Genomic DNA, 57671 nt, shown 5'->3' with positions numbered 1-57671 from the left:
CAAGAAGCTGCCCGAGCATGGCGCCATCTGGCTCACCCTCTACCCCAACATCATGCTGGAGTGGTATCCGCATGTGCTGGTGATCTCCACGCTCTATCCGCTGGGCCCGCAAAAGACCCTGAACATGGTCGAATTTTTCTATCCGGAAGAAATCGCGGCGTTCGAGCGCGAGTTCATCGTGGCTGAGCGCGCGGCCTACATGGAAACCTGTGACGAGGACGACGAGATTGCCGAGCGCATGGACGCCGGACGCAAGGCCCTGTTCGAGCGCGGCGACGACCAGCACGGTCCCTACCAGTCTCCGATGGAAGACGGCATGCGACACTTCCACGCCTGGTACCGCAACAAGCTGCAGGTTCCGGCCTGAGCGCTTGCGAACAATCCCCCCTGCCCGTTCGCCCCGCATCGGCAACCCCATGCGGGGTTTTTGCTTTATGGTTCTGGTTACCTCTCCAATCGCGTTTGTCTGCAGCACCACGCCCCGCCATGTCCAATCCCTACACCACCCTGATCTCCGCGTCTGAACTGGCCAAGCTGAAAGAGCCGTTCATCGTCGACAGTAGCCACGACCTCGCCCAGCCCGATGCGGGGCGACGGGCATATGAACAAGCCCACATTCCCGGAGCGATCTTCCTTCATCTCGACGACGATCTTTCGGCGCCGAAAACAGGTCGCAACGGTCGTCATCCCCTGCCCGATCCCGACGCTTTCGCCGCGATGCTGGCCCGCCTGGGTCTGCGTCAAGGTCAGCAGGTTGTCGTCTATGACCGCGCCGGCGGCAGCTTTGCCGTGCGTCTTTGGTGGATGCTGCGCTGGCTCGGTCACGACGCGGTGGCCGTACTCGACGGCGGCTGGCAAGCCTGGACGGCGGCTGGCGGTGCCAGCGAAGTTCAATCGCCCCCCGCGCGCGCGCCTGGCGACTTCAAACGCGGCGCGGCAAGGGTCGGCGCGGTGTCGGCCGACCATGTGCTCGACAACCTCCAGAGCGCCAGACATCTGGTGCTCGATGCCCGCGCACCGGAGCGCTATGCCGGCGAGGTCGAGCCGATCGACCCTGTCGGCGGCCACATTCCCGGTGCAAGAAACCGCTTTTTCCAGACCAATCTGCAGCCCGACGGCACGTTCAAGTCTCGCGAGCAACTCCGCTCGGAGTTCACAGCGTTGCTCGAAGACTGGGACCCGCGCGATGTGATCCACCATTGCGGCTCGGGCGTCACGAGCTGCCACAACCTGCTGGCCATGATGCACGCCGGCATGGATGGCAGTCAGCTCTACCCGGGCTCATGGAGCGAATGGTGCGCCGACCCACAGCGCCCGGTCGCCACCGGCCGCGACCCAGGCAAAGCCTGACCTGCCCACCCTCCGGGGGGCCGTGCGTTTTGATCTGCAACAAGTCACGCGATACATTCGCGGAGCAGCATATGGTCAGTGGTTGAGATTCGACGAACCTCATCCCTTAACCGTTTTCCCACCCGATAAGGAGATCGCCATGTACAAGAAAATTCTCGTCCCCACCGATGGTTCTGAAACCGGCAGCAAGGTGATTCCTCATGCCGTCGCGCTGGCCAAGAGCTGCAATGCTGCGGTCGTCGGCCTCAATGTCACCGATCCTTATCCCTACTCCGGGCTGGCAGAGAGCGTGCCCATCACCGCAGACCAATACCGCGTTCACGTGACCAAGCTGGCCGAAGATGCCCTCAAACCCCTCCAGGACGCATGCGCCGCAGGCGCCGTGCCGTTCGAGCCGGTCATTGCCGAGGACATCCATCCCTGGAAGGCCATGCTCGACGTCGCCAAGGATCGGGGCTGTGATCTGGTGGTCATCGCCTCGCATGGCCGCCGCGGTGTGCAGGCTTTGCTGCTGGGCAGCGAAACCCAGAAGCTGCTGACCCATTCCACCGTGCCGGTGCTGGTACTGCGCTAAGTCAGACAGCGGGGCTGCGAGGCCGCATGGCAGGCAGCCCTGCGCAATCAACTCATCAAAAGGAGCACTCCCATGTTCAACCACATCCTGCTGTCCACCGACGGCTCCGAGCTTGCAGAAATGGTTTTGCCCTACGCCATCGAGCTGGGGAAAAAATTCGGGTCCAAGATCACGGTTTGTTCGGTCATCGACCTCTACCCCTACATCGGCGCCATCGAGGTCATGCCCGTGGGCATGGATCAATGGCAGGAGGAAGTGCGCAAACAAGCCAACGCGGCTCTGCAACGCATGCACGACCGTCTGCAGGCCGCCGGGCTGAGCTGCGACACTGTTGTCGAGGAAGATGCCCAGGCGTGGCGAGGTCTGCTGGCTGCGGCGGATAAGCGGGGTTGCGACGCCATCATCATCGCCTCGCACGGGCGCAGCGGCCTCAGCTCGGCCATGCTGGGTAGCCAGACCTCACGGGTGCTGTCGCATTCCAAGCTGCCGGTGCTCGTGGTTCGCTGACAGCCGCAGGTACAGCCTTGAGGAATAGGCGCTAACCGCTGAGCAACTTGTCCACCGGAAAGATCTGCGGAAACCCTCGTTCGGTCTGGCACATGCCATCCTGCGGCGGTTCTTCGGCGGAGGCGATGGTGGACACCTGATGCTGGCGCAGCCAGGCCAGCGCACGCTTCCAGCCGTCCTCGGCGTCTTTGGCGTTGTAGCTGGGCCGATAGTCGGCGTGAAAACCGTGACCGGCGTCGGGGTACACCACGATCTCCGAGTCCTTGGCCGCGGCGCTGCCTGCGGCGAGCGCCTTGCGCATCTGCTCCACGGACTCCTGGGTGATGCCCTGGTCTTTGCCGCCGTAAAGCCCGAGCACCGGCGCCTTGAGATCGCGGGCGATGTCCACCGGGTTCTTGGGTGACAGCTCCGAAGGCGTGCCCACCAGTCGGCCATACCAGGCCACGCCCGCCTGCACGGGGGCGTGAGCGCAGTAGAGCCAGACGAACCGTCCGCCCCAGCAGAACCCGGTGATGCCCACATGCCCGGCCTTGCCGCCGTTGGCCAGCGCCCAGGTACGGCAGGCATCGAGATCCTGCAGCACCTGGGCATCAGGCACCTTGGAGATGACCTTGCTCATCACTTCGGCAATGCTGCCGTAGGCCATGGGGTCGCCCTGCCGCACGAACAGATCGGGCGCAAGCGCGAGATAGCCCTGATGCGCGAAACGCCGCGCGACGTCCGCGATGTACTCGTGCACCCCGAAGATTTCCGACACCACCAGCACCACCGGAAGATCGGTCTTGCCCTTGGGTTGTGCACGATAGACCGGAATCTTCTCCCCGCCGGATTCGATCTGCACGTCCCCCGCGAGCAGTCCGTCTGCCGGGGTCTGCACCACGGTCTGCGCCATCACCGGCCCGGCCGCGGCGGCAAATCCCACCCCAAGCGCGGTGCGCACGAACTCGCGCCTGGAAAGCTCGCCCTCCGGGCGGCCCGGGGCGAGGCTCTGGAATTCAGACTTCAGATTCTCATTCCACATCACAGTCTCCTCGCTTGGAAATGTGAGCAGATGCTACAGCGCGACAATCCTTAGATGGAGGTGGGGATAACCCCCTACCGGCCCGTTTCGCGGCACTCGGCGAGCAAGGCGGCAACACCCTGTTTGCCGAGGCGGCGCATGGTGGCCTGATTGGTCCGGTAGATCGAGGCGGTATCGGCAAATGCCGCCACGGCGCGGTCGATGCTCGATTCGCGTATCAGATGCAGCATGGGAAACGGCGAGCGGTTGGTGGCGTTGGTCACGTCGTCGGGACGCGTGCCGCTGAATCGATAGTGCGGATGAAAACTCGCGATCTGCAGCGTGCCCAGCAGTTCCAGACGCACCAGCAGCGCCTCGGCCTCGTCGAGAAAAGCGTTGTAGTGCGCGAAATGGGTGAGTGTCTTCGGGTGGATGAGCAGCGTGGTCTCCACTTCTTCCGGGGCGATGCCAGCCAAAAGCCGGAGTTCGTCACCGAGCGCATGCAGCAGATCTTCCGGCGTCGCTGCTGTGCTGTGGACGTAACGGATACGCCCCTTGACTTGTGGCGCCCTGGCGAAGGGGCACAGGTTCAGCCCGATCACCAGGCGGTCCACCCACGCGCGAGTCTGGGCGACGACCGCATCCTCCGAGGTGGCCACGCCCGTCATCCTGCGCTCCCCGCGGCATGCCACCGTGCATCGAGCTGGGCGATCCAGAGCGCCTTGTCGCCATCGGCGGCGAAGCTGGCCTCCAGGCTGTTGCGCAGCAGGGCATAGGCCTGCGGCGCGCCCAAAGCGGGTTGAGCCGCGAACAACTGAGTGAGGTTGTCGTTCACATAACCGCCGAAATACGCCGGGTCGTCCGAATTGACCGTGACCTTCAGCCCCGCATCGAGCAACTGCGGCAGATTGTGCTCAGCCAGATCGGACACCACGCACAGCCGCACATTCGACAGCGGGCAGACCGTGAGCGGTACCTGCTCGCGCGCCAGGCGCTGCATCAGGGCTGGATCTTCGCTGGCGCGCACGCCGTGGTCGATGCGCTCGACATGGAGCACATCCAGGGCGCCGCGCACATAGGCTGGCGGCCCCTCCTCGCCGGCATGTGCCACCGCATGCAGGCCAAGCTGGCGGGCTCGGGCGAAGACCCGCGCAAACTTCTCGGGCGGGTTGCCGCGTTCGGATGAATCGAGGCCGATGCCGATGAGATGATCGAGCCACGTTTCGGCCGCTTCGAGGGTCTGCAGGGCGTCTTCCTCGGGCAGATGGCGCAGCACGCTCACGATCCAGCCGACGCTCAAGCCCAGCTCGTCCTGCGCGCGCCGCGCAGCCTGGATGAAGGCCGGCATGAACACCTCGAAACCGACGCCGCGAGCCATGTGACTCTGCGGATCGAAGAACGGCTCGACCCGCACCACATGATCCTGCGCGGCACGCTGAAAGTAAGCCCAGGCCAGATCGAAAAAGTCCTGTTCGGTGCGCAGCACATCGCATCCGGCGTAATACAGGTCGAGGAAAGATTGCAGGTCGGTGAAGGCATAGGCCCGTCGCAGCGACTCCACATCCGCATAGGGCAGCGTCACGCCGTTGCGCCGAGCCAAGGCGAAGATCAGCTCGGGCTCCAACGTGCCCTCGATGTGCACATGCAACTCGGCCTTGGGGCTGACGCAAAGCAGTTCGGCCACGCGCTGTTCAGGCATGGGGGCAAGGTCTGGACGGAGCATATTGACGGCCTCTGAAAACAGTTGAATGAGTGTAGACGCAGCCCGCGAAGGGGTTGCCGCTGCGCCCCGCCCCAAGCAAAACCCCCACTCTTGGACTATGTTGCGTCCGATGGCTGGCCTTCCCTACAGGAGCACGACATGATCGAACGCAGACCGCTTGAAAAACTCGGCGGTGACCGCCTCGACTGGCTGGACACGCGACACCATTTCTCCTTCGCCGGCTATCACGACCCTGCGCGGATGAACTGGGGCGCGCTACGCGTCCGGAACGACGACACCATTGCTCCTTCGACCGGTTTCGCGCCGCACCCGCACGCGGACATGGAAATCATCACCTATGTGCGCGAAGGCGCCATCACCCACGAAGACAGTCTGGGCCATCGCGGTCGCACCGAGGCGGGCGACGTCCAGGTGATGAGTGCGGGCACCGGCATCCGCCATGCCGAATACAACCATGAACCTGGACCCACCACGATCTTTCAGATCTGGATTCTGCCCAACCGTCGCGGCGAGCCGCCGTCCTGGGGCACCAAACCTTTTCCGAAAGGCGAGCGCACAGGGCGTTTCGTCGCCCTGGCCAGCGGCCTGCCGGGCGATGCCGAGGCGCTGCCGATCCGCGCCGAGGCCAGAGTGCTGGGTGCCACCCTCAAGGCGGGCGACTCGACCGAATACTCCCTGGGCGCGGGTCGCATGGCCTATCTCGTCCCGGCCAAAGGCAGAGTCGAGGTCAACGGCGTGGGGCTGAACCCGCGCGATGGCGCTGCCATTCGCGATGAAACGGTGTTGCGCGTGACGGCCATCGACGACGCAGAAGTCGTGCTGGTCGATGCAGCGCCCTGAATGAAGAAGCCGGGCCGGTGCATGCAGCAAACGGCCCGGCTTCAGGGGAAGTCGACTCTGCTTACTGCCCGGGCACCTTGCCTTCCACACCCTTGACGTAGAAGGTGATGCCGTGGAGGAACTTGTCGTCGGCCACCTGGCCCGCAGCGACCACGGTCTTGCCCGACTGATCGACGATGGGGCCCTTCCAGATGTTGAAGGTGCCGTTCTTCAGACCCGCCTCGCGTTCCAGCACGGTCTTTTTCAGCGACTCGGGCACGGCAGGGCTGATGTCCTGCAACTGAATGGTGTCGTGCTTCATGCCCCACCAGTATTGCGCCGGCTTCCAGGTTCCCTTGAGCACCTCGTCGGTCAGCATTTCATAGAGTGGCGCCCAGTTGATGGTGGCCGAAGCCAAATGCGCCTTGCCGCCGAACTTGGCCATATTGCTGTCCCAGCCGAAGCCGTATTTGCCCATTTTCGCCGCGGTCTGCAGCACGGCGGGCGAGTCGGTGTTCTGGAACAGCACGTCGGCGCCTTGATTGATGAGCGAGGTGGCCGCTTCGGTTTCCTTCGGCGGATCGAACCACTTGTTCACCCAGACGACCTTGGTCGTGATCTTGGGGTTGACCGACTGCGCACCCAGGGTGAACGAGTCGATGTTGCGGATCACTTCGGGAATGGGCACCGAGCCGACCACGCCGAGCACATTGGTCTTGGTCACGCCACCGGCGATCACCCCAGCCAGATACGCACCCTCGTAGGTGCGGGCGTCGTAGGTGCCGACGTTTTTCGCCGTCTTGTAACCCGTGGCGTGCTCGAACTTGACGTTGGGGAAGTCCTTGGCCACGCGCAGCACCGACTCCATGTAACCAAAACTGGTGGCGAAAATCAGTCCGTCGCCCTGCTGCGCCAGGTCGCGGAGCACGCGCGCCGCGTCGGGTCCTTCGGGCACGCTCTCGACGAACTGGGTCTTGATCTTGTCGCCGAACTTGGCCTGCAGCGCCAGTCGCGCCTGGTTGTGGGCGTAGCTCCAGCCGGCATCGCCCACCGGGCCGACGTAAATAAAGCCGACCTTCAGCGGATCGGCCGCATGCGCTGGCGCGGTCGCCATCGCCAACACGCTGGCGACCGCCGCCAGCGCCACCAGGGGCTTCTTCAAAAGAGTTTTGAACATGGAGTCCTCCTAAAAAGTAATACGAAACTGTATACAAAAATCGTGCCTACCGGAGGACTCATCCCCCGGGGGTGAACGGCTTGCCGATGGACGATGGCATGTTGATGCGTATCCACAGCGGGTTGCGCGACATCAGCGCCAGCACCACGATGGTGGCGATGTAGGGCAGCATCGACAGGAACTGCGACGGCACCTGCACGCCGCTGCCCTGAAAGAAAAACTGCAGCATGGTCACGCCGCCGAAAAGATAGGCGCCCAGCAGCACGCGCGCCGGGCGCCAGGTGGCGAAGGTGGTCAGCGCCAGCGCGATCCAGCCCCGTCCGGCCGTCATGCCCTGCACCCACAGGGGCGTGTAGATCACCGAGAGATAGGCCCCGGCCACGCCCACCAGCGCCCCGCCGCACATCAGGGCGAGCAAACGGATGCGCCGCACCGGATAGCCCAGCGCATGCGCCGATTCCGGCGATTCGCCCACCGCGCGCAGCACCAGCCCGGCACGGGTGCGGTCGAAGAACCAGATCAGGCCGACTGCCAGCACGATGGTCAGGTACACCATGAGATGGTGGTGAAACAGCGCCGGGCCGAAAAAGGGAAGCTGGCTCAGCACCGGAATGTTCAACGGCCCGAAGTTGGGCAACGTCTTGCCCACATAGTCGATGCCGATGAAGGCGGACAGCCCTGCGCCGAACAGCGTGAGCGCCAGGCCGGTGGCGTATTGATTGGTGTTCAGCCAGATCACCAGCAGGCCCAGCGCCCCCGCCAGCAAGGCCCCGGCCAGAGCGCCAGCCCCGAAGGCCATCCACTGATTTCCCGTATGCAAGGCTACGGCAAAGCCGATGACCGCGGCCATCAGCATCATGCCTTCGGCGCCGAGGTTGACCACGCCCGATTTTTCGTTGATCAACAGCCCGAGCGAGGCCAGCGCCAAGGGCGTGCCTGCACTCAGGGTGGTAGCGATCAGCGATGCTGCCATGTCCATGCTCGAGGTCCTTCAGCGTTTGAAGCGGATGCGGTGGTAGATCAAGGTGTCGCAGGCCAGCAGCGAGAACAGCAGCAGGCCCTGAAACACGCCCGTCATCGCATTGGGCAGACCCAGGCGCGACTGCGCCAGCTCGCCGCCGATGTAGAACATCGCCATCAGCGCGCCTGACAGCACGATGCCCACCGGATTGAGGCGACCGACGAAGGCCACGATGATGGCGGCGAAGCCGTAGCCCTGCGACACCTGAGGCGTGAGCTGCTGCAGCGGGCCGATGGCATCGAGAGCGCCGGCCAGACCGGCGAAGCCGCCCGACATCAACAGCACCGTCCACAGCGCCCTGCGCGACGAATACCCGGCGTAGCGCGCAGCCCCAGGCGCCAGCCCGCCCACCTGCAGCCGAAAACCCTGCACGCTGCGAAACAGAAACACCCACACCAGCCCTACGGCAACCAGCGCGATCGGAAAGCCCCAGTTCAGCCGCGTGCCCTCGATCAGATGGCCCAGCAGGGTTGGGTCGGCGAACATCTTGGTCTGCGGGAAGTTGTAGCCCTCGGGGTCTTTCCACGGGCCGTACACCAAGTAGTCGAGCAGGTATTGCGCGACATAGACCAGCATCAGGCTCACCAGGATTTCGTTGGCGTTGAACCAGTCGCGCAGCAGAGCCACCAGCGCCGCCCACACCATGCCGCCCAGCACACCCGCCAACAGAATGGGCAGCACGATGGCGTGCGGGGTGTTGTCGCCAGCCAGCAGAGCGACGCCGCCGCCGAAAATCGCGCCGACGATGTATTGCCCTTCGGCGCCGATGTTCCAGACATTGCTGCGATAGCAGGCCGCCAGCCCCAGGCCGATGAGGATGAGCGGGCTGGCCTTGAGCGCCAGCTCCGACAGGTTGTAGGCGCTCTTGATCGGCTCCCAGAAGAACATGCTCAGGCCGTGCAGCGGGTTCTTGCCCATGGCCAGAAAGATGGCCACGCCGAAAGCCAGCGTGATCGCCAGCGCCAGCAGCGGCGACAGCCACACCATGACTCTCGACGGCACGCCTCGGGGCTCAAGCCGCAGCATGGCTCACCTCCGAGTTGGCTGGCGTTGCGCCGGGGGCCGCCTGCGGCCACAGCCCGCTCATCCAGACCCCGATCTGCTCGACCGTCGCCTCGGTGCGGGCGATGGAGGGCGACAGCTTGCCGCGGGCGATGACCTGAAGACGGTCGGCGATCTCGAACAGTTCGTCGAGTTCTTCCGAGATGACCAGCACGGCGCACCCCGCATCGCGCAGGGCCAGCAGCTCGGCGCGGATCTGCGCTGCCGCGCCCACGTCCACCCCCCAGGTCGGCTGCGACACGATGAGCACGCGCGGCTTGCCGAGGATTTCTCGCCCCACGATGTATTTCTGCAGATTGCCGCCCGACAGGCTGCGCGCCGCAGCCTGCGGGCCTGCGGCCTTGACGCCGAAACGCTCGATCACCGCCCGCGCCTGCTCGCGCAGGGTCTGGCGCCGGATCAGGCCGTGGCGCGTCACCTCGGCGGGACGCGCGGTCAGCAGCATGTTCTGCTCCAGCGACATCACCGGCACCGTCGCCCTTCCCAGACGTTCTTCCGGAATGAAATGCAACCCGCGCTTGCGCCGCTCACCCGGCCCGAGCGTGCCCACGGGCTCGCCCGCCAGTTGCACGGCAGCGGCCCGCGCGCGCGTGTCCTCACCCGACAGCGCGGCGAGCAATTCCTGCTGACCATTGCCCGACACCCCGGCAATGCCCAGGATTTCCCCGCCGCGCACCTGCAGCGAGAGCTGGGCTATGGCCACGCTGAATTCGCCATCGCCCGGCAGGTTCAGATCATCCACCTTCAACAGCACCTCACCGAGTTGCGACGGCCGGTGCTGGAGTGCGGGCGGATCGGCGCCGATCATCAGCCGCGACAGGCTGGCCTCGGTCTCCTGCGCAGGATCGACCCGGCCGCTCACCCGCCCGCCGCGCAGCACGGTGCAGTTGTGACAAAGGTTGCGAATCTCGTCGAGCTTGTGGCTGATGTAGAGAATGCTGCAGCCGTCTGCGGCGAGCTGGCGCAAGACGACAAACAGCTTTTCGACGGCCTGCGGCGTGAGCACCGAAGTGGGCTCGTCGAGGATGAGCAGCTTGGGATCGGCCAGCAGGCAGCGGATGATCTCCACCCGCTGACGCTCGCCGACCGACAGGGTGTGCACCGGGCGACGCGGCGCGCAGTCCAGGCCGTAGCGGGCCGCAATGGCGTCGATGCGGGTCTCCACCTCGGACAGGCTGATGCCGCGCCCCAGTCCCAGCCAGATGTTCTCGGCCGCCGTGAGGGTATCGAACAGCGAGAAGTGCTGATACACCATGGCGATGCCCAGTTCGCGGGCCATGCCGGGGTTTTTCATGCGAACAGGCGTGCCGTTCCAGACGATTCTCCCGGCATCGGGCTGCACCGCGCCATAGATGATTTTCATCAGCGTGGACTTGCCCGCACCGTTTTCGCCCAGCACGGCGTGAATTTCCCCGGGCTGCACGCTCAGGCTGATGTCGTCGTTCGCCTTGACGCCGGGATAGGACTTGCTGATGTGTTCGAGCGCGAGCCGCATGAGGGAAACAGAGGGAAGCCGTGTGATGCGAAGCAACGAAGTGAAGGATTGTCCTACACCTGACTGCACGCGAATGCTGCCCCACCCCTAAACGGCTCACGGTCGATAGCGCAACCGCCCGCCGATGTAAGCAGCCGCGACATTGCGCTCGTCCGCCAGCATCATCCACGCGAACAAACGCTCATGCAAGCTGCGTGCCATCTCCTGGCGCCGCTGCTGCACCGCGCCTTCGGCCCAGCGCCACACCACCACGTCCGCCGCGGTACCGGGCGCGAAGTGGCCGATCTCGTGCTCCAGATCGAGGGCGCGTGCCGCGCCCCGGGTGGCGGCGTAAAGCCCCTGCCAGGCCGTCATGCGCTGGCCTTGGAGCGCGAGCACCTTGTAGCCATCGGCCAGGGTGCGCAACTGGCACAGACTGGTGCCGCCGCCCACGTCGCTCGCCGGGGCCACGCCCACCCCGGCGGCTTCGGCCTTGGCCCAGTCGAACAGACCACTGCCCAGAAACAGGTTGGACGAAGGCGAGAAGGCGATGCTGCTGCCGGTCTGCGCCATGCGAGCGCGGTCCGCGTCGTCGAGCCAGATGCCGTGCGCCAGCACGCTGCGGCGGGTGAGCAGGCCGTGGCGGTCGTAGACGTCGAGGTAGCTGCGGCTGTCGGGAAACAGCTCGGCGATCCACCGCACTTCGTCGCGGTTCTCGGCCACATGCGTCTGCATGTAGAGGCCACCTGCGCGCCCTGCATAGCGCTGCAGCAGACCACCGGCCATGGCCAGTTGCGCGTCGCTGCTGGTGGCGGCGAAACGCGGCGTCACGGCATAGGCCAGGCGATCGACACCGTGCCAGCGCTCGATCAGCTCGATGCAGTCCTGCTCGGCTTGGGCGATGTCATCGCGCAGATCGGCCGGACAGTTGCTGTCCATCAGCACCTTGCCGATGATGAGCCGCATGCCGAGTTGACGGCCTGCCTCGAACAGCGCCTCGCTGCTGATCTTGTGCACCGTGGCGAACACCAGCGCCGAGGTGGTGCCGTGCGCCAGCAGCGCGTTAAGAAAACGCTCGGCGCCCAGGCGACTCTGCCCGGCGTCGGCGTAGCGCGCCTCGGCGGGAAAGGTGTAGCGCTCCAGCCAGTCGAGCAGCGCCGCGCCGTAGGAGGCGATGACATCGAGCTGCGGCGCGTGCACATGCGGATCGATGAAACCCGGCATCACCAGATGGCCGCGCCAGTCTTGCCGCGCCCAGCTCGAATCGGGCGGTTCGTCGGCCGCGCGTACCGCGACCACCCTCCCCTGATCGATCAGCAACCAGCCGTCAGGCTCGAAGCGCACCGCGCCGGTGGCGTCTTCGCTCCAGCCGGGATCGCGCAGGAAATAGAGGATGTCGCCGCGCAGCGCCGTGCGCGCGTCGTTGGAAGGAGGGTGAGCGTGATCGACAGTCATCGTGTGCGTTCAGTCGGAAGGAAACAGCGCGTAGCGAAGCAAGAACAACCCGGCCACGACCCACAGCGCCGGGTGCACTTCGCGTGCCCGCCTGGTCAGCAGTTTGAGCGCAGCGTAGAGGATGAAGCCGAACGCCAGGCCGTTGGCGATCGAATAGGTGAAAGGCATGATCAAGGCCGCCACGGCCGAGGGCACGGCTTCGGTGATGTCGTTCCAGTCGATTTCCAGCAACTCGCGCATCATCAGCCCAGCCACGTACAGCAGCGCCGGTGCCGTGGCATAAGTCGGCACCACGGCGGCCACCGGCGCGATGAACAGCGCGGCGAGAAACAGCAGCCCCACGGTCAGCGCGGTCAGCCCGGTACGACCGCCAGCCTGTACCCCCGAGGCACTCTCGATATAGGCCGTGGTGCTGCTCGTGCCCAACAGCGAGCCCGAGAAGATGGCCAGACTGTCGGCGAACAGCGCGCGACCCAGACCGCTCTGGCCGTCCTTGGCGCCATTGCCGGCGTCCTTGAGCAGCCCGGCCTTGCGCGCCACGCCGGTCAAGGTGCCGGTGGCGTCGAAAATTTCCACCAGCACGAACACCAGAATGATGTGGAAGAACCCGGCATGCAGCGCGCCCAGGATGTCGAGCTTCAGAAAGGTCGGCGCGATGCTCGGCGGCAGCGACACGATGCCCTGAAACCGGGTCAGCCCGAGCGCCATGCTGGCCAGCGTCACCGCCACGATGCCGATGAGAATGGCGCCACGCACCCGCCAGTAGTCGAGCAGGGCGATGAGCAGAAAGCCGCATGCCGCCAGCACCACGGGCAGCGAGGCCAGATTGCCCAGCCCGACCTTGGTCGCCGGATTGGCCACCACCACGCCCGCGTTCGACAGCGCGATGATCGCCAGGAACATGCCTATGCCTGCCGCAATGGCGCTGCGAAGCGACTTGGGAATACCCGCCACCAGCCACGACCGCACGCCGGTGATGGTCAGAAGGATGAAGATGCACCCCGAGATGAACACCGCCCCGAGCGCCTGCTCCCAGGTGAAGCCCATGCCCTTGACCACAGTGAACGCGAAAAAGGCGTTCAGCCCCATACCCGGCGCCAGACCGATGGGCCAGTTGGCGACGAAGGCCATGATGAAGGTGCCCAGCGCGGCCGCCAGACAGGTGGCCACGAATACCGCGCTCTTGTCCATGCCGGTGGTGGACAGGATGTCGGGATTGACGAAGATGATGTACGACATGGTGAGAAACGTCGTCACCCCCGCCAGGATCTCGGTGCGGACATCGGTGCCGTGCGCATCGAGCTTGAACAAGGTTCGCAGATTCATGGACAGTCTCCTCGGGTTTTCACGCTTCGCTCAAAGTGGCGAAGTCGATGCCCCGCGCCAGATCGGACACGGGATTCAAGAACGGTTCAGCCGTGTGTCTGGGTGGCCGCCTCGCGCACATGCGCTCGCAGCCAGCGGTGCGCCGCGTCGAGATGCACGCGGGCATGCCACAGCAGGTAATAAGTCAGCGGGGGAAACGGCACCGGACAAGGCAGGATGCGCACGGCCATGCCGGCATCCACATAGCGTTGACAGAACCGACGTCCCGTGGTGAGCACCAGCAGGCTGCGTGCCACCAGCCCCGGAATCAGATTGAAAAAGGCGCAATGCACCGTGACGTTGCGCTGCAGCCCCAGATGGTGCAGATGCTGATCGATCACGCCCTCGCCTGCGGCACGCAAGGGCGACGGCGCCACATGCTCGGCCTGAAGATATTGCTCCAGATCCAGACCCCGCCGCAGCGCAGGGTGGTTTGCTGCGACCAGACAGACGATATCGTCTTCGATCAGCGGCGCCAGGTGCAGATCCTGGGGCGGCTCCAGCCAGTTGCCCAGCACGGCATCGACATCGCCGGCTGCCAGCGCATGACGGTAATCCAGGGTTGCCGACAGCGGCAGCACGTCCACGCCGCACTGCGGCGCTTCGCGCTTGAGCGTGGCGATGAGTTGCGGCAGAAAGGCCGGGTCCATGTAGTCGGCTGCGGCCAGACGGAACAGGCGGGTCGTGTGCATCGCATCGAACGGCGCCGCGCCGCCGAGCAGGCGCTGCGCCTCGCGCAGAATGCAGGCGCTGGGCTCGATCAGACTCGCGCCGAAGGCGGTCGGCACCATGGCATTGCCGCTGCGCACCAGAAGTTCATCGCCGGTGATGGCGCGCAAGCGGCGCAGCGCTGCGCTCACGGCGGGCTGGGTCGAGCCCAGGCGCATGGCGGCACGGGAAACGTTCGATTCGGTCAGCACGGTATGCAGGATCCGGATAAGGTGCAGGTCGATGGAGTCCAGCGCATTGTTCATGGTGCAGCCCCTTGCGGCATCAGCCGTCTCGCATGTTTTGTATACAGTTCAGCATATGTCAGTCGCGAAGGAATCGTGGCCCAATACTTGCAACTGGCCCTGCCATTGCCTCTCTCTCCCTAGCCTGATGGTCCGCAATCCGTCATGAACGCTCAACCCATCCGCTTCGTCCATCGCGGCCAGATCACCGAGGTCAGCGGTCTGCCCGTCACCACCACCGTGCTGCAATGGCTGCGCGAGCACGCGCACCACTGCGGCACCAAGGAGGGCTGCGCCGAGGGCGATTGCGGCGCCTGCACCGTGGTCGTGGCCGAACTGGCCGACCCCGCAAATGCCCGAGGGAGTGCCGTTGCCGTGGGGCCGCTGCATCTGCGCCCGGTCAACGCCTGCATCCGCTACCTGCCCACCCTGCACGGCAAGGCGCTTCTCACCGTCGAAGACCTGCAGGCGCTCGCTCCGGGCCGGGGGCTGCACCCGGTGCAGCAGGCCCTGGTCGACTGCCACGGCTCGCAGTGCGGCTTCTGCACCCCCGGCTTCGCCATGACGCTGTACGCAAGCTACGAGCGCCACCTGGGCGCGGGCACCCGGCCCACGCGCCAGCAACTCGCCGACGACCTGGCGGGCAATCTTTGCCGCTGCACCGGCTACCGCCCCATTCTCGATGCGGGCCAGGCCATGTTCGAGGCGCCCGCGGCCCGGCTCGATGCCGAGCCCATCGCCGCGCTGCTGCGCCAGATCGCCGGGCAGACGCCCGATCCCTTCGTTCACGCCGCCGCCAATCCGGCCTACCCCGAGGCGCAGGGTGCCTCCCGGCTCGACCATTTCATCGCCCCGCGCACGCTCGAAGGGTTTGCCACCGTTCGAGCCGAGCGGCCAGACGCCACCCTCCTGGCGGGTGCGACGGACATCGGCCTGTGGACGAACAAGCAGTTCCGCGACGTGGGCGATCTGATCTACCTGGGCGACGTGCGCGAGCTGCACGCCGTGGAGCACGATGGCGCCCTGCTTCGCATCGGCGCCGCCGTGCCGCTGGAAGATGCCTGGGCCGCGCTGGTGCGCCACCGGCCCGAGCTGCGCGAGATGGCGCTGCGCTTCGCCGGTCCGCCCGTGCGCCATGCCGGCACCTTGGGCGGCAATGTGGCCAACGGCTCGCCCATCGGCGACAGCGCTCCCGTGCTGCTCGCGCTCGATGCCGTGCTGCTGCTGCAACGCGGGCCAGCCCTGCGCCGCCTGCCACTTGCCGACTTCTACCTCGACTACATGAAGAACGCCCTGCAGCCCGGCGAGTTTCTGCGGGCGATCGAGGTACCGCTGCCCGGCGCCGATATGCCCGAGACCGAAGCGCTGCGGCTGCGGGCCTACAAGCTCTCCAAGCGCTACGACTGCGACATTTCGGCGGTGAGCTGCGGCCTCGCCCTGCGGCTTGATGCGCAAGGCCGCGTCGAGCATGTGCGTATGGCCTTTGGCGGTATGGCCGCGGTGGTCAAACGGGCGGCAGGGGCCGAAGCCGCGTTGCTCGGCAAACCGTGGGACGAGGCCAATGTGCGCAAGGCCATGCAGGCGCTCGATGCCGATTTTCATCCCTTGACCGATCTGCGGGCCAGCAGCGCCTACCGGCAGCGCGTTGCGCGCAATCTGCTGTGGCGTTTCTGGCTGGAAACCCGTCTCGACGCGCCCCTGCCCTCCAGCCTGAGCAGCGTCTGGTCTGGCCAGCTGCCTGCGCTGCATGCCGTTTGAAGACCTTCACATGAACAAGCCTTTCGATTCCCTGCCGACGGCCCCCGCGACGGGTCCAGAAATCGCCGACTTCGCCCGATCCGGCGCGCACCCCTGGCCCGAGTCCGAATGGCCCGCCCTGCGCGAGGGCGCCCGTGTGGGCGTCAGCCCGCCGCACGAATCAGCGCATCTGCACGTCAGCGGTCAGGCCACCTACACCGATGATGCGCCCGAGCTTCAGGGCACGCTGCACGCAGCGCTCGGCCTGTCGCCGCTCGCGCACGGCAAGCTGCTGGGCATCGACCTCGACCGCCTGCGCGCGCAGCCGGGCGTGGTCGGCGTATTCACCGCTGCCGACATCCCGGCCGTGAACGACTGCGGCCCCGTGGTGCACGACGACCCCATCCTCGCCGATGGCGAACTGCGCTACGTCGGCCAGCCGGTGTTTCTGGTCGTCGCCACCACGCCGACGCTCGCACGCCGTGCGGCGGCCCTGGCACGCGAGGTGATCCAGGCCGAAGCTTTGCCTGCCGTGCTGACCGCGCGAGAAGCCCATGCCCAGGGCCGGTATGTGCTGCCCCCCATGCAACTGAAGCGCGAGACGGCTCCCGGTGCGCTTGAGCAGGCGATGGCCTCGGCCCCGCACCAATTGACCGGCAGCCTGAGCGTGGGCGGACAGGAGCAGTTCTACCTTGAAGGCCAGGTGGCCTATGCCATGCCCGCTGAGAACGCCGGCATGCGCGTGCTCTGTTCCACCCAGCATCCCAGCGAGATGCAGCATGTCGTGGCGCACATGCTGGGCTGGATGCAGCATCAGGTGCAGGTGGAATGTCGGCGCATGGGCGGCGGCTTCGGCGGCAAGGAATCGCAGTCGGCGCAGTTCGCCTGCTGCGCGGCGCTGGCGGCGCACAAGCTGCAGCGGCCGGTGAAGCTGCGCCTCGACCGCGACGACGACTTCCTCATCACCGGCCGCCGCCACGGCTTCGAGTACGACTACGCCGTGGGCTTCGACGACGAAGGCCGCATCCTCGCCTACGAGGTCACGCTCATCGCCAACGCCGGACATTCCGCCGACCTCTCGGGTGCGGTGCTCACCCGTGCCATCTGCCATGTGGACAACGCCTACTGGCTGCCCAACGTCGCCATCCACGGATTCGTGGCCAAGACCAACACCCAGAGCAACACGGCATTTCGAGGCTTCGGCGGGCCGCAGGGCGCGCTCGTCACCGAGTTCGTGCTCGACGCCATCGCCCGCAAACTGGGGCACGATGCCCTGCAGGTACGCCGTGCCAACTTCTACGGTATCGGCCAAAATCATCACACGCCCTACGGCCAGGGCGTGACCGACAACGTCATCACCCCGCTGGTGGACCAGCTCGCGCAAAGCGCCGACTACTCCGCGCGCCGCGCCGACATCGCCCGCTTCAACGCCCACAGCCCCGTTCTCAAGAAGGGGCTGGCGCTCACCCCGGTGAAGTTCGGCATCTCGTTCAATGTCGTGCACCTGAACCAGGCGGGTGCGCTCGTGCACATCTACACCGATGGCAGCGTGCTGGTGAACCACGGCGGCACCGAAATGGGGCAAGGGCTGAACACCAAGGTGGCGCAAGTCGTCGCCGACGAACTGGGGCTGGACTTCGCCGCCGTGCGCTGCACCGCCACCGACACCCACAAGGTGGCGAACACCTCGGCCACCGCTGCCTCCACGGGGGCCGACCTCAATGGCATGGCCGCGCAGGATGCCGCCCGCACCCTGCGCCAGCGCCTGGCGGCCTTCGCCGCAGAACGGTACGGCGGTCGCCCCGAGACGGTGCGGTTCAGTGGAGGCATGGTGCATACGGGCGATGTCACCCTGCCCTTTGCCACCCTGGTGCAACAGGCCTATGTTGCGCGGGTGCAGCTGTGGAGCGACGGTTTCTACACCACACCCGACCTGCATTGGGATGCCAAGACACTCACCGGCCACCCGTTCTATTACTTCGCCTACGGTGCCGCGGTCAGCGAAGTGCTGGTCGATACCCTGACCGGCGAATGGCGACTGCTGCGCGCCGATCTGCTGCACGACGCGGGCAACTCGCTCAATCCGGCCATCGACATCGGGCAGATCGAGGGTGCCTTCATCCAGGGCATGGGCTGGCTCACGCTGGAAGAACTGGTGTGGCATCCGAAAACCGGCCTGCTGCTCACCCACGCCCCCAGCACCTACAAAATTCCCACCGCCAACGACTGCCCGCCGACGTTTCGCACCGCGCTTTTTTCCAACCCCAACGCTCAGCCCACCATCCATCGCTCCAAGGCAGTCGGCGAGCCGCCTTTGCTCTTGCCCTTCTCGGTCCTGTTGGCGATACGCGACGCCATCTCAGCCGTCGGTGACCATCGCATCGATCCACCCCTGCGTGCGCCGGCCACGCCCGAGGTCATACTCGACGCCATCGACGCGGTGCGCGCCGCTGCTTGAACATCCCGCCATGCATCGCGAACCGAACTCTCAAGCCGTGCTCAGCGCCGAGGCCGAGCAGGCACCCTGGGTGCGCATCACCCTCAGCCGCGTGCGCGGCTCGGCGCCGCGCGAACAAGGCACCTGCATGCTGGTCGGAGCCACGCAAACCCGCGGCAGCATCGGCGGCGGGCATCTGGAATACCAAGCCATCGCCACCGCGCGACAACTGCGTGTACGCTGGGCCGCCGGAAATACAGCCGAACCGCATTTTGAAAGCCACGCCCTCGGCCCCGCGCTCGGGCAATGCTGCGGCGGTCATGTCGAGCTGCGCTTCGAGCACGCGGCCAGCGGCGCGCTGCCCACACCTGCGCCGCTGTTCCATCTGCTGCTTTTCGGCGCCGGCCATGTCGGCCGCGCCCTGGTGCGCGCCCTGCGTCCCCTGCCGTGTACGGTTGACTGGATCGATGAGCGCAAGCAGGCGTTCCCGCCCGACGCGCTTGCACCCGACGTCGCCACCTCATGGCCCTCCACGCTGCACATCCTGGCCGTGGACGTCCCGGAAGCCGAAGTCGCCACGGCGCCGCCCGGTGCGTTCTATCTGGTCATGACCCACAGCCACGACCTCGATTTCCGCATTGGCGAGACCATTCTGCGGCGCAACGACATCGGCTGGTTCGGCCTTATCGGTTCGGCCACCAAGCGCGCCCGGTTTCTGCGGAGATGGGCCGAGCGCGGCGTTCCTGAAGCTGCGCAGCAGCGCCTGGTCTGTCCCGTGGGCATCCCCGGGATAGAGGGCAAAGAGCCCGAAGTGATCGCCGCCTCGGTGGCGGCGCAGTTGCTGCAGGTGGCGGCACAGATCGGTTGATCGGCCTCCGCCCCGTTCCCCGTCAATCGTCCAGCAGATCGGCGTTGCGCACTGCGCCCTTGTCGGCGCTGGTCACCAGCTTGGCATAGGCCTTGAGCGCCTGGCTCACCTTGCGGGCACGCGGGGCCGCGGGCTTCCAGCCTCGGGCATCCTGCTCGGCGCGGCGGCGGGCCAGTTCGTCGTCGCTCACGTCCACGCGCACCACGCGGTTCGGAATGTCGATGACGATGCGGTCGCCCGTCTGCACCAGACCGATGGCGCCGCCTTCGGCCGCTTCCGGCGAGACATGGCCGATCGACAGCCCTGCCGTTCCACCCGAGAAGCGGCCGTCGGTGATGAGGGCGCAGACCTTGCCCAGCCCCTTCGATTTGAGATAGCTCGTCGGGTAGAGCATTTCCTGCATGCCCGGGCCGCCGCGCGGACCTTCGTAGCGGATGACGACCACGTCACCCGGCTTGATCTGGCCGCCCAGAATCGCTTCCACCGCAGCGTCCTGGCTCTCCAGCACCACAGCAGGGCCGGAGAAGGTGAGAATGCTCTTGTCCACCCCGGCCGTCTTGACGATGCAGCCGCGTTCGGCCAGGTTGCCGAACAGCACGGCCAGGCCGCCGTCGGCGCTGTAGGCATGTGCCACATCGCGGATGCAGCCTGCCGCGCGATCGGTGTCCAGCGTGTCGTAGCGGCAGCTCTGAGAGAACGCCTGGGTGCTGCGCACACCCGCCGGGCCGGCCCGGTAGAAGGTCTGCACATCGGCGTCGGGCTGGCGCGCGATGTCCCAGGCCTCGAGTGCGGCGGCCAACGAGGGCGAATGCACCGTCGGCACGCTGGTGTCGAGCAGCCTGGCGCGGTCGAGTTCGCCCAGAATGGCCATCACGCCACCGGCGCGGTGCACGTCTTCGAGGTGGTAGTGGCTCGACGGCGCCACCTTGCACAGCGTAGGCACCTTGCGCGACAGGCGGTCGATGTCGCTCATGCCGAAATCGACGCCGCCTTCCTGCGCCGCCGCCAGCAGGTGCAGTACGGTGTTGGTCGATCCGCCCATGGCGATATCGAGCGACATGGCGTTCTCGAACGCCGCCTTGCAAGCGATGCGGCGCGGCAGCACGCTGTCGTCATTGCCCTCGTAATAACGGCGGGCCAGATCGACGATGGTGCGCCCCGCCCGGCGGAACAATTGCTCACGGTCGGCATGGGTGGCCACCAGCGATCCATTGCCCGGCAGCGACAGGCCGAGCGCCTCGGTGAGGCAGTTCATCGAGTTGGCGGTGAACATGCCCGAGCACGAGCCGCAGGTCGGGCAGGCCGAACGCTCGATGTCCTGCACGTCGGCATCCGACACCTTGTCGTCGGCGGCGGCCACCATGGCGTCGATCAGATCGAGCGAGATCACCTTGCCGGCCAGCCGCGTCTTGCCGGCTTCCATCGGCCCACCCGAGACGAACACCACCGGAATGTTCAGCCGCAGCGCCGCCATCAGCATGCCCGGGGTGATCTTGTCGCAGTTGGAAATGCACACCAGCGCGTCGGCCGTGTGCGCGTTGCACATGTACTCCACGCTGTCGGCAATGATGTCGCGCGAGGGCAGGCTGTAGAGCATGCCGTCATGCCCCATGGCGATGCCGTCATCCACCGCGATGGTGTTGAACTCCTTGCCCACGCCCCCGGCCTTCTCGATTTCCTCGATCACCAGTTGTCCAAGGTTCTGCAGGTGCACATGGCCGGGCACGAACTGCGTGAACGAATTGGCCACGGCGATGATGGGCTTGCCGAAATCGCCATCCTGCATGCCGGTGGCGCGCCACAGTGCGCGGGCACCGGCCATGTTGCGGCCGGCAGTGCTGGTACGGGAACGGTAGGCGGGCATGAAACGACTCTCCTGATTGAACATGATGGATGGCTTGAACCTGAATTGTCCAAACCCTCGGCTATATTGAACAATACATTTTTGAGGGTGGCGCCATATGCCAGACGAATCATGGAACTACGGCAGCTTCGGTATTTCGTCGCCATTGCAGAACAGGGCAGCTTCTCGCGCGCGGCCGAACGGCTGCACGTCTCGCAGCCGCCGCTGTCCACCCAGATCAAGGCGCTCGAAGACGAGATCGGCGTGCAGTTGCTAGCGCGCAGCAACCGCGGCGTGGTGCTCACCACCGCTGGCGCGGCCTTCCTCGAAGACATTCGTTCCCTCCTCGGTCAGCTCGAACACGCCGTCGAGCGCACAAGGAGTATCGAGAACGGCGATGCCGGCACCCTGTCCATCGGCTTCGTATCCATCGCCGACTTCGGCATCCTCCCGCCCACCCTCAAGAGCTTTCGCACGCGGTATCCGCAGGTGGACGTGCAGTTGCACGAACTCACCACCGACGCCCAGATCCGCGAGCTTCGCGCCGCCGAGCTCGATCTCGGCATCGGCCTGGCGCCTGTGGACGAACCCGGCCTGACCTTCACCAGCCTGCAGCACGAACCGCTGATGCTCGCCGCGCCGACCACCCACCCCATCCTGCGTGGCGAAGGCGCCGTCGATCTGCGCGCCCTGGCCAAAGAGCCGTTCATCGTGCCACCGCGCAACATCGGCCCGGGTCTGTACGACCTCACCCTCAGCCTGTGCCAGGCCGCAGGCTTCGCCCCCCGCATCACCCAGCACGCCCGGCAGATGCAGACCGTCATCGGCCTGGTGTCCTGCGGCATGGGCGTGGCCCTCGTGCCGGCTTCCCTGCGCAACCTCAAGCGCTCCGGCGTGCAGTACCGCCCACTGCTCGGCCAACCCGCCACCATCGAACTCGGCATTCTTCACGCCACGCAGACCACCAACCCCATGCGCGACAACTTCATTCAAACACTGCGCGAGGCGGCTCAGCGGCTGGCGCAACCGTAGAGCGCTGCGGTGATCTGTCCTCGGTTCAGTCCACGCTGATGGCCTGCGCCAGATTCTGGCCGCCGGACTGGGTGAACCTGACCTCGACCTTGGCGCCATTGGCCAGTGTGCCCCCCTTGGGAACGACGTTGTTGATCTGGATGGTCAGCGCGTTGACCTCGAAGCTGGTCGTGTTCAGGTTGTAGAGAATGCCCTGGGTCTCGAACATCGGGGTGGATGCGCCATCGCCACCATCCGATGCGTCAGCCACTCCCTGGTACGACACGGTGTAGGCCTGCAAGCCTGCGGCCGTCTTGGTGGCTTCGACCTCGACATTGGCACCGTTGATCAGTTGTGCCTGGCTGCCATTGCTGAACACCACGTTGGGTGCCAGCGTCACCTGAAAAGTCTGCGTGACACCATCGTCCACTGCCGTCAGCGTGAACACGCCGCTCGCCAGATTGACCGCGCTGACCGAACCCTGATAGTCCACAGTGGAGCCATCAGGCGCGGCGCCATGGACGTTGACACTGCTTGCGGTAACAACATTGCCGGGGCCTGCAGCCAGATGACCCACCACATCCACGAAGGCGCCGTTGCGCAAGGACGCAGCCGAGCCGTTCGAGAACACCACGTTCGCAGAAGAGGCATCAACTGGCACCCCGCGCACCAGGAAGTTACCGGGACTCACAAAGCCGGTGATGGTGCCGCGCAGTTCAACCTGCGATGGATCGACCGCATAGGCGCGCAGACCCGTGGCGACGAGCATCCCCGTGGTCGCTATGGCGTTACCCTGAACTACGACATAGGCTCCGTTGAACAGTCCCTGTACCGCACTGACAAGGGTGGGCGCGCTGGCATCAACTGGAATACCCGACACCGTGAAGTGATTGCCCGTCAATTGCGCCACCAGACCGCCGATCTGCGTCTGACCGGAACTGCCCTGCAGGGTGCGCACGCCGATCGCCCCCGCCAGGATGACCCCATTGGCGGTCGGCGGCACGTTGCTCCACACGTTGACCAACTGGCCGTTCGCCAGCGCCTGTCCAGCCGGTGAAATCTGAGTGGCAGCGCTGAATTGAACCGTGCGGTTGCCGATCTGGAAGATGTTGCTAGCGCCGTCAAGATGAGTTACCAGGCCGGTCAATCGCGTTACAGGGTTGCTGGACGGCAGTTGCTCGATGCGTGTGGCTTGGACATAACCTTGCCCTGACGAGTCGAGACCAAACGCTCCGTGCACTTCGAGCTGCATGCCGTTGCTCAAGCTGGAAAATCCATTCAAGCCCGAGTAATACGTTATGGGGCCTGCAGCGGGGTTGGTGTTGATCTGTACCCTGACACCGTTGATGGTGAACCCGTTTGCGCTGAGATCGGACACCGGCCCCATGAGTTCGGGATCGATCACCACCTTCGTCGGCTGACCATTTGCGTCGAGGCGGATTTCCAGCCTGTCTCCAAGACCGACTGCCGTCGACGTGGTCTGCTCCTCGGCGTCCTGGTCGGTACCCGCGTAATAAAGCGATGAGGCGCTGTTGTAGGGCGTGCCGTCAAGCACTACGCTGCCGAACCCCGTCACGGTGCCGGTAGAAATGCCCGTACCGCCCGTGCCTACGCCTCCGTTTATCGCCACAGTGCTGCCGCCGCCGCATGATGCCAAGGATGCGAGCAGCGCTACAAGCGCCAAAGCGCCCAAACCAGCAATCCATCGCCTAATCCTCATCCCCGCCTCCATTTGCCGCAGACTCCCCGGCGTGATTCCGCGGGACGGCAGCGCCACCCTCACTTCGTGAGCCGTCTTTTGCCTCATCCTCTGCCCAGTAGTACGCGCCAAACCGCACACGGCAGTTGGCATCGCTCCGGTCCTTGTCAGCCTCATACCGTCGCGTGGCTTCGGCAATCATCTCGCTGCGAGCCTGGGCCCAGAGCTTGCGCGCCAATTCCCCAAGTTCTTTGGCTGTTTCGGGCGTAACCCCCTCTGCAAACACGCTTTGCTCCAGCCTTGGAGGCTGCCCGAGCAGATTGGCCACCGCTGCCGAGGCGTGGTCAGCCAGATTGGCGCCGAACAAGTCGAGCAGGTCGCGCGAGCCCGCGGGTGGCACGAAGCCTTCCTGATGCGGCACGATGATGTCCCGGCCCTTCACGGTCTTGACAGTCACCAGTCCCAGGCGCAACAACTCGGTCAGGGCCGTGTAGGGATGGACGTCCTGCGTCACGCTGCGCGCCAAAGTGTCGAACGAGGGCGCAGGCCCCAGCCGCGGCAAGGGGCGCGGACGCCTGCGGCGGTCGCGATACAACGGGTCTTGCACCCAACGCGCGAATATCCGCGAACTGATCGACACTTCCTTCTCGATGCGGCTGCTCAAGCCTTGCATGCGCCAGGCGCGCACATCCTTGCGGTGCACGCCGCTGAGCAGGCTGATGGCCGAATCGGTTGCGTTTTGCCCCGAGCGCAGCAACTCGAGTCGAGCCTGCTCGATGAACAAAGGCTTGAGTTCGGCCGCCAGCCGCGTGTAGTCGACCCCGCTGGCCAACAGAAGTCGCGCCAGTGGCCCCATGACCTGTACCAGCGCACGCAGCACGTCCTCCGTCGACGGAAGCGGATGCTCAACTGAACGCGCAGCTGGCAGATGTCGCGGGGGGCGCCCCATGATGATTTGAAAAGGAAGAAAACGGCCAGGAGGAACTGGACGAAAGTGTATCGCAAAAATTTTTATTGCATGTGATATTTTCCCATCTATTATGTGGTCAGACGCGCACCGTCTCTTGACCGCTCAGCCACTTCATGGAGTCCCACATGCAGCCTATCCACCACGGCGCACGCGCCACACGCACCCTCCTTCCTCTGGCCGCAGCGCTGGCGCTCGCCCTCAGCGCCTGCGGCGGTGGCGGCGGCAGTACGGCCTCGGTCAACCCCACGGCAGCCAACACCACGCTCAAGGGTGCGGTGATCGACGCCCCGATCGCCAACGCCACGGTCACTTTCACCACGGTTGCGCCCATGGGGCAGCCGGGGGCCATCGTCGTTGGCACAGCAACGGCCGACACCAGTGGCAACTACACGGTGCAAGCCACGCTGCCCAATACGGGGGTTCCGCTGTTCGCCAACGCCACATCGCCAGATGGCAAGGTGGTGCTCACCGCCTACATGGGCGCCAGCAACACCGTACTCGCGGCCGGCTCACTCACTTCGGCCAATCTGCCCAATCTGGTCATCAGTCAGGTGACGACCGCGGCGCTGGCGGTCTACATCGCCTCGGGTGGCAGCTACGCCAGCCTCACCCCTACGTTGTACGCTGCGCTGCTGTCGCAGCACCACGACGACATTCTGGCGCTGTCTGCCGCCATCAAGGCTGTGGCCGATGGCTATTGCGCCCGTCCCGCTGGCTACCGCGATACCGATGACATGGCGCACGACATCGCCAAAAAAGGCATGGCGAGTGCCACGTCGAGCGCGCTCAGCTCCGCCTCCACCACCCTGGGATCGAGTTGCGACGGCAACCTCAAGGCGCTGATGCAATACATCTCTTCCGATGATCGCTGGGCGCCCGAACTCGATCTCGGTGACGTCCTCGAGCAAGGTGCCCCTGTCGTGTCGGCTGGCACCTATAGCCTGCAGGGCGTGTTGGCGCAGTCAGGCATGAGCGCCCTGCCCCAGTTGCCCTCGCCACCCGCCTCCACGGCGTCGGCCGCGTCCATGCCAGCGCCCGTCGCCACACTGCCACCTGGCATTCTCAACAGCGTGGTGACCGTGGATGCCGCGGGCAATCTCAGCTCGAGCGATGGCAGCATCACCGGGGTCATCGTGGGCAATCTCATCACCCTGACCGTCAATGATGGCCAGGGCCACACCTACACTCTGGCCGGCAAGGCCGGGATGCTGCCCATTGGACTTGTGCTCGGCGGCACGCCTCCCGCCCCCGCACCCAGCATGCCGGCCAGCAGCGCGTCGTCTGCTGGCAGCAGCAACGTGGCTACCACTGGTTACGGTCTGCGCATGGGCGGCCGTACCCAGTCCGGCGGTGTGTTGACCCGCTTCGACGCGGTGCTGGTGCCGCAGAACAGCCAGCCGGTCTGGACGCAACTTGGACAGAGCGGCAGATCGTACGACAACGGGATCAACTGCGGCAGCAGCAGCGGCATGTTCGGCGTGCGGCTGATGGGCACCGGCGCCACCGTGGGCGGGCTGGTGCTGGGTGCCTGCGTCATGCCGCAGACTGCCGGGCTGGATCTGAGCCCTGCCACGCAAGGCGGCAGTGGCCACGAGTATGGTGACGACGACCTCAAACCCGGTGCCAGCGTGAGCTTCACCAGCTTCTCTCTGAACAACACCAGCAGCACGCCTTACATCCTCAGCGCGTCTGCAGTCATCTCCATCAACCAGTCCAACCCTTCGGGCAAGACCAGCACCTTGAACGGCCAGATGTTCTACGTCCTCGGCGCCAAGGACATGATCTACAGCACGGGTTCGAGCAGCAGTGTGTCCAACGGGCTGTTCGTGATGAACGAAAACCCACTCGACACGCTGCAGGAAAGCCACAACGGACAGGATCACTGAACGTGGACTCGCCCGGTCTGCTGACCACGGCGGCACCGCACATTTGCCGCCCCACGGGCCCCTGGCTGTCCGCCGGGGCGAACTTGCGTGGCAGCGACGCCTTTCCGCGCGCGCAACTGCGCCTCGCGCTGCAAGAGCAGCGTCTGCGCGCGGCGTACCAGACCATCTTCCGCCTGCACGATCAGCAGCCCGTGGGGCAGGAAGCCCTGGCGCGCTTACTCACTCCGCAAGGGCGCGTGGTGGACGCGCAGGCCTTCATCGACACAGCCTCGGCCATCGGCCTGGAACCCCGCATCGACGCCGACATCACGGCACAGGCCATGGCCGAAGGGTCCTTCCAGGGCAAGATGTTCATGAACTGCTCCAGTGCGTTTCTGGCAGAGCCTTCCTGCGTCGATAAGCTGCAACTGCAACACCGCCAATGGCTGGAGCAGCAGCTCGGCAGCGCGCAGCGGTTTACTCCGTGGGTGCTCGAAATCACCGAACGCAACCTCCATACCGACCCCGTGCGGCTTCGTGACAATCTGGAGCCGCTCCTCGATCTCGGCTTCGAGTTGGCGCTCGATGACTTCGGCAGCAATCACAGCGCCTACCCCTATCTCGCCGCCCTGCCCATTCGCTATCTCAAGATCGACCGCGGGCTGGTACAGGCCAGCATGACCATACCTCGAAGTGAGTTGATCCTGCGCCATCTGTTGCACCTGGCGCAGGACATGCGCCTCATCACCATCGCCGAGGGCATCCAAGACACGACGACGTTGCGCTGGATGCAGGACATCGGCGTGCACTGGGGCCAGGGCTTCTTCTGGACTCGACCTGACCGTGCCACCTCGACAACTGCTCTTTTTTGATCTCCTTTTCCAATCCTGCGCCGTGACAGCCAGCCATGACGGTCAATACCTCCATGAACAAACTCTCAGTCAGAACCCTCCTCGTAGCAGCTTTGAGTGCTGCTGCCCTTTCCCCTGCGCATGCGGGCGACGACCCGCTGTGGTCTCTGTCCATCGGTGTTCCAGGGCTGGTGGGCAGCGTCGGTAATGTCTACCCCGTCGCGCCGCAGCCCGTCTATGTAGCCCCGCCCGTGCAATACGTTCCGGCCCCTGTCTACGTCTACCCAGCCCCTGTCTACGGCCCGCGTGATCGCAGGGAATGGCGACGCCACGATCACGGTCATCGTCACGAAGACGATGAAGGCGACCATTGAGCGCCCCCAGGGCTGGGCTGTGTCCAGCCCGCCCCCCCGAGGGGGTCAAGGAGACATGGGGCGGCCCGGCGTTTCCTTGAGAGCGCGTTGCATTGGTGTATCCCTGAGCACCCTTTTGATTTTCCTGACCCGTAGAGTCGCGTGACGCGACGGGATGCCTGCGACCACGCCGAGGCTGGTTGAGCTTTATTGCGTGCTTCGTGTTGACCTACATCCGTAGCGTCAACAATACACTCATCTTTCTTCACATCTGTATGCTTTCGCCCTTAGGCGACGCAGCCGATGACCGTCCTCATCTTCGAGGTCTTGGGTGAACCATGGAACCCTACGCATTGCCGCAGCCCGTAGCAGCCGATCCCGGCGCCGACAGTTCCGGCCCGGCGCGGCTCTGGGCGCGGCACCATCTGCTAGGGCTCGACGCTGTGGTGCTGCTGATCGTGGGCCTGGCCCTTTTTTGGGGGTTGGGCTCGGCGCCCATCCGCGATACGGACGAAGCGCTTTACGCCGCCATTGCACTGTCGATGGCGCATGGCGGGTCTTGGCTCATTCCGCACCTCGACGGCGTGCCCTATATCGAGAAACCGCCACTGCTGTACTGGTTGATGGCTCTGAGCTTCAAGGCCATAGGCGTGGGAGCATGGCAGGCCCGGCTGCCTGATGCCCTGGCCGCCTGGATGACCTCGTTCGGTTGCATGGTCTTCGGCCGAATGCTGGCGGCGCCAGTTGCGGGGCGCTTTGCCGCCCTGCTCACCGGTACCGCGCTCGGCTATGTGCTGATCGCCCGCACCATTCTGTTCGACCCGTTGATGGTGTTTTTCTGGCTGATCGCCCTCGCCATGGTGACCCTTGCGGTGCAGAGGAGGCAGCGCTTCTGGCTGCGAGCGGCGGCTGTGGCTGTTGCCCTGGCCACATTGACCAAGGGGCCGGTGGCCTTGCTTCTGCTCGGCCTGATCGCCGTGGTGCAACTGCTCTTCGCGCCCGGCACCTGGAAACGCGGGGCACTGCTGCGCTTTTATCTCGATCCCTGGGCCGTCGCCATTTTCCTGCTGGTCGCGGCCCCTTGGCATCTGGCAGCGATGGAGGCGCAGCACGGGTTCGCCTGGTTCTACTTCTTCAATGAAACCATCGGCCGCTTTCTCGGCACGCGCATCCCGGACGATTTTCACCACGGCCCCTGGTGGTATTACGGCCCCAAGCTGCTGATCGGTTTCTTTCAGTGGGCGCCGTGGATCGTCGTGCTCGCCTGGTTCGGCCCGCGACTGAACGACTCGAAGTCTGCGACGCTATCGGCCCGCTGGGGGCGCAATGCGGCCATCGTTCTGACGCTTTTCTACTCCTCAGCCGGCGACAAGGGTGCCTACTACCTGTTGCCGGTGATACCGCTGGTGGCCTGGTGGCTGGGGGTCAAGCTTCAGCAGGCGATGGAGCAAAGCGATCAGGCCGCAGCCGCGCTGCCGGCACGCCTGGGTCTGGCCGCAGCCGCCTTCGGGGTTGCCGCGGTCGCGCTATGGGCCGCCACGTTTACCCCGCAGCTGCATAGGGACCTGCTGCACTCCGGCCTGCCATCCGCAGACACTGCATGGCTGCTGCCGATGATCGCAGGCCTGGCACTCACATCGCTTGCCGGCGCCGTGCTTCTGCGCTCAGCGAAGTTGCACATGGGCATGGCGGTCTTCGCCCTCAGTGCCCTGGTCATGGTGCAGTTTTCAGTGCGCCTGGCGGAGGCGAAAACCGCAGACCTTTCGCAAAAGCAGGTGGCTGCCGACATGCTGCGCGAACTGCCGCCGCACACGCGGTGGTTTTCCTGGCAGACCTTCGAGGACCATGATGCCTCATTGCTGCTGTATGGCGTGAACCATCTGCAGATCGTCGACAGCACCAGCAAAGACCTCTGGTTCGGCTGCCAGCAAGCCCGGCAATCCACCTGTGTGACACCTCAAGTCTTGCTGCAAGCACGCGACAAGGGGCTGCCCGTCGCCGTCTGGGTGGCGCGCGATAGACTGCCGGGCTGGCTGCGCAGCGGTCTTTCCAAAGGGCTGAGCAGCAAAGCCTTCAAGAACAGCGTGGTGTATTACAGCCGAGGCGATTGACGCAGCTTCGGTGAACGCGGGCGCCCTGCGCTTTGTTGACCTGCCACCTCACACGGGCAGACGCCCGTCATCACGCTCCCGCAGAGAGCTGAGAAGGGCGTTGGTGAGGCTCAAACAGAAAAGCCCGGCACACATGTCCGGGCTTGCTCTGCAGGGCTCGTGGCCCAGGGTCTCTGTGCTCAATTGCCGCTCAAGTCTTTTTGCTTGAGCGCCTTGAAGCTTTTGTTCCGATAACTGATTTGGTCGGGGCGAGAAGATTCGAACTTCCGACCCCCTGCACCCCATGCAGGTGCGCTACCAGGCTGCGCTACGCCCCGACGACCAAAGCTCATAATCTTACACCAACTTTCAATGTTCAATCAAACTTCTTCGAATCGCGAGAAGCTCCGAACGGAGTTCATCGATGCTTCGAATGGCGGGCAGCAATGTATGCCCCTGCGGGACGGTGGCGATCTCGGCAGAACCGCTGTCGTGAACATCGTCGCCGACGTTGCCGAGCCGCGCACGCGCGCCGCTGATGGTGAAGCCCTGCTCGTACAGCAGTTCACGAATGCGTCGAATCAGCAGAACTTCGTGATGCTGGTAGTAGCGCCGGTTGCCCCGGCGTTTCATGGGACGCAGTTGCGCAAACTCCTGTTCCCAGTAGCGCAGCACATGCGATTTGACACCGCACAGTTCGCTGACTTCGCCGATGGTGAAGTAGCGTTTCGCAGGGATGGGTGGCAAAGCCGGGACGGCGCTCATGGCGTGAGGCGAAGGGCAGAAAGAGGTGCAATCGATTCAGCTCGACATTTTGCCGCATGGCCGACGCGCCGGACCAGACAGGCGCACTGCAGACGTCGAGATCATGAGGATGCGCGCATCACGACTCGGTCGCAGCCGCCGCGTTGGGAACATCGCTTTGCAGTTGGTGCTTGAATTTGTGGCTGGCGTGAAAGATGACCACTCGCCGCGCAGCGATCGGGATGATTTCTCCCGTGCGGGGATTGCGGCCAGGTCGCTGCGCCTTTTCACGCAGCTGGAAATGTCCGAAACCGGACAGCTTGACGTCTTCCCCACGCCCCAATGCGTCCCGGATCTGGTCGAAGAAGGCATCGACCATATCCTTGGACTCGCGCTTGTTCAGGCCGATGCGTTCGTAAAGCTGTTCGGCGAGTTCAGCCTTGGTCAGTGTCGGTGTCTGCACCGATTCGATCTGTATGCGCCCCATGTGTCTTCCTGTTGGCAATATTTTTGTGTTGGCCTCTGCGCTCAGCCCCTGAGTTCAGCGCCGGTGGCCTTGGCGACCGCAGCGACTAAGGCCTGGCAGGCGGCATCGACGCGCTCGTCGGTCAAGGTCTGCTTGTCCTGCAATTGCAACCGGAACGCCATGCTTCGCGTCGTCGATTCTCCCGGCGGACAGAAAACATCGAAGAGATTCGCCTCCCGGATGATGCCGCAAACAGGGATGTTCCGAATGGCGGTTTGTACCGCTTCCTGCATTTGCGCAAACGTGATCGCCGCCGGAACCTGAAACGCGAGATCGCGCTGCACGGCGGGAACGCGAAGAATGGCCTCGAACATCGGCAGACGTTGATTCTGGAGCGCGCTCGCGTCGAGCTCAAAGACGACGGGTGCGAACTGGAGGTGATACCGCTGAACCCACTGCGGATGCAGTTCGCCCACAACCCCCAGGCTTTGCCCGTCGAGCAACACCTCGGCACTGCGACCTGGGTGGAGCGCCGGATGCTCAACGGTTCGCCATTCCACCCTGCCCGCGCCTTCGCACAGCGCCTGCACATCGCCTTTCACGTCGTAGAAATCGACACGTCGCTCCTGAGTGCCCCATTGCACCGGCACGACCGCGCCGTAGGCCAGACCGGCCAGCCGCATGGGTTGCCGCACGCCGACAACCTGCAGCGGGCCGTCGAGCGCCGCAGCGTCGCGGATGAAGACGCGCCCGAGTTCGAACACCCTCAGGCGTTTGGCGCGATGATTGAGGTTCTCCGCCAGCACGTTGACCAGAGAGCCAATCAGCGTGGAGCGCATCACCGACATTTGCGAGACGATGGGGTTGAGCAGTCGGATGGGCTCGGCCTGCCCGGCGAAGTCCTGCTCCCAATGCGCATCGACAAACGAGAAGTTGATGGTTTCCTGGTAACCCAGCGCGGCCGCCTTCAAGCGCAGGCTGTGCAGGCTGCGCCGGCCTTCAGGCACGGGGAGCGGACTGAGCCGCGCCACAGGCGCCTGCACCGGAATGTGCTGATACCCGTGAATGCGCGCGACCTCCTCGATCAGGTCTTCCTCGATTTCGAGGTCGAACCGTTCGCTGCCCGGCGTCACGGTCCAAACCGGACCGTCGCGGCCCTGCTCCAGTTCGGCCTTCAGGCCCAGGCGGGTGAAAATCTCACCCATGCGCTGGGTGCCGATCGGAATGCCGATGACCTTCTCGCAGCGCGCCACGCGCATGCGCACAGGCAGGCGCTGGGGCAGTCGGGTGATCTGGTCGTCGGCCGGACCGGCCTGGCCGCCGCAGATGTCCAGAATCAGCGCCGTGATCGCATCGAGATGCTCGACCGTGGTGGCATAGTCGACACCGCGTTCGAAGCGCGCTGCGGCGTCCGTCGAAAAATTCAGTTTGCGCGCCCGGCCGCGGATCGCATCGGGCCACCAGAAGGCGGCTTCGAGATAGATGTCGGTGGTGTCCAGCGTCACCGCCGTCGACTCGCCCCCCATGATGCCGGCCAGCGACTCGACGCCGTTCTCCGCGGCGATCACGCCCATGTCGGCGCTCAACGTGACCGCCTGTCCGTTCAACAACTCGAGCTGCTCGCCCTCGCGAGCCCAGCGCACGGTGAGCGCTCCACGAATCTTGGCCAGATCGAACACATGGCTCGGCCGCCCCAGTTCGAGCATGACATAGTTGGAGATGTCGACCAAGGCCGAAATACTGCGCTGGCCGCTGCGCTCCAGGCGCGTCTTCATCCACTGCGGCGTCTCGGCACGAGCATTCACGCCTCGGATGATTCGGCCGGAAAAGCGACCACACAGGTCGGGTGCCTCGATGCGCACCGGCAGCCGGTCCGAAATCGTCGGCACCACGGGCTTGAAAACCGGCTTGTTGAAAACGGCCCCAGTCACCGCCGACACCTCACGGGCGACACCCATCACACTCAGGCAATGCCCCAGATTGGGAGTGAGCTTGATGGTGAACACCGACTCGTCCAGCGCCAGCGCCTTGCGCAGATCGGCACCGGGTTCGAGATCGTCAGGCAGCGCAAGCAGTCCACCGTGATCAGATGACAGTCCGAGTTCACTCGCCGAGCACAACATGCCTTGTGAATCCACGCCCCGCATCTTGGCCGCCCCGATACGCCAGACGCCTTGTCCCTCTTGCGGCAATTCGGCCCCGATGAGCGCGCAAGGCGCAGTCATGCCTGCCACGACATTGGGTGCGCCGCAGACGATTTGCAGCGGTTGAGATTGACCGGCGTCGACCTGACAGACACGCAGCTTGTCCGCATTGGGATGGGGCTGGACTTCAAGCACCCGGCCCACCACCACACCCGAGAATGCCGGTGCGGCGGCCTGCACCTCTTCCACCTCCAGACCCGCCATGGTCAAGGTCTCGGCCAGGGCCTCTGTGGTGAGCTCGGGATTGCAGAAGTGGCGCAACCAGGATTCCGGAAACTGCATGGTCAACTCTTTGTGATGTTCAGATCAGCGGCCGAGCCGCACGACGCAAGCCGAGGAGAAAGGCTCTGCTCAGGCAAACTGCTGGAGGAAACGAAGGTCGTTTTCGTAGAACAGGCGAAGATCCGAGATGCCGTAGCGCAGCATGGTGATGCGATCCAGCCCGCTGCCGAAGGCGAAACCGATGTAGCGCTCCGGGTCGAGGCCAAAATTGCGCACGACATGGGGATGCACCTGGCCCGAACCAGCCAGTTCGAGCCAGCGGCCCTTGAGCGGCCCGCTTTCGAACATCATGTCGATCTCGGCCGAAGGTTCGGTGAACGGGAAATAGGACGGACGAAACCGCACCAAAATATCGTCGCGCTCGAAAAACGCCTTCAGAAAGCCCGTGAACGTACCCTTCAGATCGGCCATGGAGACGTTCTCGTCGATCCACAGGCCTTCGAACTGGTGGAACATCGGCGAATGCGTCGCGTCGCTGTCGACACGATAGGTTCGCCCAGGCGCGATGACTTTGATCGGGGGCATTTCCGCATCCCCGGCGTACCGTTGCACATGAGCGCGGGCGTGCCGGACCTGCATCGGCGAGGTATGGGTGCGCAGCAACAGCGCCTGACCCTGCCCGTCTTTGGCGTCGACGTAGAAGGTGTCCTGCATCGAGCGCGCGGGATGATTTTGGGGGGAATTCAGCGCGGTGAAGTTGGTCCAGTCGTCCTCGATTTCCGGGCCGTCCGCCACCTCGAACCCCATCGAGCGAAAGATTTGCTCCATCCGCATCCAGCTGCGGGTCAGAGGATGCAGCCCCCCCTGGTTGCCGACGCGGCCGGGCAAGGTCACGTCGATCGCCTGCGCCTGCAGCTGCGCCTGCAACGCCGCCTGCTCGATCGCCTCACGACGCAGTTGCAGCGCCCTCTCGATGGCCTGCTTGGCGAGGTTGATCTCGGCGCCGCGCGCCTTTTTCTCGTCGGCGGGCAAGGCTGCCAGGCTCTTCATTTCCATGGTGACAAGACCGCTCTTGCCCAGATAGCGCGCCTTGGCGTTCTCCAACGAGGCAGAATCGACCGCGTGCGCAAACTCGGCCTCGGCTTGTTCGATGAGCGTTTGCAAAGGATTCATGGACTGGTAACGACGAAAGGATGGGGACAAGACGTTGTGCGCCACGACCGACAAAGAACAAAGGCCTGTGAAAACAGGCCTTTGCACCGCGTGACACCGCCGCACGAGGCGGCAAGGTGTCAGGCCATGGCAGCCTTGACTTGGGCGACGATCTTGGCAAATGCGGCGGCATCGTGCACGGCCATGTCGGCGAGCACCTTGCGGTCGATTTCGATCTGAGCCTTTTTCATACCGTTCATGAACACGCTGTAAGTCATGCCCGACTGACGCACTGCTGCGTTGATCCGGGTGATCCACAGCGAGCGGAATTCACGCTTTTTGGCACGGCGGTCGCGATAGGCGTACTGCCCAGCCTTCATCACCGCCTCTTTGGCGATGCGATAGACGTTTTTACGACGGCCGCGGAAACCCTTGGCAAGGTCGAGAACTTTCTTGTGACGTGCGCGAGCAGTCACACCACGTTTGACGCGAGGCATTTAAGACTCCTTATCCTGATTGAATGTTCGGGCTGAAACGTGATGCGCTTCAGGCGAAAGGCATCATGGCGGCAATCTGTTTCAGATCGCTGTCATGCACCGCCGTGGCTCCACGCAAGTGACGCTTGTTCTTGGTGGTCTTCTTGGTCAGGATGTGGCGCTTGAACGCTTGACCACGTTTGACAGTGCCGCCCGGACGCACGCGGAATCGCTTTGCGGCACTCTTTTTGGTTTTCATCTTGGGCATGATTGCTCCGTTAAATATGACATATCCGCAGGCGGCCTGGCGATGAACCAGTCACTTTCAAGCCCACGCACACGAGTTTTGCGGCATTCGCCCATCTGAGACAAACACTCGCCACTACGGCTTGCGCCGCAGGTTTGTTCACCACCACAAGGGACGGGAACGTACTTCTCACGGTGTGCCGCGCCGCCCACTTGGGGCGACACGCCACGCCTCTTACTTTTTCTTCTTCGGCGAGATGACCATGATCATCTGACGCCCTTCGAGCTTCGGCATCTGCTCGACCTGACCGACGTCTTCCACGTCGGCCTTCACACGTTCGAGCACACGCATACCGATGTCCTGGTGCGTAATCTCCCGCCCGCGGAAGCGGAGGCTGACTTTGCCCTTGTCGCCGTCTTCCAGAAATCTGCGGAGGTTACGCAGCTTGATCTGGTAGTCGCCATCATCCGTTGCCGGACGAAATTTGACTTCTTTGATCTGGATCTGCTTTTGCTTGAGCCGCGCTTCGTGGTTCTTCTTCTGTTCTTCGTACTTGAACTTGCCGTAATCCATCAGGCGACAGACCGGAGGCGATGCGGTCGGCGCAATTTCCACCAGATCCACATCATGCTGCTCAGCCAACTTGAGCGCCTCGGCAAGAGAAACCACCCCGATGGCTTCGCCCTCAGGCCCTATGAGACGAAGCTCGGAGAGCGTGATTTCGCGATTCAGACGATGGGCGCGTTTCTCAGGTGTGTTACGGCTTTGGAACGTAGCGATGGCTCAAACCTTTCAATTCATACAAACAATGTGCTGCCAGAACCGCATGCCTACTGACGGTCGTGTCCGCGCGACTGCACTTCCTGGGAAAGTTTCTGCGTCAGCGCCTCCAGGGACAGCACCCCGAGGTTGACATTGCCTCGCGCCCTGACCGCGATGGTTCCAGCGGCTCGCTCTTGATCACCGACCACGAGCAGATAAGGCACTTTGCTCAATGCATTTTCGCGTATTTTATAGTTGATTTTTTCGTTGCGCAAATCCAACTCGACTCTAAAGCCTTGTTTTGTCAGCGCTTGTGCAACGGAGCGGGCGTAATCCGATTGCGCATCGGTGATGTTCATCACCACCGCCTGAACCGGCGCCAGCCACAAAGGCATGGCACCTGCGTAGTGCTCGATCAGCACGCCGATGAAACGCTCCATCGACCCGACGATGGCGCGGTGCAACATGACGGGCCGCACGCGCTGCGAATGCTCGTCGACGTATTCCGCATCCAGCCGCTCGGGCATCATGAAATCGACCTGCATGGTGCCGACCTGCCAGGCGCGTCCGATCGAATCCTTCATGTGATATTCGATCTTCGGGCCGTAAAAGGCGCCCTCTCCCGGCAGTTCCTGCCAGGCCACACCGCAGGCCTGCAGCGCGGCGCGCAGCGCAGCCTCGGCCTTGTCCCAGACGGCCTCTTCGCCGATGCGCTTTTCGGGACGCAGCGCGATCTTTAGCGCGATGTCCGAGAAGCCGAAATCGGTGTACACCTGCATCGCCTGACGGTGAAAAGCGGTCACTTCGGCTTCGATCTGGTCTTCGGTGCAGAAAATATGACCATCGTCCTGCGTGAAACCGCGCACCCGCAGCAGGCCGTGCAAGGCGCCCGAGGGTTCATTGCGATGACAGGAGCCGAACTCACCGTAGCGGATGGGGAGGTCGCGATAGCTGCGCAGACCTGAATTGAAGATCTGGATATGACCGGGGCAGTTCATCGGCTTGACCGCAAACTGGCGCTTTTCCGACTCGGTGAAGAACATGTTCTCCGAGTAATTGTCCCAGTGCCCCGAGCGCTTCCACAGGCTCACATCCAGAATCTGCGGCCCTCGCACCTCCTGATAGCCACTGTCGCGGTAAACCTGTCGCATGTACTGCTCGACGGCCTGCCAAATGGCCCACCCCTTCGGGTGCCAGAATGCCAGTCCGGGCGCCTCTTCTTGGAAATGGAAGAGATCGAGTTCCTTGCCGAGCTTGCGATGGTCGCGCTTCTCAGCTTCGGCAAGGGCATGCAGATAGGCGTCCTGGTCTTCCTTCTTCGCCCAGGCCGTTCCATAAATGCGTTGCAGTTGCGCATTGCGGTGATCTCCCCGCCAGTACGCCCCCGCCACCTTCATCAACTTGAACACCTTGAGGCGCCCCGTCGAAGGCACATGCGGCCCACGGCAGAGATCGGTGAAGCCACCTTCGGAATACAGCGACACATCTTCGCCCGCGGGGATGCTGGCGATGATCTCGGCCTTGTAATGCTCGCCGAGCGACTTGAAGTACGCCACCGCGTCGTCCCGCGGCACCACCTGGCGCTTGACCGGCTCGTCCTTGCGCGCGAGTTCGGCCATACGCAGTTCGATTTGCTCGAGATCCTCGGGGGTGAAAGGACGCTTGTAGGCGAAGTCGTAGTAGAAGCCGTTGTCAATCACCGGGCCGATGGTGACCTGCGCATCCGGGTAGAGATCCTTGACGGCATAGGCCAGAAGGTGGGCCGTGGAATGGCGCAGCACCTCCAGACCCTCCGGGTCTTTGTCGGTAACGATGGCCACCTCGGCGTCCTTTGACAGGGTATAACTGGTATCGACCAGCCTGCCGTCAACTTTGGCGGCCAGGGCCGCCTTGGCCAACCCAGAGCCGATCGATTGCGCAAGCTCGGCAACCGTGAGGGGTGCCTCGAAAGCGCGTTTGGAACCGTCAGGCAGGGTGATGTGGAACATGTTGTGTCTCGCTCAAATGAAAAAAGGTGCGGCTGGACCGCACCTTTCTGTCGCAATGCACGTGCGTGCGGGCCTCTGGATCTCAGGAGGTCAGCAAGCTAGTTCGGAACATGGACATGGCAAGTAAGAGCATGAGCAAGCGTCTAAAAACACAACAGTGTCAATTCGCAGGTCGCTACAGCGACAAATCGGCCGCCTGGGGCAGGCCTGTGAATCTGTTGAAATCTGGTAGGCGGTATTGGAATCGAACCAACGACCTCTTGCATGTCAAGCAAGCGCTCTAACCATCTGAGCTAACCGCCTAAAGAGCCTGAAATCATAGCACGCGTTTGGCGTGACGCACCACTTCACTTCCTAGAGGCTTTCAAAACCCCGGGCACATCGGCCATCAAACCCAGCGCCCGCTTTAGTTTGGCGCTGTTGGCCAACTGCACGGTGAATCGCATCTGCGCCAGATCACCCACCGAGCGCGTGCTCACCGCGATGACGTTGATCCGCTCCTTGGTCAGCACGTCTGAGATGTCTCGCAGAAGCCCCTGTCTGTCGTTGGCACTCACCTCCAGATCGACGGGGTAGAGGGCTTCGTTCTCGCTTTGCCCCGACCAGGTGACTGCGATGACGCGCTCGGGATGTTGACGGGCGATGTTGCGGAAATTCTGGCAACTCGCCCGGTGAACCGTCACCCCCTTCTCTCGCGTGACAAAGCCGCCGATGGCATCGGGCGGTGCGGGTTTGCAGCAAGGCGCCAGTTGCGTGAGCAACGATCCCATGCCCACCACCAAGACCTGACCGCTCTGCTTCCTGGGCGTCGTGCTGCTGGGCGGAGCGACAGGCTCCTCCACCACCGGCGCATTGGGGTCTGCTCGCAGATAGGCCTCGATCTGGCGCTGCGAAAACTCGTCCTTGCCGACACGCTCGAACAACTCGTCGGCCGAGCGAAAGCCCAGCCCCTCGGCCAGGCTCTGCAGGTTGAAACTGGTCTTGCCTTCGCGCTGCAGCAGGCGTTCGACCTGCCCCCGGCCCTTAGCGATGGTCTGTTCCTGGGCAAGCTGGTTGAACCAGGCGCGCACCTTGGCACGGGCCCGCGGGCTTCGTAGATACCCAAGCTCGGGATTGAGCCAGTCTCGCGACGGTCCGCCTTCCTTGGCCGCGACGATTTCCACGGTCTGACCGCTGCGCAAGGGCGTGGTCAGCGGAATCAGGGCGCCATCGACACGAGCGCCGCGGCAGCGATGGCCCAGGTCGGTATGCAGCGCATAGGCAAAGTCCACCGGCGTGGAGCCCTTGGACAGCTCGACGATGCGCGCCTGCGGCGTGAGGACGAAGATGCGGTCGTCTGCGTCCGGGTCGGTCGCCAACTCGCGTGAAGCTCCGGCGGGCGGAGTCGTGTCGGCACTGGCGAGCTCCTGCTGGAGCGCGAGCAGTTGTCGAGCCAGAGCAATGCGCGACTGATAGTCACCCGCCTGCGCCTGCCCCTGGTAGCCCTTGGCGCCCGCCTCTTTGTAGGCCCAGTGCGCCGCGCTGCCTTGTTCGGCGTGCGCGTGCATGGCGGCCGTCCGGATCTGGATCTCGAAGATCTGTCCAGACTCCGTTCGCACCACTGTATGCAGAGACTGATACCCGTTGGGCTTCGGTTTGGCAATGTAGTCGTCGAATTCGTCGGGCAGCGACGACCACATGGCGTGCACCACGCTCAGGGCTGCGTAGCAGGCGCTGACGTCCTGCACGATGATGCGCAGGGCGCGCAGGTCCATCACCTGGTCGAAGCGCAGTTGCTTGCCCTGCATCTTTCGCCAGATGCTGTAGATGTGCTTGGGACGCCCCACCACCTCCGCCTCGATGCGCTGGCGGCGCAATTCGGCTTGGAGCATGGCGATCGCTGCGCTGATGCCCTGCTCGCGCTCGACACGCCGCTCATCGAGCTTGCGTGCGATGTCCTTATAGACCTCCGGCTGGAGCAGGCGGAAGGAGAGATCTTCCAGCTCCCACTTGACTTGCCAAATGCCGAGACGGTTGGCCAGAGGTGCATAGACCTCCATGCTCTCAGCGAGAAACGCGCCGGGCGCCGGCTGCTTGGTGCGGGTGAAATACCTGAGAGACTGCAGACGCGACGCGAGGCGCAATAGCGCGACCCGCAGATCTCGGGAAAAGCCGAGCAGCAAACGACGAACCAGCTCGATGTGGCGGCGCCGCAGCTCGGCCTCGTCTGGGCCGCCCCGCGCCATGCGCGACACCTCGACCAGCTTGCGCGTCTCCACCGCCAATGCCGCAAGCGGCTCGCCGAAATGCTTGCGCAGCTGATCCTGCGGATGGGCCAACTGAGGCACCACCAAGTTGAGATAGGCCGCGGCCTGCGCGTCGGCGTCCGCGCCCATTTCGCACAGGATAGTCCTCACACCGTCGGCATGTTCGAGCGCCGACTCGCCGGTTTCCAGCACGACCTTGTCGATGAGGGCAAGCGAGTAGGCACGCGCCTGAGCGATGCGGGGATCTACCGGCGTCGATTCAGAGACGCGCGCAGACTCGGAAAGGCTCGGGCTCACGACAGCAGGAAATCGCGGATCAGATCGACCTGGTTCGGCTGCACCAGCGTCGGCGCATGCCCAACGCCGGCAAGCTCGACCACACGGGCTTTCGGCCCACGCTGCGTCATAACCTGAGCCGTCTGCGGATGGAGGATGTCCGAATCTTCCCCCCTCAACACCAGGGTCGGCGCTTTGATCTGGTCGTAGGCCTGCCAGAGGGCGACTTCACCGGCGGCAACGGCCTGCGCCGTGGCGGCCGAGAAGGGCTGGGCAAGCGCGGGGTCGTAGTGCAGGCGCCAGCCATGGCCGTCGGGGCGCAGCATCGGGCGGGTCAGTGCCATCCACTGTTCGTCGGTGTGCGGGCCGAAGCCCTCCGAAATCTCGCGCAGAGAATCGGCAGCCTGCTCCGGGGTGTCGAAACGCATCTGTCGTCCCACATAACTAGCGATGCGCATCAGACCCCGAGGGTCCAGGGCGGGCCCGACATCGTTGAGCACGAGACGGTCGATGGGACTGTTGGGCATGCCGGCCAGAGCGATGCCGATGAGCCCCCCCAGGGAGGTGCCGACCCAGGCGAGACGGCGCGCATTCAGACGGGCCAGCAGCGTCACCACATCGGCGAGGTATTGCGGCACCTGATACAGCGCGGGGTTGCTCAACCATTCAGACTCGCCGCGCCCCGGCAAATCCGGGCACACCACGCGGCGCTCTGCCTGAAGGGCTTGCGCGAGAACATCGAAATCGCGTCCCTGTCGCGTCAAGCCATGGACGCAGACCACCACATCGTCACACTGCGGCGAGCCCCATTCCCAGTAGGCCATTCGGTGCAGGCCACCCGGATGCAGGCATTGCACAGTGCAGAGACGGGGCTGACGATCCACGATGTTCAGAGCTGGAATTCACAACGGATAGGGCATCATACTGAGTGATCCCAGCGAACCCACGCGCGCTGCATGAAGCCTGAGTCGAATGGCGGCGCCTGAGCTGAAGCGATCGCCGGCAGGCAGGCGGCAATCTGGCAAACCGCGCTCAGCGGTTCTTCAGGGCTGCGAAGTATGCAGCGATACGTCCGATGCGGCCTGTGCGTGATGCGCCATGCCCTGGATTTGCTGTCGCAGGACTTCGCGATCATGCAGCGTGAGCAGATGGGACTTGACCGGTGTCGATGAGGTCGGGCTGAGGAAGTGCGATGCCGCAAGCTGTTTGCCGCCCGGATTGCCGTTCGTAGCCTGAGACAGGTTGGTCTCCACGGGCGCAGGCTGTCTTGGCGTCCGATCCGGCGTCAGTGCGGCAGACGCCGCCACCTGGGCCATCGAGACGACAAGGCTGGCGCTGAGCAGAAAAGAGACGGGGAATCGAGGCAAGGGCGTATCCAAAGTTTGCAATTGAAATTATCGAATCGAACGAGCCCGAATGACCCGACTCTCGCAGTAAACTCTGTAACAAGCCTTTAGCTGACATATCGCTGCAAGGAAGGTCGGCAGACAGGTCTGCCTTGTTTTCATTCAGGAATGACGCCTCTATGGACCACGAAAAACCGAAGAAGCTGATGGTCGTCGACGACGACGCGCGCATCCGCGACCTGTTGCGTCGCTATCTCTCGCAGGAGGGCTATGAGGTCTTCGTCGCCGAAGACTCCAAGGCGATGTCGCGCATCATGGTGAAGGAGCGTTTCGACTTGATCGTGCTCGACCTGATGCTCCCCGGAGAAGACGGCCTGTCCATCTGCAAGCGTCTACGCGCATCCAAGGACCAGACCCCCATCATCATGCTGACCGCCAAGGGGGAAGACGTCGACCGCATCATCGGTCTGGAGGTCGGTGCCGACGATTACCTGCCCAAGCCGTTCAACCCGCGCGAACTGCTCGCCCGCATCAGCGCGGTGCTGCGTCGACAGCCCTCCCCCGAGCTTCCCGGTGCGCCGTCGCGCGAAGATGAAACCGTGCTCTTCGGCCCCTTCAGCCTCGACCTGGCGCGGCGCGAACTGAGCAAGAACGGCGAAGCCATCAGCCTGACCACGGGCGAGTTCGCCATGCTCAAGGCGCTGGTGCGCCATCCCCGCCAACCGCTTTCGCGCGATCGTCTGGCCGAACTGGCTCGCGGCCGCGACTACGAAGCCTTCGACCGCAGCCTCGATGTGGCCATCTCGCGCTTGCGCAAGATCATCGAAACCGATCCGGCGCATCCGCGGTACATCCAGACGGTCTGGGGCGTGGGCTATGTCTTCGTCCCCGACAACGCCGAGGGCTGAGACCAGCGGCGGTGACGACGCCCCCGCCGCGGCAACCGCCCCCGGCGGCGGCCGCAAGCTGCGCCCGATACACTGGCTCCGCGGTCTTTTCGGCCGCCTGTACTGGCGCACCTTCCTGCTCATCGTGCTGCTGGTCAGCGCCAGCCTGGCGACCTGGTTCCAGAGCTTTCGCCTGCTCGAACTCGGGCCTCAGGTCGAGCAGACCTCGCGCCAGATCACCAGTCTCATCGACCTCACGCGGCTGGCGCTGATTCACTCCGACCCGCAATACCGGGTCTCCCTGCTCGACGATCTGGCCAAAAAGGAAGGCATCTACATCTACCCGCGCAACGCTGGCGATGCGTGGACGCCGATGAATCACACCGAGTTCACCAAGCGGCTCGAAACCGCCGTCGACACCCGGCTGAACGAACAGCTCGATTTCGCCGACGTGGTGAACGACCGTCCCGGACTGTGGATCGGCTTCCAGATCGAGGGTGACCCCTATTGGCTGCTGCTCGATCGTTCCCGCATCGACCCCTCGCTGAGCGAGACCTGGGCCACATGGGGTGCCATCGCCACGCTGCTGGCCCTGATCGGCGCGGCGGTCATCGCCAGTTTTGTCAACAAGCCGCTGCGCGACCTGCGCCTGGCAACAGCCCGGGTCGGTGCTGGTAATTACTCGCAGATGCTCGACGAAGTGTCCGGCATGCGTGAAATCCGCGAGGTCAACCGCGGCTTCAACCGCATGGCCCGCAGTCTTCAGGAAGTGGAAGAAGAACGCGCGCTGATGCTGGCCGGCATTTCACACGACATCCGCACGCCGCTGGCCCGCCTGAGGCTGGAGGCCGAGTTGAGTGTGCCCGACGAGCAGGCGCGTGAACACATCATCGACGACATCGAGCAGGCCGACCGCATCATCAGCAAGTTCCTCGAATACGCCCGAAGCACGACGCCCAAGCTGGAATCGGTCGATCTCAATGCCCTGATCGACTTCATCCGCGACCGCTATCAGAAAGACGAGACCGTGGTGCTGCGCTTGCAGACACCGCCAGTCCCGCCCGTGAAGGCCAACACCCTTGAGCTGCAACGCGTCGTGGTCAATCTGGTGGAAAACGCCAAGCGCTATGCCTTGACGCCCGGCGAAGTGCACACCGATCTGGACATCAGCCTTCAGCCCGGTATCGATTCGGTGCTGCTGACGGTGCGCGACCACGGCCCCGGCGTGCCCGACGAACAGCTGGCGCAGCTCACCCGCCCGTTCTTCCGCGGCGATGCCGCCAGAACCTCGGCCAAAGGCACCGGCCTGGGTCTGTCCATCGTCGAGAAAACCATCACAGCCATGGGTGGGCGGCTGGAGCTGCGAAACGCCGCGCCTAGCGGCCTGCAAGTGCAGATCTGGTTGCCACTCGAAGGCAGCGCATCCATCTGATCGCGCGGTCGGCACGAGTTTTCACGATTTCTAGTCTGTTCGGGACGGCTGCGTTGCGTCGGCGGCCGCCAGCTCCAGCAACAGCCGCACCCGCAGCTTCACGGCGCTCAGACCGTCGTCATCCCCGCCTCTGACGGGGCCGACGCGGGATGCCACCTTGACGGCCACGCCTCGGGCCTCGGCCTCCTGCAGCGCAGCTTCGAGTTCGCGGTTCACCGTACCGCCTCCCGTCCCCGCGATCACCAGGCCACGCAGGGGCGGCTGAAGGCTGCGACTTTCAAGCAGGCTTCGCACGACGGCGCCATCGACCCCGGCCGCATTCATCAGCAGCTCCACCCGAGGCCAGCAGTCTTTCGCCGGCAGGGCGAAGGGCGCACCAGCCTCAGGGGGCACCTTGCGCCAGAGTCTGAGTTCCTGGCCGTCGATTTCTCCGATAGGCCCGCGCTCGCCCGACGAGAACGCCTCAATGGCATGCGTGCTGACTTTGGCGACATCGTGGGCTGCATGCACCACGCCGTGCAGCACGCACACCACGCCGATGTGCCGGGCATCCGGGTCGAGCGCAACGCGCACAGCATCGAGCAGATTCTGCGGGCCGTCGGCGTTCAGCGCGGTCGCAGGGCGCATCGCCGCTGTCAGCACGACCGGCTTGTCCGGGGGCACCACCAGACTCAGAAAATACGCCGTTTCTTCCAGGCTATCGGTACCGTGGGTGATGACGCAGGCCCGAATCTGCGGCTGCGCCAGCCAGTGCATCACGCGCTCGGCCAGGCGGGTCCAGACCGCAAAGCTCATGTCCTTGCTGTCCACATTCGCGACCTGCTCGGTCTGCATCTGCGCGATGTCGCCCAGCGCAGGCACGGCCTGGATCAAGGCGTCGACCCCCAGAACCCCTGCGGTGTAGCCGGGCAGACTGGGGTCGCCGGTAGCCGTACCCGCGATGGTGCCGCCCGTGCCCAGAACGGCGATCTGCGGCAAGAAACGCGTGGAAGATGGAGCCATCATGTCGGAAATGCTTTGCGGATAAGCTGTTTTGATTTACAGTGCTGTAAAAATCATCAAGCTGGAAGCCCGATCAGGATTTGCAAGGTGAAGCACATCGAGTCGCTACCCACCCATGTTGGACGTCTGATCGCGCTGCCGAATCATTGTGCTACTGCCGGAGCCTACGCATGCGTCAACTCGTCTCCAAGCTCACCCCGCGCCAGCAGGAAATCCTCGATCTCATCACCGCCTCGGTGCGCGAACTCGGTTACCCGCCCACCAGGGCCGAAATCGCGGCCAAACTCGGTTTTCGCTCGGCCAATGCCGCCGAAGATCATCTGCAGGCCCTGGCGCGCAAAGGCGTGATCGAGTTGACGCCGGGCGCTTCGCGCGGCATCCGCATCACCGAGCCCTCACGCGAGCGCGCCTCGGGTGTCGGCAGGGGCTCGGCGGTGTCGAGCTTGCGCCACGGGCTGCAACTCGCCCTGCCGGGCGCAGAACAGCTTTGTCTGCCGCTGATCGGCCGCGTCGCCGCGGGGCATCCCATCCTGGCGCAAGAGCACATCGAGCAAACGTTGAACCTCGACCCATCCGCCTTCTTGGTTCGCCCCGATTACCTGCTCAAGGTGCGTGGCATGAGCATGCGCGACGCTGGCATTCTCGATGGCGACATGCTCGCCGTGAAAAGCAGCCAGACGGCGCAAAACGGCCAGATCGTGGTCGCCCGCATCGGCGATGAGGTCACGGTCAAGCGCCTGAAGACCCATACCGATCACATCGAACTTCTTCCAGCCAATCCCGACTTCGCGCCCATCCGGGTCGATGCCGATCAGCCCTTCGCCATAGAAGGGCTGGCCGTTGGCCTGCTTCGGGGTGCCTTGCAATAAAGAAGGCGCGTCCTCAGGCGGCGACCGACTGCCGGCGCGACTTCCACCATCCCCATACCGCGGGCAGCAGCGAAACCACGATGATGCCGATGGTCATTAGCCCCAAGTTGTGCTTGATCCACGGGATGTTGCCAAACAGATAGCCCGCCATGACCAGCAGGCCCACCCAGAGCGTGGCCCCGAGAACGTTGTAGGCCAGGAACTTGCCGTAAGACATCTCGGCGACCCCCGCAACAAAAGGGGCGAAAGTGCGGATGAAGGGCATGAACCGCGCCGCGACGATGGTGATGCCGCCATATTTTTCGTAGAAGGCGTGCGCCTTGTCGAACGCCCTGCGGTTGAACCACCGCGAGTCGGGCCAGGCGAAAACCTTGTGGCCGATGGCCTTGCCGATCTGGTAATTCAGACTGTCTCCCAAGATGGCGCCCAGCCAGAGCACGGCCATGACGCCCGGCAGGCTCAATGCGCCGGAGGCGGCAAACGCACCCACCACGAACAACATCGAATCGCCCGGCAGGAAGGGCATGATGACCAACCCGGTCTCGACAAAGACGATACCGAAGAGCAGCCCATAGACCCAGGGACCATAAACCGCAATGAACTGGGCCAGATGCACATCGAAGTGCAGGATGAGATCGACAAGCGCGTGCAGTTCCATAGGGCAAGACAACGGTGGGGTGGAAGAGGATTGCGGGGCGTGCTCACGCCCGAACGCCGAATAATGCAGGCCTCGACTGAGCGGAAAATGAGCTACCTGAGGCTGAGGAGCGTCGCTGCTGCCTTCTTCTGCGCAGCGGCGAAAAAAGAGCGAAAAGTATACTCAGCCGATTTGACGCCCCACGCCCGTGCGCCCCGCACCGGCAACGCCTCCCGCCTTGCTGCAACCCCAACGCCCGATTCGTCCCCTGCCGGACGTGCTCATCAGCCAGATCGCCGCTGGCGAAGTCATCGAGCGTCCGGCGTCTGCCCTGCGCGAGCTGCTCGACAACGCCATCGACGCCGGAGCCCGCGCCATCACCGTGCGGCTGGAACAAGGCGGCATGGGCTACGTTCAGGTCGAAGATGACGGCTGCGGCATTCCCGCCGAAGAACTGCCCCTGGCCCTGCTGCGCCACGCCACCAGCAAGATTGCCGATCTCGACGAACTGCATCATGCGGCGCATCTCGGCTTCCGCGGCGAGGCGCTCGCGGCCATGGCGGCCGTCGCCGAGATCGAGATCATCAGCCGTCGCGCCGGGCACGATGGCGCCCGCATTCAGGCCAGCGCAGGTCAGCTCGGGCCGGTGCAGCCCACGGCCGCGCAGCCTGGAACGCGCGTGACCCTGCGGCAGTTGTTCTTCAACCTGCCGGCTCGCCGAAAATTTCTCAAATCGCCGCAGACCGAGTACGCCTGGTGTGCCGACGTGTTCAAGCGCGCCGCCATCGCGCACCCGCATCTTGCGCTGCGCTTGTGGCACGACGGGCAACTCAAGCTGCAGTTCGACCGCGATCCTTCGCCTCATGGCCTGGACCGCCTGGCTGCGGTGCTGGGCGAGTCGTTCAGTGCGCATGCCCTGCCCCTGACGGCTCAGATCGGGCCGCTCACCGTGCGCGGCCTGGTCTGCAAGCCCACGGCCGCCCGGGCGCGCGCGGACGTGCAGCACATCATCGTGAACAACCGCTGGGTGCGCGACCGCACCGTGGCCCACGGAGTGCGCGCCGCCTATGCCGACGTGCTGCATGGTGCGCTGCAGCCGCAGTACGCCCTGTTGATCGACCTGCCGTCAGAGCTGGTGGATGTGAATGTGCACCCGGCCAAGTCCGAGGTTCGGTTCCGGGACAGTTCCGCCGTCCATCAGGCCGTGCGCCATGCCGTCGAAAAAGTGCTGGCCAGGGCCGTGGGCGACCTTGCTCTGCTCGCGCCCCATCAGGCTGACGCCGTCGCGGCGCCGACTCAGTATCCGGCCACAGCCGCTCTGCCTTTCAGACGCGAGGGCGCGAATCTGCCCCCCTGGGACTCGCTCGCGCGGGCCTACGCGCCTCTGCCCGCTGCCGAGGCACAGCCGTCTTCGCCGCTGCAGGCCCGCGATGCGGCTGCGCCCGCCAACTACATCCCCTCCTCCTCGTCCGTGTCGCCCGAGCCGCACGCCGACGACTTTCCGCTCGGTTTCGCCCTGGCTCAGTTGCTCGGCATCTACATCCTGGCGCAGAACCGCCATGGCCTGGTCATCGTGGACATGCACGCCGCACACGAGCGCATCGTGTACGAGCGCCTGAAGGCCGCAGAGCCGGGGGACACCGCCGTGGCCGTGCAGCCCCTGCTCATCCCCGCCGCCTTCGCCGCCACCGACGCCGAGATCGGCGCCGCCCAAGATCACGCCGACACCTTGCGCTCGCTCGGCATCGAGCTCGACCAGGCCGGGCCGGGCAGCCTGGTGGTGCGCGCCACGCCCACCCTGCTGGCCCACGCCGACCCGATTCGACTGGCCAGGGGCGTGCTCGCCGATCTGGTCATGCAGGGCACCAGCGACCGTCTCCAAGAGCGGCGCAACGCCCTGCTCGCCAGCATGGCGTGTCATGGCGCCATTCGCGCGAACCGCCAGCTCACCCTCGCCGAGATGAACGCCCTGCTGCGCGACATGGAGCGCACCGAGCGCGCCGACCAATGCAACCACGGCCGCCCCACCTGGCGTCAGATCGGCCTGGCCGATCTCGACGCGCTGTTTCTGCGCGGACGATGAAGGCGCCGCCGCAAGCCGACCAGCCGGTACTATGCATCGCCGGGCCGACCGCCAGCGGCAAGACCGCAGCAGCCCTGCAGATCGCAGAGCAGGCCCGGCGCCAGGGCGAATCCGTCGAGCTGATCAGCATGGACTCGGCGCTGGTGTATCGCGGCATGAACATTGGCACGGCCAAGCCCAGTCTTGAGGAGCGCGCGCAGGTGCCGCACCATCTGCTCGACATCCTCGATCCCGCGCAGCCCTACAGCGCAGCGCAGTTCGCCGCCGATGCGCGCCGCCTGATCGACGACATCCGCCGCCGCGGCGCCCGGCCGGTGATCGTCGGCGGCACCATGCTTTACCTCAAGGCGCTGCAATCCGGCCTGGCAGAACTGCCCCAGGCCGACCCCACTGTGCGCGCCGAGATCGACGCCGAGGCGGCGCGGCTCGGTTGGCCCGCGCTGCATGTCCGCCTGGCCGAGGTCGATCCCGTCACCGCCGCAAGGCTCGCGCCCCATGATGCCCAGCGCATCCAGCGCGCGCTGGAAGTGTGGCGACTCAGCGGCAAGCCCCTCTCCGCCCATTTCGCCGACGGCCCGTCTGCGCAGCCGCCGCAAGCCCCATCGGGCGGCCCGCCCCTGCGCCTGCTGTCGCTCGAACCCTCGGACCGCGGCGTGCTGCATGAGCGCATCGCGCGGCGTTTCGATCAGATGCTGGCCGCGGGCTTTCTCGACGAAGTGCAAAGCCTGCGTCAGCGCGGCGACCTCAGCCCCGCCCTGCCCTCGATCCGTGCCGTGGGCTATCGCCAGGCCTGGCAATTTCTCGACGGCTCCATCGACGCCGCGCAGTTCCGCGATCAGGCCATCGCCGCCACCCGCCAGCTCGCCAAGCGCCAGATCACCTGGCTGCGCTCCATGCCCCAGCGCGAGATTCACGACTGCCTCAAGCCCCTGCAGATTCAAGTTTTCTGACGCGGCGCCGTTAATGGGACTGTAAAGCCCATTTGACCCCGCCCGTTCGTGACTCCGTTCCAACCACCCCAACAGTCCGCCCAGGAAGCCCACCCGGCCGTCTCGCCTGAAGACGCGCATCCGCTGTCCGGCTTCGGGCTTGTCTTCCAGCTCAGCCAGCGCTCGGGGCAACTGCAGTTCACCCAGGCCAGCGAGTCGGCACAAATGGTCTGCGGGCTGAGCGCGCAGGCGCTGCTGAAATCGAGCAGCGCCTTTGTCGGGCGGCTGCATGCGGCCGATCAGCCCGATTTTCAGGCCTCGCTGCAAGCCAGCGCCCTGCATCTCGAGCCGTGGAACTGGGAAGGCCGCATCCTCACCGAAGGTGAGATCAAGTGGATCAATATTCGCGCCGCGGTGAAGCGCCTGGATGCGGGTCATGTGCAGTGGAACGGCATCATGATCAACATCAGCCATGCGCGCCGCCGCGAATCCGACCTGCGCGACATGGCCGCCCACATGGAGCGCGCCCGTGAGCAGGAGCGCGCCCGCCTCGCCCGTGACCTGCACGACGAACTCGGGCAACTGCTGACCGCGCTGAAAATGGACATCAGCCTGCTGCGACGGCGCCTCGGCCCCGACGACGCCCAGCTCAACAGCATGAGCAGCCTGGTGGACGCAGCCACGGCTGCCGGCCGCCGCGTGGCGGCGCAACTGCGCCCTGCCGTGCTCGATCTCGGGCTGACCGAAGGCCTGCTCTGGCTCGCCGAAGAATTCACCAAGCGCTACGACATACCCGTGACGCATCAGATCGAGGCCGTCGGCGAACTCGACGACCTCACGGCCATGCAGATTTTTCGCATCGCCCAGGAAGCCTTCACCAACATCGCCCGCCACGCGCAGGCCAAATCGGTACGGCTGACCGTGAGCCGCACGCCCGGTCTGATCGCGCTGGACATCGCCGACGACGGCCTCGGCTTCACGCCGCAGACGCAAAGCAGCGTTCCGTCCTTCGGCCTGCGCGGCATGCGCGAGCGCGCCCACCTGCTCGGCGGCACGCTCGACTGCGCCAGTCTGCCCAACCACGGCACCACCCTGCGTCTGCGCGTTCCCTGCGCCGAGCAGCATGAAGACGATATGCCCGACGCTGCCGCAAGCCGGGCCTTGTCCTGATCCGAGCATGGACGCGGCGCGCATCCTCATCGTCGACGACCACGCCCTCGTGGGTGCGGGGCTGGCGCGCATGCTCGAAGCCGAGGGCTTGCAGCCGCACTGGTGCGGCGACGCCGCTTCGGCGCTCGACGCCCTGCGTCAATCTTCGTGGCACGCGGTGCTGCTCGATGTCTCCATGCCGGGCAATGATGGCCTGGACCTGCTCAAGCGCATCAAGACCACCCACGCACAGCTTCCCGTGCTGATGCTGAGCATGCACGGCGAGCACCTGTTCGCGCTACGGGCTCTGCGAGGCGGCGCTGCGGGCTACCTCACCAAAGACAGCGCCCCGGACATTCTGGTCGATGCCATTCGCACCGTAACCCAGGGCAAGCGCTATCTCACCCCGCCAGTCGCCGAGCAACTGGCCCATCACTTTCAGGATGGCGCCGCGTCCGACGCCTCGGCACACGAGGCGCTGAGCGACCGCGAGCTGCAAGTGCTGCGGCGCATCGGCGCAGGGCGCACTGTGGGCGAAGTCGCGCAGGAGCTGCACCTGAGCGTCAAGACCATCAGCGCGCACAAGACCCGTCTGATGCAGAAGATGGGCCTCACCCGCGACGCCGAACTGGTGCGCTACGTCCTCGACCATGACTTGCTGTGAGACATGTTTCAGGCGTCAGCATTTTCCGACAACGAACTGCGGCTTCGTCTGAGTCGTCGCCACGCCGCTGACCGATGGTCGCAAGCCGGTCGCTCTTCAACAATGCCAGCACCTTTCTCCCAATCTTCGAGAGCAGATTCATGCAACTGATGGTGGTCGACGATTCCTCGCTGGTGCGCGAGCGCCTGGCAAACCTGCTCTGTGGCATCGCGGGCGTACAAGCCGTGCTGCAAGCCGACAGCGGCAAGCAGGCACTGGATCTCCTGCGTGACGACACCTCGGGTGCGGTGCGCTTCATCGTGCTCGACATCGAGATGCCCGGCGAGAACGGGCTGCAGTTGCTCCAGCGCATCAAGTCCAGTCGGCGCGACATCTGCATCGCGATGTTCACCCAGCACGCCAACTCGCAGCATCGCGCGCGCAGCCTCGACGGCGGCGCCGATTTCTTCTTCGACAAGAGCTCCGACATCGATCGGCTCGAAACCATCGTGCGCCAGCTGGCCGCGCAGCCTCACTGAACCCACCCTGACTCCGCACTGGACCTCGCCATGACCCAAGCCGCGATCGAACCCCAAACCCCTCAGCAAACCGACGCCGCTCAGCAGATCGACAGTCTGTGCGCCCAGGCGCTCCCGGTGCTCGGCCAGCAGATCGACGCCGGACGCGCGCAGATGGAAACGGCCATCCTGGCGCTGAGCCAGCGCTTCTCCAGTCTGCACAGCCGCCTGGAGAACGCCGTCAAGGCCTCGCAGCAGGCGGCTGCCGGCATGGACGGCGGCGAAGGCGTGGTGGCCGTGTTCCAGCGCAGCGAGGGCGAACTCGGCGCGGTGCTCGAGCAGTTGCGCGCGGCGCTGGACAAGCGTGCGGCCATGGTCGGCGAAGTGCTGGGCATGTCGCGCTACACCGATGCGCTGGAGAAGATGGCCGCCGAGGTGGCCTCACTCGCCGCCAAGACCAATCTGCTCGCCCTCAACGCGGCCATCGAAGCCGCCCGTGCGGGTGAGAACGGTCGCGGCTTTGCCGTCGTAGCCGACGAGGTGCGCAAGCTCTCGGCGCAATCGCGCGATACCGGCCGCAAGATGGGCGAGCAGGTGAAGATCATCACCGGCGCAATTCAAACCTTGACGCGCTCGGCCGAGCAATCGCAGAACGAGGAACAGCAGTTCCTTACCCGCTCCGAATCATCCATCGATCAGGTGCTGGGTCGCTTGCGCGACGTGGCCACGGGGCTATCGGAATCTTCCGATCTGCTGCAGCGCGAGAGCGGCGGCATCCGGGAGGAGATCGGCGACGTGCTCGTCTCCCTGCAATTCCAGGACCGGGTCAGCCAGATTCTCACCCACACCCGCGACAGCCTCGACACTCTGGTGGTCGAACTGCAGGGCTATCGGTCCCGCCGCGCCGCCAACCCCGATGCCGCACTTGACGCGCCCGCGTTCATGCAACGCATCGCCAACGGCTACACCACGCAGGAACAGCGCCTCAATCACGATGGACAGACCACGGTCGTTGCCCAGGACGGCGGCGACATCACCTTTTTCTGAAACAGCCAAGTCTCAGCCTCTCGTTCAACTCCTTTTTTTGCACATAGCCATGGCCAAAACCATTCTCATCGTCGACGACTCCGCCTCGCTGCGCCAGGTGGTCAACATCGCCCTCGCCAGCGCGGGCTACGAGGTCATCGAAGCCTGCGACGGCGTGGACGCGCTGACCAAGCTCGACGGTCGCAAGATCCACCTCATCATCAGCGACGTGAACATGCCCAATATGGACGGCATCACCCTGGTCAAGGAGATCAAGCAGAAGCCCGACTACAAGTTCACGCCCATCATCATGCTCACCACCGAGAGCCAGGATGACATGAAGTCGAAGGGTCAGGCCGCCGGCGCCCGCGCCTGGGTGGTCAAGCCCTTCCAGCCCGCGCAGATGCTGGCCGCCGTATCCAAACTCATCGCGCCCTGATCGCGCCCAACGTCCGAGCAGGAGACCTCCGTGGACATCCTCGAACACCAAGCCGGCCCGGCTTGCAGCGTGGTGCTGCAGGGGGCGCTGGACATCTACGCCGCAGCCGACGTGCGCACCCGCCTGGCCGAGCTGATCGCCCGGCATCCGCTGGTCGAGCTGCAGTTGGCCGCCGTCGACGAGATCGACACCGCGGGCGTGCAAATCCTCCTGGCGGCCAAGCAGCAGGCCAGCAATCTGGAACACAGCCTCAAGCTCAGCGCCCACAGCCCGGCCGTCATCGACGCGCTCGAACTCTGCGGTCTGCTGGCCTATTTCGGCGATCCGGTGGTCGAGTTCGGCCACACCCCATCCCCCAAGGAGCACGCATGAGTTTCGAGCAACAGATGCAGCAGGCCATGCGTTCCTTCATCGTCGAGGCGCAGGAACTGCTCGAAGGCATGGAACACGGCCTGATGGAATTGGACCAGCCCCAGGGCGATCCGGCTGCGCAGGACGATGGCGAGCGCATCAATGCCCTGTTCCGCGCGGCCCACACCATCAAGGGCTCGGCCGGTCTGTTCGGCCTCGACGGCATCGTGCGCTTCACCCATCACCTCGAAAGCGTGCTCGACCAGATGCGCGCCGACAAGCTCGCCGCCAGCCCCGAGCTGGTGGCGCTGCTGCTGCAGGGACGCGACCATCTGGCGCAACTGATCGATCAGGTCGACAGCCAAGGCTCGTGCATCAGCGACACGCCGCAGGAACAGGCACTGGTCGCCCGACTGCAGGCCGCGCAGCAGGCCGAAGGGGGCGCGCTGGTGGTCGCCGCGGAGGCGGTCGTTCCCGCGGCACCGGCAGCCGACGGCGTGCCGCCCGTCACCGTCCTGGCGCATGGATCTGCCCTGACGGCGTCCTGGCATCTGTCGCTGCGCTTCGGGCCCGACAGCCTGCGCAACGGCATGGACCCGCTGGCCTTCATCCGCTATCTGCGCGGCCTGGGCGAGATCGTCGGGCTCGTGACCCTGACCGACGCCCTGCCCCCGCTGGACGTGATGGACGCCGAAACCAGCTACCTCGGCTTCGAGATCAACTTCAAGAGCGAGGCCAGCAAGGAAGACATTGCCGCGGTGTTCGAGTTCGTGCAGGAAGACAGCATCGTCCGCATCCTGCCCGCGCACAGCCGCATTGCCGATTATGTGGAACTGATCCGCACCCTGCCCGAAGACGACCTGCGACTCGGAGACATCCTGGTGCAGATCGGCACGCTCACGCAGAAGGAACTCGCCGACGCGCTGAGCACCCAGCAGGACGCCCAGGCGACGGGCTCCCCGGCCGCGCCGCTGGGCGAGATCCTGGTTCGCGAAGGCGCGACGCATCAGCCCATCGTGCAGGCTGCGCTCGACAAGCAAAAACAGGTCAAGGACAAACGCAGCCGCGACAGCCAGATGCTGCGCGTGGCCGCCGACAAGCTCGATGCCCTGATCAACCTCGTGGGCGAACTGGTCATCGCCAGTGCAGGCAACGCGCTGCATGCTCAAAATGCGACGCAGACCGAGGCGGCCGCGCAGGTCACCCGTCTGGTCGAGGACATCCGCGAACGCGCGCTGAAGCTGCGCATGGTCGAAATCGGTGAAACCTTTGCCCGCTTCCAGCGCGTGGTACGCGACGTGTCGCGCGAGCTCGGCAAAGACATCGCCCTGGTCATCGAGGGCGCTGACACCGAGATGGACAAGACCCTGGTGGAGCGCATCGCCGATCCGCTGATGCATCTGGTGCGCAATTCCATGGACCACGGCATCGAGTCCCCCGACATTCGCGTCGCTCGCGGCAAACCGGCTCAGGGCACGCTCAAGCTCGCCGCCCGGCACGACTCGGGCAGCATTCTCATCACCGTGGCGGATGACGGCGGCGGCCTGAACCGCGAGCGCATCCTGGCCAAAGCCATCGAGCGCGGCCTGGTCACGCCCGAAAGCGCCGCCGCGCTGCCCGACGCCGAGGTCTGGACCCTGATTTTCGAGCCCGGCTTCTCCACGGCCGATGCCATCACCGACCTTTCAGGACGCGGCGTGGGCATGGACGTGGTCAAACGCAATATCGAAGCCATTCGCGGCAGCATCGACATCCAGAGCAGCGCGGGCGCAGGCACGCAGATGCACCTGCGTCTGCCCCTGACGCTGGCCATCATCGACGGCTTCCTGGTGCAGGCCGCAGAGCGCACCTTCGTGCTCCCGCTCGACGCCGTGATCGAGTGCATGGAATTTCAGCCCGGGCAGCCGCAGCAGGGCTACATCAACCTGCGCGGCGAGGTGCTGCCGTTGCTGCATCTCTCTCAGGCGCTGGGTTTGCCGACTTCGGGCGACGAAGCCGGAAATACCCGCCGCAACGTCGTGGTGGCGCAGATCGGCGGCCAGCGTGCAGGCATCGTCGTCGATGCGCTGCTCGGTGAATACCAGACCGTCATCAAGCCCCTGGGAGCCCTGTTCGCGCATCTGCAGGGCATCAGCGGCTCCACCATTCTGGGCAACGGCGAAGTGGCGCTCATTCTCGATGCCGCCACCCTCATCGGTCGCGCCAGCCGCACCGCACAAGGTCGCTCGGCTCCCGCGCTGACCCATTGACCGCCCCTCACTTCGAGAAACTCCCCATGTTCAACAACCTCCGCATCGGCAAGCGCCTCGGCCTCGCATTTGGCCTGCTGATCGTGCTTCTTCTTGCCAACGCCGGTTTCGGCCTCTACGAAGCCTCGCGCATGCACGATCACATGACGACCGTGGTGCAGAACCGGCTGGCCAAGGAGCGCGCCGTCGTCACCATCGCCACCAGCAACCAGAACACCTCCCGGGTCGTGCTGCGCAGCCTGCTCTCGCAGAAGTTCGGCGATGCTGACAAGGCCACGCTCGCCGAGCAGCGCGCAAACACAGACAACGCCTTCAAGACCCTAGCCTCCCTGCACCCCACACCCCAGCTCCAGAGCCGCCTCGACGCGCTGCGTGCCAGCATCATCCACGGCCGGGAGGCGCAGCAGGCAGCCATCGCGGCCATGGAGCAAAACAACTTCGGCACCGCCGCGGCCGACTATCTCAAGTCAGGCCTCGTCGCCTCGCGGCAGGTCCGCAAGGAAACCGCCGCCATCGAGCAGATGCTGCACGAGCAGACCGACGCACTTTATGCCCAGAGTGTGGCCGACTATGCCAAGGCCCGAAACGCCAGTCTGGCCCTGGCCTCCATCGCTTTGTTGCTCGCGGTCGCAGCCGCGCTGCTCATCACCCGCTCCATCACCCGCCCCTTGAGCGAAGCCGTGCACGTGGCGCAGCGGGTGGCCGAAGGCGATCTGTCGGTGCGAGTAGTGTCCGTATCCAAGGATGAGACCGGTCAGCTGCTCGCCGCCATGGGGCAGATGGTGGCGCAGCTCACCTCGGTCATCGGTTCGGTGCGTTCATCGGCCGAGCAACTGCTCTCGGCCTCCACCCAGGTCTCGGCCACGTCGCAGAGCCTGTCGCAGTCGTCTTCGGAGCAGGCGGCTTCGGTGGAGGAAACTTCGGCCACGCTGGAGCAGGCCACGGCGTCGATCCGCCAGAACGCGGACAACGCGCGCTTGACGGATGCGATGGCGCAGCAGGCGGCCTCGCAAGCCTCCGAAGGCGGGGCCGCGGTGCAGGGCACGGTCTCGGCGATGCAGAGTATTGCCGAGCGCATCTCGATCATCGATGACATCGCGTATCAGACGAACATGCTGGCGCTG

General features: G+C 64.7%; 52 protein-coding genes, 2 tRNA genes and 2 pseudogenes (1 of these 56 running past the window's edge). 27 read left to right on the top strand and 29 right to left on the bottom strand.

The features are described 5' to 3' along the window. From ASC45_RS11300 to ASC45_RS11285, 4 genes are all read left to right on the top strand, one after another. On the top strand, positions 1 to 367 hold the 3' portion of the coding sequence (locus ASC45_RS11300; RefSeq protein WP_055451147.1) for an aromatic ring-hydroxylating oxygenase subunit alpha. It extends 740 nt beyond the left edge of the window; the window shows 367 of its 1107 coding nt (coding positions 741–1107); the start codon falls outside the window, past its left edge; it ends in the stop codon at positions 365 to 367. A 119-nt stretch (positions 368 to 486) separates the two neighbouring features. Beyond that, positions 487 to 1350, top strand: coding sequence for a sulfurtransferase (locus tag ASC45_RS11295; RefSeq protein ID WP_055451146.1), 864 nt, complete (start codon positions 487 to 489; stop codon positions 1348 to 1350). A gap of 139 nt (positions 1351 to 1489) precedes the next feature. Further along, positions 1490 to 1924 (top strand): universal stress protein, encoded by a 435-nt coding sequence (locus ASC45_RS11290; protein WP_055451145.1) that lies wholly within the window; start codon positions 1490 to 1492, stop codon positions 1922 to 1924. Positions 1925 to 1996: 72 nt separating this feature from the next. Then, positions 1997 to 2431 (top strand): universal stress protein, encoded by a 435-nt coding sequence (locus ASC45_RS11285; protein ID WP_055451144.1) that lies wholly within the window; start codon positions 1997 to 1999, stop codon positions 2429 to 2431. Positions 2432 to 2462: 31 nt separating this feature from the next. On the opposite strand, the gene ASC45_RS11280 is transcribed toward ASC45_RS11285, so the two are convergent. The 3 genes from ASC45_RS11280 to ASC45_RS11270 all read right to left on the bottom strand — a co-directional run bounded on the left by ASC45_RS11280 (position 2463) and on the right by ASC45_RS11270 (position 5130). Continuing rightward, complete coding sequence (locus ASC45_RS11280) at positions 2463 to 3452, bottom strand: dienelactone hydrolase family protein (RefSeq protein ID WP_055451143.1); 990 nt, start codon at positions 3450 to 3452, stop codon at positions 2463 to 2465. Between the two features lie 74 nt (positions 3453 to 3526). After that, complete coding sequence (locus tag ASC45_RS11275; protein ID WP_055451142.1) at positions 3527 to 4099, bottom strand: DUF1415 domain-containing protein; 573 nt, start codon at positions 4097 to 4099, stop codon at positions 3527 to 3529. After that, positions 4096 to 5130: an adenosine deaminase gene (locus tag ASC45_RS11270; RefSeq protein ID WP_141655781.1), complete on the bottom strand. Its 1035-nt coding sequence runs from the start codon at positions 5128 to 5130 to the stop codon at positions 4096 to 4098. Before ASC45_RS11270 ends, ASC45_RS11275 begins: the two co-directional genes overlap by 4 nt. A gap of 162 nt (positions 5131 to 5292) precedes the next feature. On the opposite strand from ASC45_RS11270, the gene ASC45_RS11265 reads away from it, so the two are divergent. Further along, positions 5293 to 5994, top strand: a complete 702-nt coding sequence (locus ASC45_RS11265; RefSeq protein WP_055451140.1) for a pirin family protein — start codon at positions 5293 to 5295, stop codon at positions 5992 to 5994. A 61-nt stretch (positions 5995 to 6055) separates the two neighbouring features. On the opposite strand, the gene ASC45_RS11260 is transcribed toward ASC45_RS11265, so the two are convergent. The 8 genes and pseudogenes from ASC45_RS11260 to ASC45_RS11230 form a co-directional block, all read right to left on the bottom strand. Further along, positions 6056 to 7150: a BMP family ABC transporter substrate-binding protein gene (locus ASC45_RS11260; RefSeq protein WP_055451139.1), complete on the bottom strand. Its 1095-nt coding sequence runs from the start codon at positions 7148 to 7150 to the stop codon at positions 6056 to 6058. 58 nt (positions 7151 to 7208) lie between these two features. Beyond that, a complete protein-coding gene (locus ASC45_RS11255; RefSeq protein WP_055451138.1) occupies positions 7209 to 8129 on the bottom strand; it encodes an ABC transporter permease in 921 nt (306 codons plus the stop codon). Positions 8130 to 8141: 12 nt separating this feature from the next. After that, positions 8142 to 9197 carry an ABC transporter permease gene (locus ASC45_RS11250; protein WP_055451137.1) on the bottom strand — a complete coding sequence of 352 codons (1056 nt, stop codon included), beginning with the start codon at positions 9195 to 9197 and terminating at the stop codon, positions 8142 to 8144. Next, a pseudogene (locus tag ASC45_RS16255) lies at positions 9184 to 9912 on the bottom strand (ATP-binding cassette domain-containing protein); the annotation flags it as partial. The pseudogene ASC45_RS16255 and the gene ASC45_RS11250, both read right to left, overlap by 14 nt. A gap of 297 nt (positions 9913 to 10209) precedes the next feature. After that, positions 10210 to 10728, bottom strand: a pseudogene (locus ASC45_RS16250) (ATP-binding cassette domain-containing protein); the annotation flags it as partial. Between the two features lie 96 nt (positions 10729 to 10824). Beyond that, positions 10825 to 12162, bottom strand: coding sequence for a guanine deaminase (guaD, locus tag ASC45_RS11240; RefSeq protein WP_055451135.1), 1338 nt, complete (start codon positions 12160 to 12162; stop codon positions 10825 to 10827). A gap of 9 nt (positions 12163 to 12171) precedes the next feature. Then, the gene (locus tag ASC45_RS11235; RefSeq protein WP_055451134.1) at positions 12172 to 13488 is read right to left on the bottom strand and encodes an NCS2 family permease; all 1317 of its coding nucleotides are present in this window, start codon (positions 13486 to 13488) and stop codon (positions 12172 to 12174) included. Between the two features lie 86 nt (positions 13489 to 13574). Then, a complete protein-coding gene (locus ASC45_RS11230) occupies positions 13575 to 14501 on the bottom strand; it encodes a LysR family transcriptional regulator (protein ID WP_055451133.1) in 927 nt (308 codons plus the stop codon). Positions 14502 to 14645: 144 nt separating this feature from the next. On the opposite strand from ASC45_RS11230, the gene xdhA reads away from it, so the two are divergent. The 3 genes from xdhA to xdhC are packed head-to-tail and all read left to right on the top strand — an operon-like array spanning position 14646 to position 19522. Continuing rightward, positions 14646 to 16238 carry a xanthine dehydrogenase small subunit gene (gene xdhA / locus ASC45_RS11225; protein WP_055451132.1) on the top strand — a complete coding sequence of 531 codons (1593 nt, stop codon included), beginning with the start codon at positions 14646 to 14648 and terminating at the stop codon, positions 16236 to 16238. Between the two features lie 10 nt (positions 16239 to 16248). Further along, positions 16249 to 18675: a xanthine dehydrogenase molybdopterin binding subunit gene (xdhB, locus tag ASC45_RS11220; RefSeq protein WP_055451131.1), complete on the top strand. Its 2427-nt coding sequence runs from the start codon at positions 16249 to 16251 to the stop codon at positions 18673 to 18675. Between the two features lie 10 nt (positions 18676 to 18685). After that, positions 18686 to 19522 (top strand): xanthine dehydrogenase accessory protein XdhC, encoded by an 837-nt coding sequence (gene xdhC, locus ASC45_RS11215; RefSeq protein WP_055451130.1) that lies wholly within the window; start codon positions 18686 to 18688, stop codon positions 19520 to 19522. 22 nt (positions 19523 to 19544) lie between these two features. Here the strand turns inward: xdhC and ilvD are convergent, their stop codons facing one another. Continuing rightward, entirely contained in the window at positions 19545 to 21386 is a 1842-nt protein-coding gene (gene ilvD, locus ASC45_RS11210; protein WP_055451251.1) for a dihydroxy-acid dehydratase, read from the bottom strand. A gap of 111 nt (positions 21387 to 21497) precedes the next feature. On the opposite strand from ilvD, the gene ASC45_RS11205 reads away from it, so the two are divergent. Further along, the gene (locus ASC45_RS11205) at positions 21498 to 22397 is read left to right on the top strand and encodes a LysR family transcriptional regulator (RefSeq protein WP_055451129.1); all 900 of its coding nucleotides are present in this window, start codon (positions 21498 to 21500) and stop codon (positions 22395 to 22397) included. 25 nt (positions 22398 to 22422) lie between these two features. On the opposite strand, the gene ASC45_RS11200 is transcribed toward ASC45_RS11205, so the two are convergent. Beyond that, complete coding sequence (locus ASC45_RS11200) at positions 22423 to 24069, bottom strand: DUF5666 domain-containing protein (protein ID WP_245610038.1); 1647 nt, start codon at positions 24067 to 24069, stop codon at positions 22423 to 22425. A 16-nt stretch (positions 24070 to 24085) separates the two neighbouring features. Then, a complete protein-coding gene (locus ASC45_RS11195) occupies positions 24086 to 25024 on the bottom strand; it encodes a DUF6502 family protein (RefSeq protein ID WP_245610037.1) in 939 nt (312 codons plus the stop codon). A gap of 146 nt (positions 25025 to 25170) precedes the next feature. Between ASC45_RS11195 and ASC45_RS11190 the strand changes: the two genes are divergently transcribed. From ASC45_RS11190 to ASC45_RS11175, 4 genes are all read left to right on the top strand, one after another. Beyond that, complete coding sequence (locus ASC45_RS11190; RefSeq protein ID WP_055451127.1) at positions 25171 to 26931, top strand: hypothetical protein; 1761 nt, start codon at positions 25171 to 25173, stop codon at positions 26929 to 26931. 2 nt (positions 26932 to 26933) lie between these two features. Then, positions 26934 to 27782: an EAL domain-containing protein gene (locus ASC45_RS11185; RefSeq protein ID WP_245610036.1), complete on the top strand. Its 849-nt coding sequence runs from the start codon at positions 26934 to 26936 to the stop codon at positions 27780 to 27782. Between the two features lie 35 nt (positions 27783 to 27817). Then, positions 27818 to 28135, top strand: coding sequence for a hypothetical protein (locus ASC45_RS15540; protein WP_082454373.1), 318 nt, complete (start codon positions 27818 to 27820; stop codon positions 28133 to 28135). Positions 28136 to 28452: 317 nt separating this feature from the next. Further along, complete coding sequence (locus ASC45_RS11175) at positions 28453 to 30225, top strand: ArnT family glycosyltransferase (protein ID WP_082454371.1); 1773 nt, start codon at positions 28453 to 28455, stop codon at positions 30223 to 30225. Positions 30226 to 30465: 240 nt separating this feature from the next. On the opposite strand, the gene ASC45_RS11170 is transcribed toward ASC45_RS11175, so the two are convergent. The 8 genes from ASC45_RS11170 to infC form a co-directional block, all read right to left on the bottom strand. Continuing rightward, positions 30466 to 30542: transfer RNA gene (locus ASC45_RS11170), tRNA-Pro, on the bottom strand. 31 nt (positions 30543 to 30573) lie between these two features. Further along, positions 30574 to 30969: a MerR family transcriptional regulator gene (locus tag ASC45_RS11165; RefSeq protein WP_055451125.1), complete on the bottom strand. Its 396-nt coding sequence runs from the start codon at positions 30967 to 30969 to the stop codon at positions 30574 to 30576. 118 nt (positions 30970 to 31087) lie between these two features. Then, positions 31088 to 31435, bottom strand: coding sequence for an integration host factor subunit alpha (locus ASC45_RS11160; protein WP_055451124.1), 348 nt, complete (start codon positions 31433 to 31435; stop codon positions 31088 to 31090). A gap of 41 nt (positions 31436 to 31476) precedes the next feature. After that, complete coding sequence (pheT, locus tag ASC45_RS11155; protein ID WP_055451248.1) at positions 31477 to 33900, bottom strand: phenylalanine--tRNA ligase subunit beta; 2424 nt, start codon at positions 33898 to 33900, stop codon at positions 31477 to 31479. 69 nt (positions 33901 to 33969) lie between these two features. Continuing rightward, positions 33970 to 35013: a phenylalanine--tRNA ligase subunit alpha gene (gene pheS, locus ASC45_RS11150; protein WP_055451123.1), complete on the bottom strand. Its 1044-nt coding sequence runs from the start codon at positions 35011 to 35013 to the stop codon at positions 33970 to 33972. A gap of 119 nt (positions 35014 to 35132) precedes the next feature. Next, positions 35133 to 35489 (bottom strand): 50S ribosomal protein L20, encoded by a 357-nt coding sequence (gene rplT / locus ASC45_RS11145; RefSeq protein WP_013105707.1) that lies wholly within the window; start codon positions 35487 to 35489, stop codon positions 35133 to 35135. A 49-nt stretch (positions 35490 to 35538) separates the two neighbouring features. After that, a complete protein-coding gene (rpmI, locus tag ASC45_RS11140) occupies positions 35539 to 35736 on the bottom strand; it encodes a 50S ribosomal protein L35 (protein ID WP_013123033.1) in 198 nt (65 codons plus the stop codon). Between the two features lie 213 nt (positions 35737 to 35949). Continuing rightward, positions 35950 to 36435, bottom strand: a complete 486-nt coding sequence (infC, locus tag ASC45_RS11135; RefSeq protein ID WP_055451122.1) for a translation initiation factor IF-3 — start codon at positions 36433 to 36435, stop codon at positions 35950 to 35952. Here infC and ASC45_RS16070 point away from each other — a divergent pair. After that, a complete protein-coding gene (locus ASC45_RS16070; RefSeq protein WP_245610035.1) occupies positions 36343 to 36552 on the top strand; it encodes a hypothetical protein in 210 nt (69 codons plus the stop codon). The genes infC and ASC45_RS16070 overlap by 93 nt on opposite strands. Here the strand turns inward: ASC45_RS16070 and thrS are convergent. The 5 genes from thrS to ASC45_RS11110 form a co-directional block, all read right to left on the bottom strand. Continuing rightward, entirely contained in the window at positions 36546 to 38465 is a 1920-nt protein-coding gene (gene thrS, locus ASC45_RS11130; RefSeq protein WP_055451121.1) for a threonine--tRNA ligase, read from the bottom strand. The two genes, ASC45_RS16070 and thrS, sit on opposite strands and share 7 nt — an antisense overlap. A 226-nt stretch (positions 38466 to 38691) precedes the next feature. Continuing rightward, a tRNA-Val gene (locus tag ASC45_RS11125) sits at positions 38692 to 38768 on the bottom strand. A gap of 44 nt (positions 38769 to 38812) precedes the next feature. Then, on the bottom strand, positions 38813 to 41008 hold the full coding sequence (locus tag ASC45_RS11120; protein ID WP_055451120.1) for a RelA/SpoT family protein: 2196 nt from the start codon (positions 41006 to 41008) through the stop codon (positions 38813 to 38815). Next, positions 41005 to 41871 (bottom strand): alpha/beta fold hydrolase, encoded by an 867-nt coding sequence (locus ASC45_RS11115; RefSeq protein ID WP_055451119.1) that lies wholly within the window; start codon positions 41869 to 41871, stop codon positions 41005 to 41007. Before ASC45_RS11115 ends, ASC45_RS11120 begins: the two co-directional genes overlap by 4 nt. A gap of 159 nt (positions 41872 to 42030) precedes the next feature. Further along, the gene (locus tag ASC45_RS11110; protein WP_245610034.1) at positions 42031 to 42354 is read right to left on the bottom strand and encodes a transglutaminase; all 324 of its coding nucleotides are present in this window, start codon (positions 42352 to 42354) and stop codon (positions 42031 to 42033) included. A 158-nt stretch (positions 42355 to 42512) separates the two neighbouring features. Here ASC45_RS11110 and ompR point away from each other — a divergent pair, with 158 nt between their 5' ends. Next, positions 42513 to 43241, top strand: coding sequence for an osmolarity response regulator transcription factor OmpR (gene ompR / locus ASC45_RS11105; RefSeq protein WP_055451117.1), 729 nt, complete (start codon positions 42513 to 42515; stop codon positions 43239 to 43241). Continuing rightward, the gene (locus ASC45_RS11100) at positions 43210 to 44652 is read left to right on the top strand and encodes a sensor histidine kinase (protein WP_245610033.1); all 1443 of its coding nucleotides are present in this window, start codon (positions 43210 to 43212) and stop codon (positions 44650 to 44652) included. Before ompR ends, ASC45_RS11100 begins: the two co-directional genes overlap by 32 nt. A gap of 30 nt (positions 44653 to 44682) precedes the next feature. Here ASC45_RS11100 and ASC45_RS11095 read toward each other — a convergent pair whose 3' ends face one another. Then, positions 44683 to 45657 (bottom strand): asparaginase, encoded by a 975-nt coding sequence (locus ASC45_RS11095; protein WP_055451116.1) that lies wholly within the window; start codon positions 45655 to 45657, stop codon positions 44683 to 44685. 167 nt (positions 45658 to 45824) lie between these two features. Here ASC45_RS11095 and lexA point away from each other — a divergent pair, with 167 nt between their 5' ends. Continuing rightward, positions 45825 to 46523, top strand: a complete 699-nt coding sequence (gene lexA / locus ASC45_RS11090; RefSeq protein ID WP_055451115.1) for a transcriptional repressor LexA — start codon at positions 45825 to 45827, stop codon at positions 46521 to 46523. A 13-nt stretch (positions 46524 to 46536) separates the two neighbouring features. On the opposite strand, the gene ASC45_RS11085 is transcribed toward lexA, so the two are convergent. Next, positions 46537 to 47181, bottom strand: a complete 645-nt coding sequence (locus tag ASC45_RS11085) for a DedA family protein (protein WP_055451114.1) — start codon at positions 47179 to 47181, stop codon at positions 46537 to 46539. A gap of 220 nt (positions 47182 to 47401) precedes the next feature. Between ASC45_RS11085 and mutL the strand changes: the two genes are divergently transcribed. The 10 genes from mutL to ASC45_RS11035 form a co-directional block, all read left to right on the top strand. After that, on the top strand, positions 47402 to 49243 hold the full coding sequence (gene mutL / locus ASC45_RS11080; protein ID WP_174514718.1) for a DNA mismatch repair endonuclease MutL: 1842 nt from the start codon (positions 47402 to 47404) through the stop codon (positions 49241 to 49243). After that, positions 49240 to 50193, top strand: a complete 954-nt coding sequence (gene miaA / locus ASC45_RS11075) for a tRNA (adenosine(37)-N6)-dimethylallyltransferase MiaA (RefSeq protein WP_055451112.1) — start codon at positions 49240 to 49242, stop codon at positions 50191 to 50193. The genes mutL and miaA overlap by 4 nt, the downstream gene beginning before the upstream one ends. 48 nt (positions 50194 to 50241) lie before the next feature. Beyond that, positions 50242 to 51342: a sensor histidine kinase gene (locus ASC45_RS11070; RefSeq protein WP_141655779.1), complete on the top strand. Its 1101-nt coding sequence runs from the start codon at positions 50242 to 50244 to the stop codon at positions 51340 to 51342. Between the two features lie 7 nt (positions 51343 to 51349). Beyond that, positions 51350 to 51985, top strand: coding sequence for a response regulator (locus tag ASC45_RS11065; protein WP_055451111.1), 636 nt, complete (start codon positions 51350 to 51352; stop codon positions 51983 to 51985). A 140-nt stretch (positions 51986 to 52125) separates the two neighbouring features. Next, positions 52126 to 52503 (top strand): response regulator, encoded by a 378-nt coding sequence (locus ASC45_RS11060; protein WP_055451246.1) that lies wholly within the window; start codon positions 52126 to 52128, stop codon positions 52501 to 52503. A gap of 30 nt (positions 52504 to 52533) precedes the next feature. Further along, positions 52534 to 53529 (top strand): methyl-accepting chemotaxis protein, encoded by a 996-nt coding sequence (locus ASC45_RS11055; protein WP_055451110.1) that lies wholly within the window; start codon positions 52534 to 52536, stop codon positions 53527 to 53529. A 49-nt stretch (positions 53530 to 53578) separates the two neighbouring features. After that, positions 53579 to 53947, top strand: coding sequence for a response regulator (locus tag ASC45_RS11050; RefSeq protein ID WP_055451109.1), 369 nt, complete (start codon positions 53579 to 53581; stop codon positions 53945 to 53947). A 30-nt stretch (positions 53948 to 53977) separates the two neighbouring features. Beyond that, a complete protein-coding gene (locus tag ASC45_RS11045; protein ID WP_055451108.1) occupies positions 53978 to 54319 on the top strand; it encodes an STAS domain-containing protein in 342 nt (113 codons plus the stop codon). Then, positions 54316 to 56547 (top strand): chemotaxis protein CheA, encoded by a 2232-nt coding sequence (locus tag ASC45_RS11040; RefSeq protein WP_055451107.1) that lies wholly within the window; start codon positions 54316 to 54318, stop codon positions 56545 to 56547. The genes ASC45_RS11045 and ASC45_RS11040 overlap by 4 nt, the downstream gene beginning before the upstream one ends. Before the next feature lie 26 nt (positions 56548 to 56573). Then, positions 56574 to 57671: methyl-accepting chemotaxis protein (locus ASC45_RS11035; protein WP_055451106.1), on the top strand; the 1098-nt coding region annotated here is incomplete at its 3' end.

Source organism: Thiomonas bhubaneswarensis (genome assembly GCF_001418255.1).
GTDB lineage: Bacteria > Pseudomonadota > Gammaproteobacteria > Burkholderiales > Burkholderiaceae_C > Thiomonas > Thiomonas bhubaneswarensis.
The sequence above is the reverse complement of the archived record's forward strand: the minus strand, read 5'-3'. Positions and strand labels throughout refer to the sequence as shown.

Coding starts and splice junctions, on each gene's coding strand:
- ASC45_RS11085 (WP_055451114.1), bottom strand. CDS start 47,181: ATGGAACTGCACGCGCTTGTCGATCTCATCCTGCACTTCGATGTGCAT.
- ASC45_RS11040 (WP_055451107.1), top strand. CDS start 54,316: ATGAGTTTCGAGCAACAGATGCAGCAGGCCATGCGTTCCTTCATCGTC.
- pheT (WP_055451248.1), bottom strand. CDS start 33,900: ATGCAGTTTCCGGAATCCTGGTTGCGCCACTTCTGCAATCCCGAGCTC.
- ilvD (WP_055451251.1), bottom strand. CDS start 21,386: ATGCCCGCCTACCGTTCCCGTACCAGCACTGCCGGCCGCAACATGGCC.
- ASC45_RS15540 (WP_082454373.1), top strand. CDS start 27,818: ATGACGGTCAATACCTCCATGAACAAACTCTCAGTCAGAACCCTCCTC.
- ASC45_RS11290 (WP_055451145.1), top strand. CDS start 1,490: ATGTACAAGAAAATTCTCGTCCCCACCGATGGTTCTGAAACCGGCAGC.
- ASC45_RS11230 (WP_055451133.1), bottom strand. CDS start 14,501: ATGAACAATGCGCTGGACTCCATCGACCTGCACCTTATCCGGATCCTG.
- pheS (WP_055451123.1), bottom strand. CDS start 35,013: ATGAATCCTTTGCAAACGCTCATCGAACAAGCCGAGGCCGAGTTTGCG.
- lexA (WP_055451115.1), top strand. CDS start 45,825: ATGCGTCAACTCGTCTCCAAGCTCACCCCGCGCCAGCAGGAAATCCTC.
- ASC45_RS11190 (WP_055451127.1), top strand. CDS start 25,171: ATGCAGCCTATCCACCACGGCGCACGCGCCACACGCACCCTCCTTCCT.
- ASC45_RS11065 (WP_055451111.1), top strand. CDS start 51,350: ATGGACGCGGCGCGCATCCTCATCGTCGACGACCACGCCCTCGTGGGT.
- thrS (WP_055451121.1), bottom strand. CDS start 38,465: ATGTTCCACATCACCCTGCCTGACGGTTCCAAACGCGCTTTCGAGGCA.
- ASC45_RS11270 (WP_141655781.1), bottom strand. CDS start 5,130: ATGCCTGAACAGCGCGTGGCCGAACTGCTTTGCGTCAGCCCCAAGGCC.
- ASC45_RS11055 (WP_055451110.1), top strand. CDS start 52,534: ATGACCCAAGCCGCGATCGAACCCCAAACCCCTCAGCAAACCGACGCC.
- xdhB (WP_055451131.1), top strand. CDS start 16,249: ATGAACAAGCCTTTCGATTCCCTGCCGACGGCCCCCGCGACGGGTCCA.
- ASC45_RS11285 (WP_055451144.1), top strand. CDS start 1,997: ATGTTCAACCACATCCTGCTGTCCACCGACGGCTCCGAGCTTGCAGAA.
- ASC45_RS11160 (WP_055451124.1), bottom strand. CDS start 31,435: ATGGGGCGCATACAGATCGAATCGGTGCAGACACCGACACTGACCAAG.
- ASC45_RS11050 (WP_055451109.1), top strand. CDS start 53,579: ATGGCCAAAACCATTCTCATCGTCGACGACTCCGCCTCGCTGCGCCAG.
- ASC45_RS11095 (WP_055451116.1), bottom strand. CDS start 45,657: ATGATGGCTCCATCTTCCACGCGTTTCTTGCCGCAGATCGCCGTTCTG.
- ASC45_RS11205 (WP_055451129.1), top strand. CDS start 21,498: ATGGAACTACGGCAGCTTCGGTATTTCGTCGCCATTGCAGAACAGGGC.
- ASC45_RS11060 (WP_055451246.1), top strand. CDS start 52,126: ATGCAACTGATGGTGGTCGACGATTCCTCGCTGGTGCGCGAGCGCCTG.
- ASC45_RS11195 (WP_245610037.1), bottom strand. CDS start 25,024: ATGGGGCGCCCCCCGCGACATCTGCCAGCTGCGCGTTCAGTTGAGCAT.
- ASC45_RS11100 (WP_245610033.1), top strand. CDS start 43,210: ATGTCTTCGTCCCCGACAACGCCGAGGGCTGAGACCAGCGGCGGTGAC.
- ASC45_RS11165 (WP_055451125.1), bottom strand. CDS start 30,969: ATGAGCGCCGTCCCGGCTTTGCCACCCATCCCTGCGAAACGCTACTTC.
- ASC45_RS16070 (WP_245610035.1), top strand. CDS start 36,343: ATGCTGCTCAGCCAACTTGAGCGCCTCGGCAAGAGAAACCACCCCGAT.
- ASC45_RS11175 (WP_082454371.1), top strand. CDS start 28,453: ATGGAACCCTACGCATTGCCGCAGCCCGTAGCAGCCGATCCCGGCGCC.
- ASC45_RS11275 (WP_055451142.1), bottom strand. CDS start 4,099: ATGACGGGCGTGGCCACCTCGGAGGATGCGGTCGTCGCCCAGACTCGC.
- xdhC (WP_055451130.1), top strand. CDS start 18,686: ATGCATCGCGAACCGAACTCTCAAGCCGTGCTCAGCGCCGAGGCCGAG.
- ASC45_RS11295 (WP_055451146.1), top strand. CDS start 487: ATGTCCAATCCCTACACCACCCTGATCTCCGCGTCTGAACTGGCCAAG.
- miaA (WP_055451112.1), top strand. CDS start 49,240: ATGAAGGCGCCGCCGCAAGCCGACCAGCCGGTACTATGCATCGCCGGG.
- xdhA (WP_055451132.1), top strand. CDS start 14,646: ATGAACGCTCAACCCATCCGCTTCGTCCATCGCGGCCAGATCACCGAG.
- ASC45_RS11250 (WP_055451137.1), bottom strand. CDS start 9,197: ATGCTGCGGCTTGAGCCCCGAGGCGTGCCGTCGAGAGTCATGGTGTGG.
- ASC45_RS11255 (WP_055451138.1), bottom strand. CDS start 8,129: ATGGACATGGCAGCATCGCTGATCGCTACCACCCTGAGTGCAGGCACG.
- ASC45_RS11265 (WP_055451140.1), top strand. CDS start 5,293: ATGATCGAACGCAGACCGCTTGAAAAACTCGGCGGTGACCGCCTCGAC.
- ompR (WP_055451117.1), top strand. CDS start 42,513: ATGGACCACGAAAAACCGAAGAAGCTGATGGTCGTCGACGACGACGCG.
- rplT (WP_013105707.1), bottom strand. CDS start 35,489: ATGCCTCGCGTCAAACGTGGTGTGACTGCTCGCGCACGTCACAAGAAA.
- ASC45_RS11280 (WP_055451143.1), bottom strand. CDS start 3,452: ATGTGGAATGAGAATCTGAAGTCTGAATTCCAGAGCCTCGCCCCGGGC.
- rpmI (WP_013123033.1), bottom strand. CDS start 35,736: ATGCCCAAGATGAAAACCAAAAAGAGTGCCGCAAAGCGATTCCGCGTG.
- ASC45_RS11235 (WP_055451134.1), bottom strand. CDS start 13,488: ATGAATCTGCGAACCTTGTTCAAGCTCGATGCGCACGGCACCGATGTC.
- ASC45_RS11260 (WP_055451139.1), bottom strand. CDS start 7,150: ATGTTCAAAACTCTTTTGAAGAAGCCCCTGGTGGCGCTGGCGGCGGTC.
- guaD (WP_055451135.1), bottom strand. CDS start 12,162: ATGACTGTCGATCACGCTCACCCTCCTTCCAACGACGCGCGCACGGCG.